Source organism: Collinsella aerofaciens (assembly GCF_009876115.1).
Lineage (GTDB): Bacteria > Actinomycetota > Coriobacteriia > Coriobacteriales > Coriobacteriaceae > Collinsella > Collinsella aerofaciens_N.
The window spans coordinates 1-57,671 of the sequence record NZ_WWSY01000004.1 but is presented as its reverse complement, the minus strand read 5'-3'; the positions used below and the strand labels follow the sequence as shown (position 1 = coordinate 57,671).

Here is a 57,671-nt window from a genome sequence, read left to right as displayed (position 1 = left end):
AGGTGCCTGTCCCCTTTGTGGTGGTTTTGGTTAGAGAGCGGGTGGGAGGGTGTCGAGGAGGGCTTGGGCGGTGTTGGCGGCGCAATCGCGCGAGTCGATGAGGTAGTCGGCCCAGGCGCGGTAGCGCGGCATGCGCTGCTCGGCCAGCTTGTCGATGCCATCGCGGGCGGTGATGGGGCGACCCTTGTGGGCGAGTTCGTCGAGCTTACGGTTGAGCATCACGATCTGGCTGTTCTGGTGCAGTAGCGGGTAGTTCTCGTCGCGCGTGACCACGCCGCCGCCCGTGGAAAGCACCAGGCCGCTGCGCTTGGAGATGCCGGTCAGCGCCGCCGTCTCCTGCTCGCGGAAGGCCGCCTCGCCGCGCTCGACGATAAAGTCGGCGCAGGGCATGCCCAGGCGCTCCTCGAGGGCGCGGTCCAGGTCGATGTGCTCTCGCCCCGTGAGCAGGGCAATCTGCTCGCCCACGCGGGTCTTGCCCGAGCCCGGCATACCGATCAGCGCGATGTTCTGTTCGCGGCGTGACAGGCGCTCCGTTACGTCCAGAATGCGCTCACGCGGAGTGACCTGGCCGGTGTAGCGCTCAACGGCTTGCGCCGCCTGGGCCACGAGCATGAGCAGGCCGCCGATGCAGGGGATGCCGCGGCGCTCGGCCTCGAGCATCAGGCCCGTGCGTGCAGGGTTGTAGACAATGTCGATGACGCCCTCGAGCGCATCGAGCCCCTCGAGCGTGCAGGGGGCATCGGGACAGTGGGGGAACATGCCGGCGGGCGTGCAGTTGACGAGCAGTGCGGCGTCGGACTGCTGCGCGATGTTGTCGTAGTTGACTTCGCTCGTGCGGCCGACCGGCACGACGATGGCGCCCAGGTCGCCGAGCACCATGCTGGCAGTGGTGCCGGCGCCACCGGTGGCACCGAGCACGAGGGCCTTCTTGCCGGCAACCTCGACGCCCAGCTCCTCGACCAGGCATTGGAAGCCAAAGTAGTCGGTGTTGTCGCCGCGCAGGCGGCCGTCGGGCAGGCGCGTGATGGTGTTGACGTTTCCCATACGCTCGGCGAGTGGACTCAGCTCGTCCAGGTATTCCATGACGGCGCGCTTGTAGGGGATGGTCACGTTGGTGCCCTCCCATTCGTCACCCGTCATAAAAGCCTGGAGGTCCTCGGGCTCGCGCTCAAATCGTACGTACTCGAGCCCCGCGAGCTCCTTGTAGATGGTCGGGGTGTAGCTGTGGCCCAGCACGCGGCCCAGCACTCCGTAGGGGCGGGTTGCGGCGACATCGGTCATCTAGAGCACCTCCGTGTAACTGCCAAAGTAGGTGAAGCTCTCGCACACGTCGTCGATGGAATCGAGCAGGTCATCGAGGGCCTTGCTGCCAAAGGGGCAGTCCAGGTCAAAGTAGAACATAAACTCAAAGTCGTGCCCGGGGATGGGGCGGCTCTCGAGCTTGATGAGGTTGATATTGAGCGCGTAGAAGCGCTCGAGTACGCGATAGAGTGCGCCCGGCTCGTTGGCCGTGGTAATCATGAGCGAGGTGCGGTTGGCGCCGGGGTAGACGCGTGGCTCGCGGCTGATGACGACAAAGCGCGTGTAGTTGTTGTCCGAGTCCTGGATGTTGGGCTCCAGTACCTCCAGGCCGTAGAGTGCGGCGCAGCTGCGCGATGCGATCGCGGCAACATCGGTGCGTTCGGAGCTGGCGACCATCTCGGCCGACATGGCCGTGTTGGGGTACTTGGTGGCGTGCAGGTCGTGCGCCTCGATAAAGCCGGCGCATTGGGCAATGGCCTGGCCGTGGCTGTAGACCTCGTGCACGTCCGCAAGCTTGGCGCCGGGCTTGACGAGCAAGTTGTGGTCGATTTTGAGGCGCAGCGAGCGCACGATATGGAAGTCGAACTGGGCGAGCAGGTCGTAGACGGCGTTAACCGAGCCGGCGGTGGAGTTCTCGATGGGCAGCACGCCAAACTCGCAGAAGCCGTCGCGCACGGCGCGCATGACGCCCTCGAAGGTCTCGAAGAACGCGATGTCGGGCACGTCGAAGAGTTTGCACGCGGCGATTTGACTGTAAGCGCCCTCAACACCCTGGCAGGCGACGGTGGCCGTCTGGGGGAAGGGCGTATCGAAGGCCTCGGCCGTGGCGTGTGCCCTTTGCGAGACCGTGATGCCCTTGAGCTCGTTGATATAGCGCTGCTGCTCGGCCTTGCTCATGCTCATGAGGAGACGGAACAGGGTGATGGTCTGCGCCTCGTAGCGCTCGGGCGCGCGGCTGGCGAGGTTGTTGAGCTTGGAGCGCTCACGGGCGGGGTCGAAGACGGCCTTGCCCATCTCGATTTTTGACTTGGCGACCTCGGTGGCAATGTCCATGCGCTCGACAAAGCTGTTGAGGAGCGTGGTGTCGATGGCATCGATGGCCTGGCGGATGTCAGCAAGGTCCATGGAGACCCCTTTCACGTGTCGGGGGATGTTGAGGGGTGGGTAGTTAGCGCTGGGCGGCGTCTTCGAGGAGGGCGTCCCAGATGGCAAGGGCGGCGGCTGCCTCGGCTACGGGGACAGCTCGGGGGACGATGCAGGGATCGTGGCGGCCGTGGACCGAGAGCTCGGCATTTTCCATAGCGTCCATGTCCACCGTCTGCTGCTCGCGGCCAATGGAGGGCGTCGGCTTTACGGCCATGCGCCACATGACGGGCGCGCCGGTCGAAATACCGCCCAGGATGCCGCCGGCGTTGTTGGACTCGACCTCGATCTCGCCGGTCTCGGCATCGATGCGATACGGATCATTGTTCTCGCTGCCGCGCATGGCGGCCACGGCAAAGCCCATGCCAAACTCCACGCCCTTTACGGCGGGAATGCCAAACGCGATCTGCGCGATGCGGTTCTCGATGCCGTCGAACATGGGGTCGCCGATGCCCGCGGGAAGCCCATAAATGCCGCACTCCACGATGCCGCCGATGCTGTCGAGTTCGTCGCGTGCGGCTAGGATCTCCTCGCGCATGCGGCCGGCTGCGGCGGCGTCAATGCAAGGAAGATCGTTCGTTTGGATCGCTTTGCGGTCGGCCTCGCGATAGACCATATCGTCCATCGGCAGGTCGGAGATACCGCCGATCTGCGCGACGTGCGCCATTACTTTAATGCCGCGGGCCTCGAGTGCCTGCAGCGCAATGCCGCCGGCGATGCACAGGGGTGCCGTTAGGCGGCCGGAGAAGTGCCCGCCACCGGCGACATCGTGCATGTTGTGATACTTCACGCGCGCAGGGAAGTCCGCATGTCCGGGGCGGGGCTTGCGGCGCAGCTCGGAGTAATCCTTGGAGCGCGTGTTGGTGTTCTCGATAATCGCGGCGATGGGCGCGCCGGTGGTATGTCCATCGACCACACCGGCGATGATGTGGGCGGCGTCGGCCTCGCGGCGTTTGGTCGCGGTCTCGTCGCGACCGGGGGCACGACGGTCAAGGAAGGCCTGCAGCCGCCCCTGGTCAACAGCGATGCCCGCCGGAATGCCATCGAGGGAGCAGCCGATGGCGGGGGAGTGCGACTGGCCGAAGATGCTTAAGTGCAAGACGTTGCCAAAGGTCGAGGACATGCTATTCCTCCTCGAGTGTGACCTTGCCGCCCAGCAGGCGGTAGTGGTCGAAGAAATCGGGATAGGACTTGTTGACGGCCTCGGCGCCGTGGATCACGACCTCGCCGGTGGCGCGGCTCGCGGCGATCGCGGCCATCATGGCGATGCGATGGTCGTTGTGCGAATCGACTTCGCCGCCGGTGAAGGCATCGACACCCTTGATGATGAGGTCATCGCTGGCAATGCGCACCTGCGCGCCCAGCGCGGTGAGCTCGCGGGTGGTCGTGACCAGGCGGTCGGATTCCTTGATGCGCAGACGGGCGCAATCGTGGATAAAGGTGCGGCCCTGCGCCAGCGAGGCTACGGCCGAGATGACGGGCACCAGGTCAGGAATGTCGTGGGCGCTCATCTCAAAGCCGGCGAGCTTGTCGGACTTCACGGTGGCGGCGTTGGTGGAGCGCACGATGCGGGCGCCAAAGCGCGAAAGCGCGGCGAGCACGTTTCGGTCGCCCTGCGCGGAGCTCAGGGATACGCCCTCCACGGTGATGGGGTCGGCGCCGATAGCGCCGGCGCACAGCCAAAAGGCGGCGTTGGACCAGTCGCCCTCGACGGCTACGCTGCCGGGCGTGCGGTACGAGCCGCTGCTCACGCGGAAGTTCGTGACTTCGGGCTGGCCGTCCTTGGCCGGAATACGCTCGACGTTGACCTCGACGCCAAAGGCCTTCATGGCCTGGATCGTCAGGTTGATGTAGGGACGGCTCTCAATGAGGCCGGTTACCTGCACGCAGGAGGGCTGGGCCAGCAGCGGGGCTGCCAGCAGCAGGCCGGAGATATACTGCGAGCTCACGTTGCCCGGAAGCACAAAGGTGCCCGGGCGCATGCGTCCGCTCGTCTTGAGCGGAAAACCGCCCAGACCCTGTAGGTCGCAGCCGGCGGCGATGATCTCGTCCGAGAGCGGGGAGAGCGGGCGGGCGCCCAGGCGGCCCTGGCCTACGAAGGTGGCATCCGCACCCAGCGCGCAGGCGACAGGCAGCATAAAGCGGAGCGTGGATCCACTTTCGCCGCAGTCAAGCGTGCCGCCGGCAAGGGCCTTGAGCAGGCCAAACTCAACACTCTTCATGGTGGGGTGGACCTGGAAGCCGTCCTCGACGGTCTCGATGCGAGCACCCAGGGCCGTAAGGCAACGCACCGTAGCCTCGATGTCGGCGCAGGTGGTATTGCAGGTGACGTGTGTCTCGCCGTTGGCAAGCGCAGCGCAGATGATGAGGCGATGCGCCATCGACTTGGACGCGATGGCGGGAACGGTGCCCTTGAGCGGGGACGGGGTGATGCGGGCTAGCATGCGGAAGCGTCTCCCTTCTGGCCGAGGCCCTCGGCAATTAAATCGTGGAAGGTGGAAAGCGGCGTGCGGTCGATGCTGCAACGGCCAATGCCGTGCGGAATTACCAGGTCAATCGTGTCACCGGCGCGCTTTTTATCGTGCAGTGCTTCGGCAAAGACGGCGTCGGCCGAAAGCTCGCAGCGGGTCTTGAGACCGTGGCGTGCGCAGAGCTCCTCGATGCGGCCCGGCAGCTCGGCGTCGCAGATGCCGTGCAGGGCCGCGGCGCGCGTGATGATGCCCATGCCGATTGAAACGCAGTTGCCGTGTCCGAGCTCAAAGTGCTCGCAGGCCTCGACGGCATGCCCGGCGCTATGTCCAAAATTGAGGAGCTTACGCTGGTTGGTTTCGCGCTCGTCGGCGACGACCACGGCGCGCTTGATGTCGATATTGCGGGCGATGATGAGCGCTACGCGGGCCACATCGCGGTTGAGCAGCTCCAGCGTGAGCGGGGTCTTCTCCAGTTCGGCGAAAAGCTCCGGGTCGGCGATCACGGCGTGCTTGACGACCTCGCCGCAGCCATCGGCGAACTGCTCGGGCGTGAGGGTGGCCAGGCACCCCACGTCGGCGATAACCACGCTCGGCTGCCAAAAGGCGCCGGCCAGGTTCTTGCCGGCAGCCAGGTCTATGGCGGTCTTGCCGCCCACCGACGAATCCACCATGGCGAGCAGGCTCGTCGGGATCTGCACAAACTTGCAGCCGCGCATGTAGGTGGCGGCCACAAAGCCCGCCATGTCGCCCACGACACCGCCGCCGAGTGCCACGATCACGTCGGAGCGCGAAAGCTCGTGCTCGGCCACAAATTCCAAAATGGCAACGTAGGTCTCGGCGCGCTTATGGGCCTCGCCGGCCTCGAAGGTGCAGATGCTCACCTCGTAGCCTGACGCCTCCAGGCTCTGCTTAACGGGCATCTGGTAGAGCGGGCCCACGTTGGTGTCCGTCACGATGACGGCCTTGGTGCCGCCGGCGGTGGCGCGCACGAGCGGCCCCGCCTGCTCCAGCAAAAACGTGCCAACATGCACCTGGTAGGGGCGTGCAGTGTCGATATCGATGGTAATCGCCATAAGCTTCGGTCCTTTCGACCTGGCGTGATGGGTTGTCTAGTGGGAGGCCTCGTCGTCGAGTGCGCGCTTAATGCGGTCGCCCTCGGCAAGGAGATTCTCCAGATAGCGCTGGTCGCGGTCCTTGAGCGCGCGGCTGTAGGCGCCAAGCGATTCGATCAGATGGTCGATCTCGAAGGCGAGCGCGTCGGCGTCGTCGATCATGAGCTCGGACCACATTTGCGGGTTGAGGTGCGCCACGCGGGTGAGATCGCGGTAGCTACCGGCCGAAAAGCCGTGGTGGACCTGGGCAGTGGGGCTTTTGACGTAGGCGTTGGATACCACGTGCGCAAGCTGGCTCGTGAAGGCGATGACACGGTCGTGCTCGGCGGCGCTGGTCACGCTGAACTTGCCAAAGCCCAAGGGGCGCACCATCTCGCGCACCTGGCCCAAAAGCTCCAGCTTGAGCGCATCGTCCACCGCGGGCGGTACGAGCACCAGCGGGGCGCCCTGGAACAGGTCGGCGCGGGAGTGTGCATAGCCCGAGTACTGCGTGCCCGCCATGGGGTGCGCGCCCACAAAGTAAAAGCCGTGCTCGTGGGCAAGCTCAAAGGCGCGCTCGCACACGATACCCTTGACGCCCACCGTGTCAATTACCACGGGGCCCATGATGGCCTCGGTATCGGTGGCGTCGGCGAGTGCCTGGGCGTGTGCCTCGAGCCACTCGATGCAGGCTTCGGGGTAGCAAGCCAGGACGATGATGTCGCATTCGCCGAGCGTCTCGTCGTTGAGCTCGCCGGCAACGGTGCCCATGCTGGCAGCCGTCATGACATCGTCATCGGGATCCCAGGCCAGCACGCGGACGCCCGCCTGCGCATAGCCGCGGGCAAAGCTGCCGCCGATGAGGCCAAGGCCGACGATGCCGGCGCACTTGGGGCCGCCCTGGTTAACGCGCGCGTTTCTCACTGTACCCATGGGCTACTCCATGGTCTCTTGGCAGACGACCTCGCGGATGGCTCGGATGCGGCGCATGGTGTCGTCGAACTGATCGGGGGTGAGGGCCTGGGCGCCGTCGGACCAGGCGCGGCTCGGCTCGTCGTGGACCTCGATCTCCAGGCCGTTGGCGCCGCAGGCGGTCGCGGCAAGCGCCATGGGCTCAACGTAGCGGGTGTAGCCGGTGGCGTGGCTGGGGTCGGCGACGACGGGCAGGTGCGACAGGTGGTGCAGCACCGGCACGGCGTTGAGGTCGAAGGTGTTGCGAGTACGGGTCTCGAAGGTGCGGATGCCGCGCTCGCACAGGATGACGTTGTCGTTGCCCTCGCTCATGATGTACTCGGCGGCCATGAGCAGCTCATCGATCGTGCCGGACATGCCGCGCTTAAGCAAGATCGGAGTCTTGGTCTTGCCGACCTCTTTGAGCAGAGGGAAGTTCTGGGCGTTGCGGGCGCCGATCTGCATGACGTCGATTTTCTTGTCCAGGAAGACCTGCACGTCGCGCGGGTCCATGATCTCGGTGACGATCGGCATGTCGAGCTCGGCAGACGCCTCGCACAGCAGGTCCAGGCCGGCAGGGCCCATGCCCTGGTAGGCGTACGGGGAAGTGCGGGGCTTGTAGGCGCCGCCGCGCAGCATCGTGGCACCGGCGGCCTTCACGCGGCGGGCGATGCGGATGAGGTTCTCGCCCTCGACGGAGCACGGGCCAGCGATGACCTGGAACTGATCGCCGCCGATCTTGACGCCGTGGCCGCAGTCGATGACGGAGTCCTCGGGGTGGAACTTGCGGTTGGCGCGCTTGAACGGCTCGGAGACGCGCTGCACGCGCTCGACGACATCCATGGACTCGAGCAGGAACGGGTCGATCTTGGTCGTATCGCCCACCAGGCCGATGATCGTCTCATTCTCGCCGCGCGAGACATCGGTCTTCAGGCCCTTTTTCTCAATCCAGCTGACGATATGGCTGACGGCCTCGTCGCTGGCGATCTGCTTTAAAATTGCAATCATGGTGTGCCTCTCACCTCGATGGATAACCCTTGCAAAAACGGCCCGCATCGCGAGCCGTGTATATATGGTGCATGAGAGTTTATACTATCTGATTCGCTTTTGCCTTCTAAAGTGAGCCGTTGCGCCGCGTCTTCCCCGGAATTGCAAAGCTTTTTCTTTTATTATGATAGCCCGTGGTGCACTTGGGTATAATGCCAACCGTTGGCCCTATTAGCTCAGGGGATTAGAGCGTCTGCCTCCGGAGCAGAAGGCCGTTGGTTCGAATCCAACATGGGGCACCATCGAACGTGAGACCGTCCGAACCTCGCATGGTCCGGGCGGTTTTTCTTATACCGACGCGACGTGATGGGACGTGGTATGGCAGCAACGGATATCGAGCGCGGACTCTCGACCGCCGAGGTCGAGGAGCGCATCGCCGCCGGTAAGATCAACCGCAACATGGAGCTCAAGACCAAGTCGGTCAAAGAGCTCATCATCGAGAACCTCTGCACGCTGTTCAATTTGATCAACGTGATCTTGGCGTTCCTGGTCATTTTGACCGGTTCGTTTAAGAATCTGACGTTCCTGTTCGTGGTGTTCCTCAATACCGCTATTGGCGTCATTCAGTCCATGCGTTCCAAGAAGATGGTCGATAAGCTCACGCTGCTGACCTCCAAGAAGGCCATCGCGGTGCGCGACGGCTCCGAGGTTGAGCTCGACCTGGATCAGATCGTGCTCGACGACATCATCCGCCTGGGGCGTGGCGACCAGATTCCCGCTGACGCCGTGGTGGTTTCGGGCGAGGCGCTCGTGAATGAGAGCCTGCTGACGGGCGAGAGCGATCTCATCAAAAAGCAGCCCGGCTCCGAGCTCATGAGCGGCAGCTTTATCGACTCGGGCCTGCTGCGCGCCCGCGTGATCCATGTCGGCGCCGATAACTACGTGGCAAAGATCAACAACGAGGCCAAGTACGTCAAAAAGGTCAATTCCGAGATCATGAACGCGCTCAACGCCATCGTGCGGTTCGCGAGCATCATCATGATTCCGCTTGGTCTGGCTCTCTTTACCTCGAGCGTGAGCGAGCTGTGGGATGCCGCGGGAACCCCGGGCGATAGCGCGCTTTCGTGGTGCTTCTCCGAGCTGCTGGCCGGCCGCGTGCCCTCGTCGGCGCTGCTGTCCACGGTGGGCGCCCTGCTGGGCATGATCCCGCAAGGCCTGGTGCTGCTGACCTCGTCGGTGCTCGCCATCGCCACGGTGCGCCTGGCCCGCCGCAAGGTGCTGGCGCAGCAGCTCTACTGCATCGAGACGCTCGCGCGCGTCGACGTGCTGTGCCTGGACAAGACGGGCACCATCACGTCGGGCCGCATGGAGGTCGAGGGTACCTATCCGCTGCCGGTCGAGGGTATGGGTGCGGGGGAGGGCGACGCCGCCGTTCCCGTCGATACCACGGTGCTCGATTTTGCGCTGGCTAACGTCGCACGTGCGACCTCGGCCGATGCCAACGAGACCTGTCAGGCGCTGCTCAACTATTACGCCGACCGTCCGGTCGAGGTGTCCGAGCCACTGTCGGTCATTCCGTTCTCGTCTTCCAAAAAGTGGAGCGGCGCGTCGTTTGCACAGGGCTCATATGTGATGGGTGCGGCGCAGTTTGTGCTCTCTGATCGTGCGTTTTCCCAGGTCGAGAACCGTGTCGCCGAGCTTGCCGATACCTGCCGCGTGCTCGTGGTGGCGCTCGTGGACGGCTTTACGCCCGATGGCGATATGGTGGGCGAGGCCGAGCCCGTGGGCTTTGTGACCATCCGCGACGAGATTCGTACCTCGGCGGCCGAGACCATCGGCTACTTTAACGAGCAGGGCGTGACCCTCAACGTGATCAGTGGCGACGACCCGCGCACGGTGTCGTCGATCGCACGCGTGGTGGGCGTGCCGGGGGCGGACGCTTATGTGGACGCCACGACGCTCGATACGCCGGCCAAGCTCGATGCCGCAGTGGACCGCTACCATGTCTTTGGTCGTGTGACCCCGCAGCAGAAGCGCGAGCTCGTGCAGGCACTCAAGCGCCGCGAGCACACCGTGGCCATGACGGGCGACGGCGTCAACGACGTGCTGGCGCTCAAGGAGGCCGACTGCTCCGTCGCCATGGCGGCCGGCTCCGATGCCGCGCGTAACGTGGCCGAGATCGTACTTGTCGACAACGACTTTGCCTCGATGCCCGCCGTGGTGGCCGAGGGCCGTCGCTCCATCAACAACCTGCAGCGTTCGGCTTCGCTGTTCTTGACCAAGACGCTGTTCTCGATGGGCCTGGCGGCGCTGTGCATCGCGCTGCCGCCGTACCCTTTCGAGCCGATTCAGATGACGCTCATCAACTTCTTCTGCATTGGCGCGCCGGGCTTTGTCTTGGGCCTGGAGCCCAACAATGCTCGCGTGAAGGGGTCGTTCCTGACGAACGTGCTCAAGCGGGCACTGCCGGCGTCGATTGCGGTCATTTTGGCCGCGGCGCTCGATATCTTTGTGGCGCGCGTGTTTGGCTTTAACCAGCTCACGCTGTCTACGATGTGCCTGCTTACGTCGTGCGCGGCGAGCGTCAGCCTGATCTGGCGTATCTCGCAGCCCCTCACGCCCTTGCGTGTGGTGCTCTTTGTGTTTGTAGTCGTCGGCATCCTGACGGGCGTTATCGGATTCCCGAAGCTGCTGTCTATTGCCAACCTGTCGATGGGCCAGATGGTTATCTTGGCTGTCATCGTGGTCATTACCTGCTCGGTGTTCTTTAAGCTCGCCACGATGATGGATTCGCTCAAGCCGCGTCGTCGTCATGCCGCAACTGGTTTTGGCCGCGGTGTGCGCGTCCGCCTGGGTCGCGGTGGCGGCAAGGTGAGCTCGACGGGTTCGACGGCCGAGCGTTTTGCCAAGCGCGTCGCCGCCGACATGGCGCAGCGCCGCGAAGCTCGCACCGTTCGCGAGGCCGAGGCCCGCGCACTCGAGGGCGTGGCCCAGGCCCAGCCCAAGAAAAAGAAGGGTAGCGGCGCCAAGCGCTCCCGCGTGACCAAGTCCGCCCAAGGCATCAAAGTCTCGATGCCAAGCAAAAAGAAGAAATAACTACGCGCCCTGGCGATGTTGAATTGGTGCCTTGCTCCTGTGGGGCCGTGGCGATGTTATGCTCTAACCTCGATTGTTTGAATTGTTTCGAAAAGAGGATGCCGTGATCTGCCCGCATTGCCTTAAGACTATCGAGGACGGCGCCTCGTTCTGCCCCTACTGCAACGCCTATGTGGGTCCGGGCGATGGTCCGGAGCACACCGAGTTCGTGTTCTGTGAGGGCTGCGGTGCCCGTCTTTCTCCGCATGATCGCACGTGCCCCAAATGCGGACGCCCCGCTCCGGGTATCCTCTCCGAGGACGCGGCCGCATCCGACCTGGCAGCGGGCCGCACGGCGGGCTTTCCGCGCCTAACGCAAGAGCAGATCGATACCGAGGTGCCGCATGCGCCGGCCTCTGCCGCTGCGGTGCTTTCGGACGCCGCCGACCCCAATGAGACCTGCGTGCTGCCAGCTTTCGATAAGGATTTCGGTATCCCCAAGGTCGATATTCCCACGCCCGTTTCCCTGCATGACGATGCTCAAAAACCCAAGCGCAAGGTGCATCCCGACGAGGACGCCTATCACAAGCACAAGCGTCATATCCCCAAGCCGCTCATTATCATCGCGGTCCTTGCCGTCGTTTGCGGCGGTGCCTATTGGTTCGTGACGGCCGATCCTATGGGTGTCATGCCTGGCTTCTACGACCAGTTTGGCCAGGCCGCGCAGACGACCTTCCCCACGCGTCAAAAGGGCGAGGCCACTGAGGACGATACCAAGCAGGACGATTCTGCCGAGGTGGTCCAGGAAGAAACCGTGCTCACCGATGATCAGCTCTATACCAGGCTCGACGGTCTGTATCAGACCATCGTGTCCTATGCTGACGAGGATCAGATCGGCGAGGTCATCGATTCCTTTAACAACGGCTATCTCCGAACGCCGCTGTCCACCCGTCAGGAGCTGTCGCAGAGTGCCTACGCCCTGCGTGACCAGATAAAAAAGACGCAAGATGAGCTTAACAACCTGAAAGTACAGGACGATACGGTCTATGCGGATGACATCGCCCACTTAAAGCAGCTTGCCGAGTGGATGTATGAGCGCGTCGACGTGATCTGCCAGAGCTGGGATATCTCGCTGGCCATTCCCGATGGCGAGTCGATGAGTTCCCACCAAAGCGAGATCCTGGCGCCCATCGCGCAGGGCGGCAACAGCGCGCTGAACCAGTACGATGCCAATGTGGGTTCCTGGAAGCCGCAGCAGCGTTCCTAAAATTAGTTCGCCATAGTCGGCATAACCTACGTGCGCAATTGATGTAAGCCCGTGCTTATTGCTACAATTCGTACAAATATGCTTTAAACGCACGAGGAAGGAACCACATGTTTGGTTTTAAGAAAGAGCTCTACACGCCCGAGTATCAGCTTGTCGGCGACGAGTGCGCCGTAATCGAGACGTCGAAGGGTACCATCAAGGTCAAGTTTGACGGCGAGGGCGCTCCCATTCATGTCGCGAACTTCTGCGAGCTTTCCACGATGGGCTTCTATGATGGCCTTAAGTTCCATCGCTATGTGCCCGGTTTTGTTATCCAGGGCGGGGACCCCAATACCCGCGACATGTCCGGCGCCGACGTCGCTGCCGGTCTTGAGGGCCCCGACGGCATGCCCGGTACCGGTGGCCCTGGCTACTGCATCAAGGGCGAGTTTGCCACCAATCCGCGCAACAGCCATGTCGATGGCGCCCTTGCCATGGCACGCTCCATGGATCCCGATTCCGCGGGTTCGCAGTTCTACTTCTGCCTGGGTGCCCAGCATAACCTCGATTCTGGTTACACCGTCTTTGGTACCACGGTCGAGGGTCTCGATGTGATTTCGCAGCTGCGTGCCGGCGACGAGATCGTCCATGTCGAGATCGTTCACGAGTAAAGGGGACTTCCTTGAATAGCCAGCTGATCCAACAGGGCCGCGCCGCTTACCGCGCGGGTGATTTTTCCGCTGCAGCCCAGATGCTTGGGGCGGCAAAGACTCCCGATGAGATTATGGGCGAGGCCGATCACCTTCGTGGCAACGCCTTGATGCACCTGGGCATGTATGCCGAGGCCGCCGAGGCCTATGCCGCCGCCCTCAACGACGGCACCTACGGCAAGCGCGGCGCGCTGCTCACCAACCGCGGCAAGGCGCTCGCCGCCGTGGGCGACTACACGACGGCCGCCCAGGCGTTCTCTGCCGCTACGCAGGATGCTTCCTATGCCACGCCGTTCAAGGCCTATCTGGGCCTGGGCAATGCGCTGTTCCAATCGGGCGACTATGCCAACGCGGGAACCGCCTTCCGTCAGGCTGCCATCGACGGCGCCAATCCGGCTCCTGCCGCCGCGCTCGGCGAGCTCGGTTGTTGCTTCATTAAGCTCGGCCGTCCGGCGGATGCCGTGGAGACCTACCGCACGGCTATCGACTTTGCCGGCCCTCGCGACGACACGCGTGCGCTTAACGCCGGCATGGGTCAGGCGCTTTCTGCCGCCGGCCGTCCCTCCGACGCACTCGACGCCTTTAACGCCGCTACTGCCGATGGCATCTACCAGCTCACCTCCGAGCAGGCCGATGAGCTTGCCCGCGTGCACGATTCGCTTGCCGCGCTGTCTGCCCAGACGGCTATGGCCACGGCTCCGGCGCCCACGATGGACGCTCCTGCCGTCGATCCTCTCGATCCTACGGGCGCGACCGGTCAGTTTATGCCCGATCCCTCGGACACCGGCTTCTTTACGCTGTCCGAGTCCGAGATGGTCCAGCAGGACCGTCAGGATCGTAAGCAGGCCAAGGTCCGTCGTCGCCATCGCCACACGGGTCTCAAAGTCTTCATCGTGCTGCTTCTGCTCATTTTGATCGCCGCGGGCGGTCTGGGCTTTGCCTACACGCGCGGCTTTGGCTTCCCGTCTCAGGAGTCTGTCGTTACCGATCTGTTCCAGGCTGCCGGCGACGGTGACACCGCAAAGGCCGAGTCTTGCCTGGCCTCGAACCTGTCCGAGGACGCTAAGTCGATGATCATCTCCTCGATTCCGCAGGGTGCCACCGTGTCCGTCGAGGGCATGGATCAGTCCATGACCGAGACGACCGCTAAGGTGAAGGCATCGCTGTCCAAGGGCGGCGAGCAGGAGTACACCGTCAAATTCGTGCGCTCCGACAACCATATCGGCTGGGCCGTTTCCTCCCTCGATATGGATTTCTCGGCTGCTGACAACCAGTAGTGACCTTATGGGATTTAGCTTTGCCCGGCGCTTCACCGCAAGTGAGGTGCCGGGCTTGCGCTAGTATGATGAGCTAGTAGTTTTCCAGCAATCATCCAACACATCAGGAGTTGCGTTGTTTTCTTTGATGGATATGTTCTTCGGTAGCTATGCGGGCGATCTTGCCATCGACCTCGGCACCGCAAATACGCTTGTCTCCGTGCGCGGCAAGGGCATCGTTATTCGCGAGCCCTCTGTTGTTGCCATCGACAAGAACGACGAGCGCATCCTGGCGGTCGGTATCGAGGCAAAGCGCATGCTCGGCCGTACGCCCGGCAACATCGTGGCCGTTCGTCCCCTGAAGGACGGCGTCATCGCCGACTTCGATGTTACCGAGGCCATGCTTCGCTACTTTATCGACAAGGCGTCCGAGAAGCGCTATCCGTGGACTCCGCGTCCGCGTGTTGTCGTCTGCGTTCCCTCCGGTGTCACGTCGGTCGAGAAGCGCGCTGTCTTTGAGGCCACGATCCAGGCCGGTGCCCGCCAGGCCTATCTGATCGAAGAGCCTATGGCAGCTGCTATCGGCGCCGACCTGCCCGTCGAGGAACCCACCGGCTCCATGGTCATCGACATCGGCGGCGGTACCACCGAGGTTGCCGTTATCGCTATGGGCGGCATCGTCGTCTCGCAGTCCATCCGTATTGCCGGCGACGAGTTCGATCAGGCCATCCTCACGCACGTTCGCGATGCCTACAACCTGGCCATCGGCGAGCGTACGGCAGAGGACATCAAGATCAAGGTCGGCTCCGCTGTGCCGCTTAAGGACGAACTCGACGTCGAGGTCAACGGCCGCGACGTGATCACCGGTCTGCCCAAGACCGTGCGCATCGAGAGCGAGGAGATTCGTCGCGCGCTCAACAAGCCGCTCGACGAGATGGCCAAGGCCGTCAAGGACGCACTCGACGCTACGCCTCCCGATCTTGCCTCGGACCTTATGTACTACGGCATTTTGCTGACCGGTGGCGGCGCGCTGCTGCGCGGTCTCGATGTGCGCCTGCGCGATGAGACCGGCGTTTCGGTCAACGTCAGCCCCACGGCGCTCGATAACGTCGTTAACGGCTGTGCCCGCGTGCTCGAGGCCAATGCGTTTGATGGCGGCTTCGTCCAGACCAATGCTTAATTTCCAAAAGGTGGATTCCATTTGGCACGATCTTCGGGTTTCTCCACAAATCTGAATACCAAGCGACAATCAACGGGTATGCGCCCGTTGATTGTTTTCAGCCTGATTTCGGTGTTGCTGCTCACGTTTTACATCCGCGAGGGCGAGGCAGGACCGATTCATGCCGTGCGCTCGGGCGTGACGACGATTACCTCGCCGGTGCGCTTTGTGGGCTCGGCTGTGGCGGCTCCCTTCAATGCGATCGGTAACGTGTTCTCTAACCTTACGGCGTCGCAGGACACGCTTGACGAGCTTAAGAAGCAAAACGAGGAACTGACCTCTAAGGTTGCCGAGCTCTCCGAGGCTCAAAAGACCGCCGAGCGACTGGAGGGGCTGGTCGGCCTGCAGTCGACCTACAACCTCAAATCAACCGCAGCTCGTATCGTCGGCGCTTCGGGCGATGCCTGGACCTCGACCGTCACCATCGATAAGGGTTCTGCCGACGGTCTTACCATCAACATGCCTGTGACGAGTTCTGCCGGTGTCATAGGCCAGATTATCGAGGTCTCGGCCAAGACGTCCACCGTGCGCCTGATTGGCGATGAGAACTCGGGCGTGTCCGCTATGGTGCAGGACACGCGCGCCCAGGGCATGCTGCAGGGTCAGGCTGACGGCACGCTGCGTCTTGAGTACGTGAGCGTCGATTCCGACGTTAAGGTTGGCGACATCATCGTGACCTCGGGCATTGGCGGTGTGTTCCCCAAGGGTCTACCGCTCGGCACCGTCTCGTCGGTTGAGAAATCGGCTAACGACGTGTACTACACCATTGTGGTGCGCGCCCAGACGACGGCCGAGAACAACGAGGAAGTGCTGGTCATTACCTCGCTGACCGACGAACAGTCGGCCTCGGATGAGGACGTGAACACGGCCAACAGCACGCCGCAGGGAACGTCGCGCGATGCTGCGACCAAGACGAAGGACGAGAGCCCGGATGACAGTTCCGACACGTCCGAGACGACCGATTCCGGCTCGAGCGAATAGGGGGCATGTCCATGGATCTACACGAGCAGGGGATGAGCTCCCGCACGTTTGTAATCGCCGCCATTGTGTGCGTGCTGCTGCAGGCAGGCCTGGCACCGCAGATCTCCATTGCGGGCGGTCGCGTCAACTTTATGATTATCCTGGTGTGCCTAAGCGTGTTCTCGGGCGACCCGACCCGTGCCGTCGTGTGCGGTTTTTGCAGCGGCTTGTTCTATGACCTTTCCGCTGCCGTGCCGGTGGGCGTTATGTCGCTCCTGCTGACCGTGGGTTCTTTTGCCCTGGTGCATAGCGCCGCCGGTCAGACGGGCGGTACCCCGAGTGCGCGCGGCATCACGGTGGGCGCCTTCGCGTTCGTCATTAATGTGATCTACAGCATCATCTTGCTGTTTATGGGTTTGGAGACGAGCTTTGTCGTGGCGATCTTCGGCCATGCGCTGCCGTCTTCGATCCTGACGGGTCTGGTTGCCATTCCGTTTTTGATGTCCGGCGTCGTGCCGCAGTCCGGTTATGGATTCTCCGCACGTGGCGGACGCCAGACGGGTATGCGCTTTAAGCCCAAGACCCGTAAGCTCAAATAGGGGAGGCTCGTAGATGTCTTCCCAGATGACGGTTATTATCGCCGGTATCGTGCTGGTTGTGGCCATCGTGGTCGCACTGGTCATCATGCGTCGCGGCGATTCCCGTTTTACCTACGATACGCAGCATGGAACGGCCCCGCGCGCCACCGAGGGCGAGGGCAATACCGCGGCGACCGCCTTTAAGGGCCGCTTCTCCATCCTCACCACGGGTGTGGGCGCGATGTTCGCGGCGCTTGCCGTCAAGCTGTGGGGCATGCAGATGGTCTCGTCGGACTATTACGAAAAGCAGGCTAATAGCAATCAGACGCGCACCGTTACCACACCCGCTGTGCGCGGCCGCATCCTCGACCGCAATGGCGTGGCACTTGTCCAGAACCGTCCCTCACTTGCTGTCGTGGCCTACCGCGACCTTGCCGAGGATGAGGTTCTGGTTCGTCATCTTGCCAACGTGCTCGGTATGCCCTACGTGGCGGTGCTGCGCAATATTCAGGACAATTCCGAGGGCGCCCAGAGCCTGCATACCATCGCGACGGACGTCCGTCGCTCCACGGTTGCCTATATTCAGGAGCACGCCGGCGAGTTCCCGGGCGTCAAGATTGCCGAGCGTACCGAGCGCCAGTATCCATATGGCGAGACGGCCTGTCACATTTTGGGCTATACCGGCACCATTACCTCCGAGCAGCTCGAGGCCCAGAATAAGAAAACCTCTGGCGATGATGATGCTTCTGCTGGCAAGATTACGTACCAGTCGGGCGATATCGTGGGCCAGGCGGGTGTTGAGAGCTACTACGAAAACCTGCTGCAGGGTATTCGTGGCGAGCAGACCGTCAAGGTCGATGCCTCGGGCAATGTGACCGGTCAGGCCGGCGCCGTGCCCGCCAAGGCCGGCTCCGACATTAAGCTCACGCTCGACCTTAAGATCCAACAGGCCTGTGAGACGGCGCTGGCGAGCGCCATCGAGCTTGCCAAGACCACTGGCTACAGCAATGCCGGCAACGGCGCTGTGGTGTGCCTCGATCCCAACAATGGTGAGATCCTGGGCATGGCGAGCGAGCCCAAGTTCGATCCGTCCGTCTTTATCGGCGGCGTCTCAAATGACGTGTGGACCGAGCTCAATGATGACAAGGGTTCGCACCCGCTGCTCAACCGCGCCATTAGCGGACAGTACATGTCGGCCTCGACCATCAAGCCGCTCTCGGCACTGGCCGGTCTTGAGTTTGGAACCTACACTTCAACGCAGACAACCAACTGCACGGGCTATTGGACGGGCCTGGGCAAGGCTTGGGGCAAGCGCTGCTGGCTGACGTCTGGACACGGCACCATGACGCTGCAGTCGGGTATCGCCAACTCGTGCGACCCCGTCTTCTACGACATGGGCAAGGCCTTCTTTTATGACGATCAACATTCCGAGGGCCTGCAGGAGGTCTTTCGTCGCTGGGGCCTAGGCAAGACCTGCGGTATCGATCTGCCGAGTGAGGGCGCGGGCCGTATTCCCGATGCCGAGTGGAAAGAGTCGTACTTTACCGACGCCTCTGCCGAGGACCGCAAGTGGAATGCCGGCGATATGACCAACATTGCCATCGGCCAGGGCGACATCCTGGTGACGCCTCTGCAGATGGCATGCGCCTACATGGGCCTCGCCAACGGCGGTAAGCAGTACGTGCCTCACGTGTTTTTGTCTGCCGTGTCGCGCGATGGCGACGGCGATGCCTATAAGTACAACGGCAAAGGCAAGAAGAAGCGCCTGGAGGCCAAGATCAACAGCGATTCGGATTTGGCTCTTGTTCGCAACGGCATGCACGACGTGATTTACACGGCATCGACGTCCTTGGCGGCTCACTTTGGCACCCTGACGCCGCAGGTATACGGCAAGTCGGGCACGGGCGAGAAAAGCGGCGAGGACGAATACGCGTGGTTCTGCGCCTATGCACCGGCCGATGATCCCAAGTATGTCATCGCTACTGTCCTGGAGCAGGGCGGCGGTGGCTCAGATACCGCGATGCATGTCGTGCGCGACGTGCTCGGCGTGATTTATGACGAGCCCGATACCTCTTCGGCCTCGGGCGATTCTTCGGTTCGATAGGAGGTTGCGATGGATTTTTCTCCGGCGGATCTGTTCCGTTCAACCAAGACCGGCTCTCGCAGCAGCCTGGACCGCGTCAACAAGCAACTTTCGGCCTCGCGCGGCACGTTTCGCCAAAAGGTGCATATCGGTGTGCTCGTGGCTACAGTGGCGCTCGTCGCCTACGGTGCCATCATTATCTGGTCGGCTTCGCAGTTTAAGGCCGATGCTTCGTTCTCACGCCATCTGCTGGGAATTGGTATCGGGGCGTTGCTGGCGGTGCTGGTCTGGCGTACCGACCTGCGCGGTATTTCCAATTTCTCGACGGCGTTGCTCGTCATCGACCTGATCGTGATCTTCTCGCCCAAGATTCCGGGTCTGTCCTATACGGGCGGTCTGGGCATGACGGGCTGGATCAAGATTCCCGGTATCGGCTTGACATTCCAGCCGGTCGAGCTTGCCAAGCTCATCACCATCTTCTTTATTGCCACGCTTGGCTCGCAGTATAACGGCCGCATCGATACCGTTCGCGACTACGTCAAGCTCTGCGGCATGCTGTCCATCCCGTTTTTGGCCGTCGTCGCCATGGGCGACCTGGGCTCGGGCCTGGTCGTGCTGGTCTCGGGCGCTATCGTCATCTGCATGAGCGGTGCGCGCCGCGAATGGGTGCTGTCGACCCTGGCCCTGCTCGTGGGCCTGGTAGCCCTCGTCCTGGCGCTCGATTCGGTCTTTGATTCGTTGCTCGGCCACGATGTGCTCATCAAGCAGTATCAGATGAACCGCCTGACGGTCTTTATCGACCCCGATAATGCCGATTCGGACGATGCCTACAACCTGCAGCAGTCGCTTATCGCCGTTGGCTCGGGTGGCTTCTTTGGTAAGGGTTTGGGCCATGCGACGCAGTCGGCCGGCGGCTTTCTGCCTGAGTTCCACACCGACTTCGTCTTCGCCTTCCTGTCCGAGACCTTTGGCTTTTGCGGTTCCTTTTTGCTCCTATGCCTCTACGTGCTGCTGATCTTTTCGACGATTCGCGTCGCCTTTAAGTGTGAGTCGCTGTTCTTGCGCCTATCGTGTGTGGGCATCGTTGGCATGTGGGCGTTCCAGACCTTCGAAAACATCGGCATGTGCATTGGCATGATGCCGATTACCGGTATTCCGCTACCGTTTATTAGCTTCGGTTCGTCTTCGATGATGATTCAGCTGCTGACGGTGGGTATCGTACAATCCATATGGCGGCATCGTTCGGGCGCCGCGTAACCGCTGGAGGGGTTTGCTATGAAAATTCCCGTAGATAAGCTGACCCGCGCTTTTAAGATGGGCGCGTCCGTTAAGAAGGATTCCGATACGCCGGTGCGCGTCTCGGTCTATCTGGATTCGTCCGCCTCGCGCTTTCTGGCCGAGACGGTGCGTGACGCCTTTGTGCCGCAGACGACCTCGGGCATTGTGCGCGTCGAGCGTCTGGGGGAGGAGCGAATTGCTCCAAAGACCGATACCGATGTGGTACTGGTGCTCTCGTGTGGTTCCGACCGCCTGGAGAGTGCCGTGCAGGAGCTCGTGATCGCCGGCGCGCCCGTGTGCGTGCTTGCCGAGTCTGCTGTGGAGGTGCCGTTTATCGAGGATTCCACGCCCATGCTCGGCGTGGTGGCGGCAACCGATAAGACGTTTCTGCTCGAGACGCTTGCCCGCTGGATTCTCGATCGCACCGACAAGGAAACGGCTTTTGCGGCGAACTTTGCCTTTATGCGCATCGCGGCGGCCAATCGTATCATCACCTCGTGCGCGCTCACCAATATGGCGACCGGTGCGCTGGTGTTTTTGCCGGGCGCCGATTATCCCGTTATGGCGCTGGCGCAGGTGGGCATGCTCTTTGAGCTCGCTGCCGTCTTTGGACGCGGCATTAAGCCTGAGCGCGGCTATGAGGTCGCGGGCGTGCTTGCCGGCGGTCTTGTGATCCGCGCGGTCACCCGCGCACTCGTCAAGCAGACGCCGCATATTGGGTTTGCCGTCAAGGCGCTCACTGCTGCCGCGGGCACCTATGGCATGGGCCGTGCGCTCGTTTCGCTCTACGAGCGCGATGTCGACTACAGCCGTGCCAACGAGGTGGTCACTGCCACGTTCTCCCGCGTTCGCGATCTGGTGACCACGGTCGCGGGTGCTACCCGTCCTATGGCGTCCTACCAAGACGCATCCGATCTCGCTGCTTAGGGGTTTTCCGTTGCGCGTTGCATACCAAGACTGTTTTCATTTAATTGAGCCGCTGCTCGCCAAGGTCGAAAAGCCGAGTCGCTATATCGATCACGAGTGGGGCACGCTTTCCAAGGCCGATGCCGACTACCGTTGCTGCTTGATCTACCCGGATGTGTACGAGGTTGGTCTGCCCAACCAGGGTATCGCCATCCTCTACAACATTCTTAACCAGGCCGAGGGCATCTCCTGCGAGCGCGGCTATGTGCCGTGGCCCGACATGGGTGACGCCATGCGCGAGGCGGGCATTCCGCTGCTGTCGCTCGAAGGTGCTGCCCCCGTCGCTTCGTTTGATATCGTCGGTCTGCATGTGCCGCACGAGATGGCGGTGACGAACTTCCTCGAGGCACTCGATCTCGCTGGCATTCCGCTGTTAGCGGCCGACCGAGGCGAAGACGACCCCATCATCATCGCCGGCGGTCCCTCGGTGTACAACCCTGAGCCGTACGCGGCCTTCTTCGATGCCATCCTCATCGGCGAGGGCGAGGAATCGCTGCTCGAGACCTGCCAGCTGCATCGCCGCCTGCGTGACGAAGGAGTCCCGCGCGCGCAGATTGTTGAGCAGCTTGCATCCATTGCCGGCAACTACGTGCCGTCGCTCTATGAGGTTCGTCACGATGAGCCCTGCTCGCCGCATGGCTACACCGTGCCGCGTGAGGGCAAGGATGCTCCGGTCGTGGTCTACAAGCGCGTCGTCGAGGATTTCGGCGCCACGAATCCGCTGTCGCAGTCGTGTGTACCCTATGCGCAGCTGGTCCACGACCGCCTGTCTATCGAGATCCTGCGTGGCTGCGCTCGCGGCTGTCGTTTTTGCCAGGCCGGCATGACGTATCGCCCGGTGCGCGAGCGCTCGGCCGACCAGATCGTCTCGTCGGTGATTCAGGGTCTGGAAAAGACCGGCTATGACGAGGTGTCGCTGACCTCGCTCTCCACGACCGACCACTCCTGCATTCGCGACGTGCTCGGCAGGCTCAACCGTCGCCTGGAGGATACGGGTATTCGCGTGTCTATTCCGTCGCAGCGCCTGGATTCGTTTGGCGTGGATATGGCCGAGTCGGTCGCCGGCGAAAAGAAGGGCGGCCTGACGTTCGCACCCGAGGCCGGCAGCCAGCGCATGCGCGACATCATTAACAAGAACGTGACCGAGGAGGACCTGGACCGTGCGGCCAAGGCGGCCTTCGAGGCCGGCTGGAACCGCATGAAGCTCTACTTTATGATGGGCCTTCCCGGCGAGCGCGACGAGGACATCGTGGCCATCGCCAATCTGGCCGATCACGTGCTGGAGCTCGGTCGTTCCGTGGTGCCCAAGGCTCGTCGCGGCTCGATCTCGGTGTCCATCTCGGTTTCGGTGTTTATCCCCAAGGCTGCCACGCCGTTCCAGTGGTGCCCGCAGCTCGACTACGACGACGTCAAGCGTCGCCAGAAGCTGCTTATCACGAGCGTTCGCAACCGTGCCGTCCGCGTGCATTACCACGATGCCGAGACCTCGCTCATCGAGGCCGCGCTCTCCCGCGCCGGTCGTGACATGACGCCCGTCATCATCGATGCTTGGCGCTCGGGGTCTCGCTTTGACGCCTGGGTAGAGCATTTCTCGCTCGATAACTGGAAGGAGGCTGCTGCCAAAAACGGCATCGACCTCAATGAGCTTGTGCACCTGCCCTACGAGTTGGACTGGCGTCTGCCGTGGGAGCATGTGAGCCCCGGCTGCACGCGCGGCTTCCTCGAGCGCGAGTACCGTCGCTCGCTCGAGGGTGTCACGACTCCCGACTGCACTCGCACGTCGTGCACCGGCTGCGGAATCTGCCCCACGCTCCACGCCAAGAATGTATTGATGGGTGATCGCGCATGAGTGAGCGCCTGACCGACAACCCCACGCTCTTTAGACTTCGTGTTCGCTATGGCAAGCGCGATCGCCTTAAGTACCTGGGCCATCTCGAAGTAATCCATACCATTGAGCGCATCGTGCGCCGTGCGGGACTTCCCTATGCCGTCACGCAGGGCTTCTCACCGCATATGCGCGTGGGCTTTTCGTCGGCGCTGCCCGTGGGCACGTCGTCGACCTGCGAGTGGTATGACCTGTTTATGACCGAGTTCGTCGCGCTTGACGAGGCCTTTGAGCGTCTGGCCGCTGCATCGCCTGCCGATCTGGCGCCTATCGAGGCTGCCTACATCGACGTGCGCACGCCGGCGCTCACGGCTCAGCTCACGCGCCTGTCGTATCGCATCGACCTGCACCTGGATCCCGAGGCGCCCGTGAGCGCCGATGAGGTACGCGCCGCGATCGACACGTTGCGTGCAGGCCATGGCATCGACTACGCACGCGGCAAAAAGAGCAAGCGACTTGATCTGGACCATACGCTCGTTGGCTATGAGCTCACGGCGGGGGAGTGTGAGGACCATCTGGTGCTCATGCTCGACACCCATGCCGACAACGAGGGCTCCATGCGTCCGGAGATTTTGCTTTCTGCTGCTGATGTTTTGTTGCAGGGCTTGACCCCGGGCGTCGATGCACCTATTGTTTCCACCGGTATGCAAGACCTCGTGACCATCTGCTCCTACGATGTCGAGCGTCAGAATCAAGCATGCGAGGACGACGAGGGCCGACTCGTCAGCCCCATACCTGTGCGAACTTGTGGATTTGCTCCACATACTCGTTGACGGGGGTATTTTCGCCTGCTACTATATTCGGCTGTTGCACTAACTGATGCATGAAGGGCAAGTAAACATGTACGCAATCGTTAACACGGGCGGCAAGCAGTACAAGGTCGCCACCGACGATGTCATCACCGTCGAGAAGATCGAGGGCAATGAGGGCGACAAGGTCACCCTGCCGGTTATCTTCCTCAACGATGGTAAGAAGATCGTCACCGATCCCGACAAGCTGGCCAAGGCCAAGGTTACCGCTCAGATCGTTGAGCAGTTCAAGGGCGAGAAGCAGCTGGTCTTCAAGTTCCACAAGCGTAAGCGCTATCGTCGTCTGAAGGGTCACCGTCAGCAGCTCACCAAGCTGAAGATCGTGAAGGTCCAGGCTACGTCCCGCGCCAAGAAGGCTGTCAAGGCAGAGGCCGAGGCTGTTGCCGAGGCTCCCGTCGCCGAGTAGATTACACTCGTAACGAAAGAGTAGGTATACACAATGGCACACAAAAAAGGACTCGGTTCCTCCCGTAATGGCCGTGACTCCCGCGGTCAGCGCCTTGGCACGAAGCGCTATGCCGGCCAGACGGTAACCACGGGCACGATTCTCGTCCGTCAGCACGGCACGCACATCCACCCGGGTGAGAACGTTGGCCGTGGCAAGGACGACACGCTGTTCGCGCTGGTCGACGGTACCGTTGAGTTCCACAAGGGTATCAAGCACAGGGTCAGCGTACGCCCGCTCGCGAACGCGTAATTCACCCTTCATAGAGCACATATGTGGGAGGCACTTGAGTTTTAGGATTCAAGGGTCTCCCTCTTTTTGTAGGAGGCGATTCTGTTGTCACAGTTCACCGATATCAGCCGCATTAACGTGTGCGGCGGCGACGGCGGAGCCGGATGCATGTCGTTTAGGCGCGAGGCATTTGTCCCCAAGGGCGGCCCCGATGGCGGCGACGGCGGTCGTGGCGGCAATGTCGTCATCCAGGCCGATGCTCAGCTGTCTTCGTTGATCGATTACCGCTTTAAGCATCACTTCCGCGCCGAACGCGGCACGCACGGGCAGGGTGCCCGTCGTAACGGTAAGAGCGGCGAGGACCTTATTCTTAAGGTTCCCATGGGTACCGTGGTACGCGAGCTCGACCCCGAGACGCAGACCCCGATGTTCGAGATTGCCGATCTGGTGCATGATGGCGAGCGCGTTGTCGTGGCGCCCGGCGGTGCCGGTGGCCTGGGCAACACGCACTTTGTGACGTCGGTGCGCCGCGCGCCCGCGTTCGCTCAGCTGGGCGAACCGGCCGAGGAGCATTGGATTGAGCTCGAGATGAAGCTTATGGCCGATGCTGCGCTCGTGGGCTTTCCCTCGGTGGGTAAGTCTTCGCTCATCGCGCGCATGAGTGCCGCCCGTCCCAAGATCGCCGACTATCCGTTTACCACGCTCGTGCCGAACCTCGGCATGGTGCGCGCCGGTGAGTATTCTTACGTCGTTGCCGACGTTCCTGGTTTGATCGAGGGCGCGAGCGAGGGCAAGGGCCTGGGCCACCAGTTCCTGCGCCACATCGAGCGTACGGCGCTGATCATGCATGTCGTCGACATGACGGGCGGTTTTGAGGATCGCGACCCGGTTGAGGATTACCGCATCATCAACCGTGAGCTCGAGCAGTATGGCGCCGAGCTTTCGGAGCGTCCGCAGATCGTCGTCGCTAACAAGTGCGATGCGCCGGGCACGGCCGACAAGATTGCCGACCTTAAGCGTGCGGCGCTCGACGACGGGCATATGTTCTTTGCCGTGTCCGCCGTGACGGGTGCCGGTCTCAATACGCTGATGCTTGCCGTGGGCGAGCAGGTGGCTAAGCTGCGAGCCGAGCTGGCAGTCTCTGATGAGCCAGTCGATCTTCGCGACGAGGAGTGGGAGCGCCGCCGTCTGCAGCGCGAGAAGCGTTTCCGCATTGTCCAGGAAGAGCCCGGTGCCTTCCGTGTGGTTGGTCGCGCGATTGAGCGCATGGTCATCCAGACCGATTGGGAAAACGAGGAAGCCGTCATCTACCTGCAGCATAAGTTTGCTCGTATGGGAGTTGACGACGCGCTCGAGAAGGCCGGTTGCCGTGCGGGCGACGAGGTCCGCATTTGCCAGCGTGCCTTTGACTTTGAGGGCGCTGAGGACTTCTCGGAGTACGAGGAGCTCGAGGATGCTGGCGAGGACGTTGCCGTTGAGGCCATTGACGTGGCCGACGTTGCGGATGAGGGCGTCGAGGTTGTCGATGCGGCGGATGTCGCGGACGATGCCGAGACCTCGGAGGGCGAGTAAGCCATGTCGCTGCGCGGTGGAATCGGTTTGCCCGAGCTGCCCATAAAAGAGGGCAAAGAGTTTCGGCTTGGCATTATGGGCGGCACATTCGACCCGATTCATTACGGGCACCTGGTGACTGCCGAGCAGGCGCGCGAGTCGCTCGACTTGGACGCTGTGCTCTTTATGCCGGCGGGCTCTCCCGCCTTTAAGCTTGACAAGCCGGTGACGCCTGCCGAGGACCGTTATGCCATGACGGTCCTCGCCACCGCCGCGAACCCGGCCTTTTTGGCGAGCCGGTTCGAGATTGACCGTCCGGGCGTAACCTATACGGCCGATACGCTTCATGCCCTTCGCGACTTTTACCCGCCGCAGGTAAAGCTCTACTTTATTACGGGCGCCGACGCGATTATCGATATTGTGACCTGGCATGATGCCGAGCGAATTGCTGAGCTTGCTACCTTTATTGCGGCGACGCGACCGGGTTTTGATATCGATACGGCGCGTGCCCGAATCAAAGAGTCGGGGCTGCCGTTCGACGTGCGCTATATTCAGATTCCGGCGCTGGCGATCAGCTCGACGAACATTCGTAAGCGAGTTGCCCGCGGCATGAGCGTGCGCTATCTTACGAGCGAGTCTGTGCTCGGCTACATTCGCAAGCGCGGTTTGTATGTCGATCTGGGCCAAGAAGATTTTGAGTGATGGGGGGTCTACGTTGTCGGTAGAGGATCAGTTTGAGGGCGATGAGCGCGCGCTGCTCAAGCGCATTCAAGAGCTGCTCGATGTTCGCATGAAGGATAAGCGCAAGCGCTATGTGCATTCGCTGGGTGTTGCCGAGACCGCACTTCATCTGGCCGAGGTCTACGGCGTTGACCGCTTTGATGCCGCTGCCGCCGGCCTGATCCATGACTGGGACAAAGTGCTCTCCGACGACGAGCTGGTCACGCGCGCTCTGCATTACGGCATTAAGATTGCCGGCTCTCCTTCCGCCGCGACGCCGCTTTTGCATGGCCCTGTTGCCGCCTATGAGCTTCCGCAGCTTTTCCCCGAGTTGTCGCCGGCCGTTTTCCAAGCTGTCGACCGTCACACCGTTGGTGCCTGCGACATGACGCCGCTCGATATGGTGGTCTTTGTGGCCGATGCCATCGAGCCCAACCGCCACGGCGACTATGCGCATGCGCTGCGCAAGATGGTGGGGGAGTCGACGCTCGATGAGTTGTTCTTCTCCTGTTTTGCGCAGGGTCTGGTCTATGTGATCCAGTCCGGGCGCTATCTTTATCCCACGGCTATTTCGATTTACAACCATTACGCCCAGCTACGCTAGCTCGGGCTGTCTAGAAAGAGGTATTCCATGGCCGACGAGACCATGACCGACGAGCAGATTCTTGAAGGTGTGGAGCACAAGAGCTTCGTCGCCACGTCCGACCGCACTGCCGCCTCGCTGTCCGCGAGCGGTGTCGCCGCCGAGGATGTCGCCCGCGCCGCCGCGCAGGCCGCCTACGACAAGAAGGGCGAGGACGTTCAGGTGCTCGACCTGACCGAGCTTTCCGACGTGTGCGACTACTTTGTGCTTGCCACCGGTACCAACAACCGCCAGGTCGATTCGATCGTCGACGAGATCGAGGAGAAGGTCGCCGAGGCTTGCGGCGAGCATCCGTTCTCCATCGAGGGCCGCGAGCAGAAGACCTGGATGCTCATGGACTACGGTTCGGTTGTCGTCCACGTCTTCACTCCCGAAGCTCGCGACTTCTACCGCCTCGAGAAACTCTGGGGAGACGCCCCCCAGCTCCCCCTCAACCTCCTCTAGTAGCTCATTTGAGACGGGGTTTAGCTACTCTCACGTATATCGCCGGGCAGTTGCGGTTTTCCGCACCTGTCCGGCTTTCTTTTTGCTCAAAGGCGGTTAATCGCTGAAGCGGGATTGGCGGCCGAAAGATAGGGCGGTGTCGCCGAACTTGTCTCGGACGGCGTCGATCGCGACGGAGAGCTCGCGGCGGTCGCTGGATTGGGCTCCGCGGTCGTCGACTTCGCAGAACAAGTCGGTCTGGATGCCGCCCTGATGGTCAAAGTCGCTCATGCCGATGCCTGCTAAGCGAACATGCATGCCTTCCTGCCAAATGTTGTCGAGCAGTTCGAGCGCAACCGCCACGAAGATGTTCTCATCGTCGGTCGGATGAGGCAGCCGGCGCTGTGCCGAGCGACCGCTTCCATACGAATACTTGAGCTTGAGCGTCACCGTGGCGCCCGTCAGTCCCTGACGGCGCAGGCGGCGTCCCACTGACTCGCCCAACAGCGCAATCGCCGCTTCGATGTCCCCGCGCTCAGTCAAATCTTTCGCAAAGGTGCGCTCATTGCTCACCGATTTAACCTTGCGCTCTTCATCGAGACTCGTGACTTCGGAGATTTCAAGTCCCAGCGCACGCTGACGCATACGTTCGCCGTTGACGCCAAAAATAGAGGCCAAGGTGGATTCCGGCGCGCGTGACAGCTCGCCGAGCGTGTAGATGCGCATACGGCGCAGTCGCTCCTCAGCCGAGCGCCCGATGCCGCTCATGGCAGATACCGGCAGCGCGGCCAAAAAGCGCTGCTCGGTTCCGGGGCGCACGATGGTCAGCCCAAACGGCTTATCACGCTCGCTTGCGATCTTTGCGACCGTCTTGTTGCAGCCCACGCCAATGGAGCAGGTCACTCCCAGCGCTGCCACGCGGTCGCTTATACGCCGCGCAACCAGTAGCGGGTCTTCGGGCGCAAAGCGACCCGGTGTGATATCGATAAAGGCTTCGTCGATGGATACGCGCTCAACGCGCGGCGTCTCCTCGGCAAGAATTGCCATGACCTGCGCGCTCACCTCGCGGTAGCGATCAAAGTGCCCGTGCGTCCAAATGGCTTGCGGGCACAAGCGCCGCGCCTCGGCCGAGGCCATGGCAGAGTGCACGCCAAAGCGACGTGCCTCATACGAACACGTGGACACGACGCCACGCGAATCGGCGTCTCCGCCCACGATGAGTGGCTTTCCGCGCCATTCGGGATGATCGAGCATCTCCACGCTCGCAAAAAATGCATCGAGGTCCATGAGGCCCACCGCCGAACCCGTCCAGGGAGGCGGTGTGACGCCCATGGCATCCTCATAACCGTATGTATGTTCGCGTCTTTCCATGTCATGAGTATACCGCGCAGCTCATGTGGGGTGCGTGTATGTGCTTGCAAATCCCGAATTCTTGTCTAAGATATGGATTTGCCCTCGACTACACCGAAGAAGTTGGTCTCACGGACTTCACCTGCCCGCGTCGATGGCGTATTATGTTCAACTGTTTGTTTGTAGTTGCAGCCTAAAGCTGCTTGGTTGGAGGAGTTTCCTTTGGCAGTCAAGATTCGCCTTGCTCGTCACGGCGCTAAGAAGCGTCCGTACTACCGTGTCGTCGTCGCCGATTCCCGCGCCCCGCGTGACGGTCGTATCATCGAGGAGGTTGGCCGCTACAACCCGATGACCGCCCCCAAGACCATCAACCTCGACCTCGAGAAGATCGCCGACTGGCAGTCCAAGGGCGCTCAGCTCACCGACGCCGTCGCCGCTCTGGTCAAGGCCGCCAACGAGGGCGAGAAGACCGAGACCGTCGTCAAGAAGTCCAAGAAGCAGCTCGCCAAAGAGGCCGAGGCCGCTAAGGCTGCCGCTGAGGCCGCTGAGGGCGCCGAGGAGTAAATCGTGCCTGAGGTTGACGCTGCACAGCTCGAGGGTGAGGCAATGCTCTCAGATCGCATCGCCGATCTCGTCGAATATCTTGTTGTTCAGATCGTCGACGACCCGGATTCCGTGAGCCTTGAGGTCATCGATGGTGACGACGCCTCTACGATCGAGGTTTCTGTCGCCGAGGATGACGTCGCTAAGGTCATCGGCCGTCGTGGCCGTACCATCAAGGCCATTCGCACGCTCGCCCGTGCACTGGCCGCTCGCCTCGACACTGCTGTCGAGGTAGAGGTTCTGGGCTAGGACCTTGAGGTCCCAGTACAAAAACATCGCCCGTGTGGTCAAGCCGCACGGAAGGAAGGGGGAGGTCCTCGCGCAGCCGCTGCGGGGGCTTCCTTCTGTATTAGAGCCGGGTATGCGCGTCGCCCTGACGCCGCCGGCGCTCAAGCGCGACCGCTTTTGCACGGTCGTGTCCGTCACCGATACGGGCGATGGCGATCTGGTCTCGTTTGAGGGCATTGACGACTTGACGGCCGCCGAGGGCATCACGGGATGCTATGTGTTGGCAAATCGTGACGATTTTGAGCTCGATTCACTCGACGCCGCCTATACCGACCTGATGGGTCGCGAGGTGGTCGACGAGCGCTTCGGTTCACTCGGCACGATCGTCGAGATCATGTCGACGCCCGCTAACGATGTTTGGGTTGTCGGGGGTGATCGGTACGGCGAGGTACTGATTCCCGTGATCGAGCAGGTTGTGCTCGATCTTCCCGACACAGGAACAATTTCCGTCCACGTTATGGACGGCCTGATCGATATGGACAAGTAGGGAGGACAACATGCTGATTGAGACCCTTTCGGTCTTTCCCGAGATGTTTGAGCCCGTCATGTCCACATCGATTTTGGGCCGCGCCCGCAAGGCCGGCCTTTTTGATTTTAAGGCGTATAACCTGCGCGACTGGACGCACGACCGCCATCGTACCGTCGATGACGAGCCGTACGGCGGCGGGCAGGGCATGCTCATGAAGGTCGAGCCTATTGCCGAGGCCATCGAGGCTATTAGCTCCGAGGGTCCTAAGCCCACCGTGGTGTTTTTTACCCCCTGTGGCGAGCCCTTTACACAGCATGTGGCCGAGCGCCTGCTCAAAAGCGAGCGCTTGCTGTTTGTGTGCAGCCGTTACGAGGGTGTCGACGAGCGTGCCTATGCGTATGCCGACGAGCGCCTGTCGATCGGCGATTACGTGCTCACGGGCGGCGAGCTTCCCGCTATGGTCGTTGCCGATGCCGTCGTACGCCTGATTCCCGGCGCCCTTGGTGACGAGATGAGCAACGTCGACGAGTCGTTCTCGACCGCCGAGGACGGAGGCCTGCTCGAGTATGCGCAGTACACTCGCCCTGCTGAATTCAACGGCGAGGGCGTGCCGCCTGTGCTCGTGAGCGGTGACCATGCCAAGGTTGACGCCTGGCGCCGTAAGAATTCAATCGAGCGCACCTGCCGCTGGCGTCCCGACCTGATCGAGACGGCACGGCTTACGCCCCAGGAGCGCGCATACGCGCAGGAGATTCTGGACGCTTCGTATTCGCAGGGCGAGGAGTGAGAATGGTTCCATCGCAGCATTCCGCGTTGAGGGGCGCTTTTGAGTGGGTCGCGGTCATCGCGATCGCGCTCGTGGCCACCTTCCTGATCCGCACCTTTGTGGTCGAGCCCTTTGTGGTGCCCACCGGCTCCATGGAGGACACGATCGAGATTGGCGACCAGATCCTGGCACAAAAGGTGAGCCTCGAGCTCGGTCAGCCCGTCAAACAGGGTGATATCGTGGTGTTCCACAACCCCGATGCCACTTCCGAGCATGATGTTCTTGTCAAGCGTGTTATTGCCACGGCCGGCCAGACGGTCGACCTGCAGGACGGCAAGGTGGTCGTTGACGGCCAAGCGCTCGACGAGGACTATACGACAGGCATGAGCTGGCCGCTTTCGGTCCAAGCGCCTGGCGCCCAGGTGAGTTATCCCTACACCGTTCCCGACGGGTGCGTGTGGGTGATGGGCGACAACCGCGAAAACTCTGCCGACTCGCGCTACTTTGGTCCCGTCGATCGCTCTGATTTGATCGCTGTGGCGCTTGTGCGCTACTGGCCGCTCAACCGCATCGGCGCTATCGACTAAAAACCGCTATAGTACAGTACCTAACCGTGTAATCGTTTCGACGAGGGGATATTAGAGGCATGAACGCTTCATCGCTTTCCTTCCAAGACATCATCCTGCGCCTCCAGCAGTACTGGGGCGAGCAGGGCTGCGTCATTATGCAGCCCTATGACTCCGAGGTCGGTGCCGGTACCTTCCATACCGCGACCACGCTGCGCTCGCTCGGTCCCGCCGAATGGCGCACCTGCTATGCGCAGCCCTGCCGCCGTCCCGCCGACGGCCGCTACGGCGAGAACCCTAACCGCATGCAGCACTACTATCAGTTCCAGGTGCTCATTAAGCCCTCGCCGGTTAATGCTCAGGAGCTTTACCTGGGGTCTCTTGCTGCCATTGGCCTGGACCCTAACGACCATGACGTCCGTTTTGTCGAGGACGACTGGGAGAGCCCGACGCTGGGCGCCTGGGGCCTTGGCTGGGAGGTCTGGCTCAACGGCATGGAGGTCACGCAGTTCACGTACTTCCAGCAGGTGGGCGGTATCGAGGTCGACCCCGTGCCCGTCGAGATCACCTATGGCCTGGAGCGTATCGCCATGTACGCTCAGGGCGTCAACTCGGTCTACGATCTGGTGTGGAGCTATCTGCCCGACGGCACGCCCATGACCTACGGCGACGTGTTCCTCGAGAACGAGCGCGAGTTCAGTGCCTATAACTTTGAGGTCGCCAACGTCGAGATGATGCGTCAGAAGTTTGACGACTACGAGGCCGAGTGCCATTCCTGCCTGGAGCGCAAGCTGCCGCTGCCCGCATACGACTGCGTCATGAAGTGCAGCCATGCCTTCAACCTGCTCGATGCCCGTGGCGCCCTGTCCGCAGTCGAGCGTGCCAACTACATCCTGCGCGTCCGCGCCGTCGCCAAGGCGTGCTGCGAGGCCTATATGGCCGAGGTCGCCGGAGTCAACGAGAATGCCGACCAGGAAGGCGAGGTGGCGTAAGCCATGGCAGACGCTAAGGATTTCCTGTTTGAGATCGGTACGGAGGAAATGCCCTCCGCGCCGCTGAACAATGCCGTCAAGCAGCTCGGCACCATGATTGCCAAGGGTTTGGACGATACCGGACTGGCTCACGGCGAGGTCCGTGTGATCTCGAGCCCGCGTCGCCTGGCTGCGCTCGTGGCCAATGTCGCCACTGCGACCGACGAGGTCCACGAGGTTAAGCGCGGCCCTGCGGCAAACATCGCGTTCGATGCAGACGGTAACGCCACTAAGGCCGCCCAGGGCTTTGCCCGCAAGTGCGGTGTGGCTGCCGAGGATCTGATCCGTCGCGAGGACACCGACGGCCGCGAGTATGTCTTTGCCGAGAAGAATATCCCTTCCGCACCGGCTACGCCGATTCTGACCGCTCTGTGCGAGAAGACCATCGCCGGCCTGCAATGGCCCAACTACCGCTCTCAGCGTTGGGGTCACGAGCACGCGACTTTTGTTCGTCCGGTCCGTTGGATCTGCTGCCTTTTGGGCGAGGACGTTGTGCCCGTGTCGTTTGCTGACGTGACGAGTGGTAACACCACGCGCGGTCATCGCGTGCTTGGCCCCGGTGACCATGTGGTCGCCAGCCCCGCTGTTTACGAGCAGGTGCTCGAGGACGCCGGCGTGCTTTCTGCCGAGCGCCGTCGCGAGGCCATCCTTGCCGGTATCGCCGAGGTCGAGGCTGCGCGCCCCGGCTGCCACGTCGATACGCCTAAGAAGGTCTTTGAGGAGGTCATCAACCTCTGCGAGTGGCCGACGGTGCTCGTCGGTACCTTCGATGAGGAGTTCCTCAAGGTCCCACACGAGATCATCTGCGAGTCCATGCTCACCAATCAGCGCTACTTCCCGATCTATGACGGCGAAGGCAAACTGACGCGTGAGTTCGTGGTCGTCTCCAACAGCAAGCCCGAGAACGCCGAGCGAGTGATCGACGGTAACGAGCGCGTCGTGCGCGCCCGTCTGGACGACGCTAAGTTCTTCTACGAGGAGGACCTGAAGATCTCCCTCGACGAGTTCCGTGAGCGTCTGTCCAAGGTTGCCTTCCAGGAGAAGCTCGGTAGCGTGCTCGCCAAGTCCGAGCGCATCGAGCAGCTCGCGCTCGCTATCGCCCGCGAGGCTCACCTGGGCGCCCATCTTGCCGCCGACGCTGCTCGCGCCGCACACCTGTGCAAGGCAGACCTGGTGTCCAACGCCGTCGTCGAGTTCACGAGCCAGCAGGGCGTGATGGGCGGTTATTACGCGACCGCGATGGGGGAGAACGACGAGGTCGCCCATGCTATTCGCGATCACTATCGTCCCCGTTTTGCCGGTGACGAGCTGCCCGAGGGCACCGCTGGCTGCATCGTGGCCTGCGCCGACAAGCTCGATACCATCGCCGGTATCTTTGCCATCGGCGAGCCCCCGACCGGCTCCTCCGACCCCTACGCGCTGCGTCGTGCCGCTATCGGCATTATCAACATCCTGCGCGACCGTCTGCCGATCGACCCCACGTCGCTCATCGACTTTGCCCTCGAACTCTACAGTGAGCAGGGCATTGAGTTCGACGCCGCCGAGGTCGCCCAGCAGGTTCGTGACTTCTTCCATGGCCGCCTGGTGAGCATGGCCCGCGACGAAAAGATTCCGGCCGATACCGTCGCCGCCGTCTCCGCGGTGCACATCATCGCCCCGTCCGTCTTCTTCGCCCGCTGCGCCGCCCTCGACGAGGCCCGCAAGAACGACGCTGAGACGTTCGACAACCTGGCGACCGCCTATGCCCGCGCCGCGCATATCTCCAAGCCCGAGCTGGGTGCGGAGTATGACCGCAGCCTGATGGGCGAGGTCGAGCTTGCGCTCGCCGACGCCTCCGAGGCTGCTCAGACCGCCGTCGATGCCGCCCTTGCTGCCGAGGACTACCCGACCGCATTTGCCGCCCTCGCCGCCCTGCGCGCGCCCATCGACCGTTTCTTCGATGAGGTCATGGTCATGGACAAGGACGAGCTGCTTCGCGATAATCGCCTTAAGCTGCTCAACCGCTTCGAGGCCGTTTTCTCCGGCATTGCCAACATCGGTGAGCTTGCCCGCAAAAAGTAAGCCAGCCTGCGCATAAGCGCAAAAGGAGCCCCGCATGGATTGCCCGGTCACCGCTCGTCCCACCGTTATCGTTATCTCCGACTCGCTCGGCGATACCGCTTGTGAGGTGGTGCTTGCGGCGTCCGGGCAATTTGATGAAGGGGCTTTTCGCGTTTTGCGCCTGCCCAAGGTGACCTCCGTGGAGCAGGTCAAGTCATTTGTGGGGCCGCGCGTCGATGCCGACCATCGCGATGTCGCCGTGTTCCATACCATTGTCGATCCGGCGCTTCGCGCCCGCGTGCTCGATTACCTGGGTATGCTGCATATCCGTTCGGTTGACCTGATCGGTCCGACGCTCGCCGTGCTGTCGTCGCTCATCGGTGTGCCGCCCAAGTGCGTTGCGGGCGTGATTCACAAGACCGATGACCGCTATTTCCATCGTATCGAGGCCATGGAGTATTTCGTTGAGCACGATGACGGGCGCGGTTGCGACGATCTGTCGGGTGCCGATATCGTGCTGCTGGGTGTGTCGCGTACATCCAAGACGCCGCTGTCGATGTATTTAGCCTATCAGGGCTACAAGGTCGCCAATGTCCCACTGGCGCATGGCATGGAGCCGCCGAAGTCGATTTACGAGGTTGACCCGATGCGGTTGTTTGGTCTGATCTCGACCGTCGATGTGATTTCCGAAATTCGCGATAGTCGCTTGGGCGATGACTACGCCCGTGCCGTTGCCGGCTCCTATGCCGAGCCCGAGAGTGTGCGCAGCGAGCTTGAGGAAGCCCGTGCCCTCATGAAGCGCCTAGGCTGCTTTGTGGTGCGTACCGATGGCAAGGCCATCGAGGAAAGCGCTGCCGAGATCATTAGCCACTTGGAGGAAATCCAAGATGCCCGTGCCCGCCGCGCCGCCCGCCGAGCCCAGCAAAGCTAGCTTATTGGGGTAGCTAAAAATGCCCGTCTCTAAAAGACTACCTAAAAATAATGCACGATATGGTAAAGCGATTTAGCAATAAACTAGCATTTGACCTGCAAGCATCTTGCATTGGTATCTTCATAAGGTAACCAACTTTACCTACCGTTTACCGCCATATTTACCACGTTTACCAACCCCAGCGCCCTCTGCGCAAGCCCGCCCAAAACCCGCCGTATAGTACCCTCACGGCTCGCATTCGGCGGGTCGATTCGTTACCACGGTCGTGCGCGTAAGTGCATGGAAGGGGAAGTATCGTGAGCGATTGCAAGAGGGTTTACCGTTTTGGAACCGACGCCCAGGGCACCTGTGTCACTGAGGGCGACAAATCCATGAACTTCGTGCTTGGCGGCAAAGGCGCAAACCTTGCTGAGATGAGCCGCATCGGTCTGCCGGTTCCCGGTGGCTTTACCATTACCTGCCAGACTTGCGTCGAGTACTCCGGTGCCGGCAATGTGTGGCCCGAGGGCGCACTCGATGAGATCGTTGCCGCTGAGGCGGACCTCGAGGCCCGTTACGGCAAGAAACTCGGCGATGCCTCCGATCCGCTGCTCGTGTCGGTTCGCTCGGGCGCTCCGTTCTCCATGCCCGGCATGATGGACACGGTCCTCAACCTGGGCCTCAACGACGATTCCGTCCGGGGCCTTATCGCCCAGACGCAAAACCCGCGTTTTGCCTGGGACAGCTACCGTCGCTTTATCCAGATGTTCTCCAACGTCGTCATGGGCGTCGACGCCGACCTATTCGAGAACGCCCTGACCCAGGCCCGCCTGGTCGCCGGCGTTCGTGTCGATTCCGAGCTTTCGGCCGAGGACCTGCAGGAGCTCGTCGAGACCTTTAAGGGCATCTTCTCCGAGAACGTCGAGGCGACCCTGTATCCCGAGCTCGAGGTCGCCGACGGTAAGCCCGTTTTCCCGCACGATCCGGAGCTCCAGCTGCGCCTTGCCATCCAGGCCGTCTTTGGCAGCTGGATGAACGAGCGCGCCTGCATCTACCGCAAGCAGCACGGCATTTCCGACGAGCTCGGCACCGCCGTCAACGTCCAGGCCATGGCCTTTGGCAACAAGGGCGAGACCTCTGCGACCGGCGTCGCCTTTACGCGCAACCCGGCCGACGGCACCAAGGAGTTCTATGGCGACTTTTTGGTGAATGCCCAGGGCGAGGACGTCGTCGCCGGCATCCGAAACACCGAGCCCATCGCCGACCTCAAGACCACCTCGGGCCTCGAGTCCGCAGGCGAGGAGCTCGAGCGCGTGTTCCTGACGCTCGAGGATCATTACCGCGATATGTGCGATATCGAGTTTACCATCGAGCAGGGCAAGCTCTGGATGCTCCAGACCCGCGTGGGCAAGCGCACCGCCACTGCCGCCCTGCGCATTGCTATCGAAATGGTCGAGGAGGGCCTCATCACCCGCGAGGAGGCTGTGAGCCGCATCGATCCCGCGCAGCTCGACCAGCTCCTGCACCCGCAGTTCGACGCCTCCAAGAAGTACGAGGCCCTGGCCAGCGGCCTTAACGCCAGCCCTGGTGCCGCCGTGGGCGAGGTCGTGTTCTCGAGTGATGACGCCGTCGCGCGCGCCAACGAGGGCCACAAGGTCATTCTGGTCCGCTGGGAGACCAACCCCGACGACCTGAAGGGCATGGTCGCCGCCGAGGGCATCCTGACCAGCCACGGTGGCAAGACGAGCCATGCCGCCGTTATCGCCCGCGGCATGGGTACGCCCTGCGTTTGCGGCGTTGAGCGCTTCCACATTGACGCGGCAGAGAAGGTCGTGCGCATCGAGGGCAGCGACCGCGTGCTGCGCGAGGGCGATGTCATCTCCATCGACGGCACCCAGGGTATCGTCGTCGACGGCGCGGTTGACCTGGTCTCTGCAGAGCTCACCGGCGACCTGGACACCATCCTGTCTTGGGCCGATGAGATCCGTTTGGACGAGACCGACGGTCACGCCAACCACGTGCGCGTCAACGCCGACAACCCCGAGGATGCCGAGCTCGCGCTCGAGTTTGGCGCCGAGGCCATCGGTCTATGCCGCACCGAGCACATGTTCCTGGGCGATCGCAAGAACATCATCCAGAGCTTTATCCTGTCTGACGATGAGGCCGTGAAGCAGCAGGCCCTGGCCGACTTGCTCAAGGTTCAGACCGAGGACTTCCTGGCGATGTTCAAGACCATGTCCGGTCGCGATGTGGTCGTCCGCCTGCTCGATCCGCCGCTTCATGAGTTCCTGGATAATCCTCGCGAGCTCGAGGTCGCCATCACCAAGAAGGAGGCCGCCGGCGCTCCCGAGGAGGAGCTCACTGCCCTGCGCGCCCGCCTGCGTCGCATCGACGGCATGGTCGAGTCCAACCCCATGCTGGGCTTGCGCGGCGTGCGCCTGTCCGTCGTCTTTGGCGATCTGCCGCTCATGCAGGTTCGCGCCGTCGCCACGGCCGCTGCCCGCCTTATCAAGGAGGGTGTCGACCCGCGCCCCGAGATCATGGTTCCGCTCGTTTCCATCACGGCCGAGCATGTCCAGACCCGCGAGGTCATTGAGCGCGTAATCGCCGAGGTTTCCGCCGAAGAGGGCGTCGGGCTCAATATTCCCGTGGGCACGATGCTCGAGCTGCCGCGTGCCTGCATGGTCGCTGACGAGATCGCCCATCATGCCGACTTCTTCTGCTTTGGCACCAACGACCTCACCCAGACGACCTTTGGCTTCTCGCGCGATGACGCCGAGGCCAAGTTCATCCCGCTGTACATGCATAAAAAGATCCTGAAAGACAACCCCTTCGAGACCATCGACGCGGCGGTGCTGGAGCTCGTGCGCCTGGCCGTCGAGAAGGGCCGCGCCACCAATCCCGACATGCACTTTGGCGTGTGCGGCGAGCACGGCGGCGACCCCAAGTCCATCAAGGGCCTGTTTAACGTGGCCGACGTGGACTACGTGTCCTGCTCGCCCTATCGCGTGCCCCTCGCGCGCCTGGCTGCCGCTCAGGCCAAGCTCGAGGCCAAGCGCAACGCCTAGCCCCCTGCGCATCGACGCCTAGCGTAGCGCCCCTTCATACCGCCCGTCTCATTCGTGAGGCGGGCGGTTATCATGTGCGGGTTTTGTCTTTTTGTCTGCGTAAAAAATTGTTCTTGCAGCAGAAACCCGCGCGTGTATACTCGAATACGTTTGTTCAACTACGTGCCGGCCAAGGTGGTACGGCACCTCTAGAAGAGTAAGGAATTGCACATGGATTACATCCGCGCAATCGAGCGTCAGCAGATCCGCGAGGACATTCCTCAGGTTCGCGTCGCCGACAACGTCAAGGTTCACTACCGCATTAAGGAAGGCGACCGCGAGCGCATCCAGGTCTTCCAGGGTGACGTCATCCGCATGGCCGGCGCCGGTGCCCGCGAGACCTTCACCGTCCGCAAGATGTCCTTCGGTGTCGGTGTTGAGCGCACCTTCCCGCTTCACAGCCCCAAGATCGCCAAGCTCGAGGTCGTTCGTCATGGTCGCGTCCGTCGCGCCAAGCTGTACTACCTCCGCGACAAGGTGGGCAAGGCTGCTCGCATCCCCGAGAAGCGCTAAGAAGATCGCAGCGTCTGTCCACTCGTTTGGACACAAGGGTCACCTTCGGGTGGCCCTTCTTTTTATCTGATTTGCATGCAAGGAGGGCCTGGTATGGCCAATATGACGAGCTCGGTTTCGGCATCGCAGGTTGCCGGTGAGTTGGCGAGCGCTACGTTTGAGGAGATCCCCGCCCTCGTGGAGCATTATCGCGAGGACCCGCGCCAGCAGGTGATCAAGGCTTGCGAGCGTGCTCTTAAGCGCCATGCCAAGGAACTTGCCGAGCGCGAGCGCGTCAATGACATGTACGAGCTTATGCATGAGCTTGGCGGCGATGGGGTAGTCGTTGGTGTCGACGAGGTGGGTCGCGGATCGGTGGCCGGTCCTTTGACGGTATGCGCCGTCTGCCTTCCTATGGAGCCGCGCGTCTGGGGCATCAACGATTCCAAAAAGCTCACGCCGGCGCGCCGCGAGTTGCTCTCAGTGAAGATTGCCGAGGTGGCGACGGCAATTGGTTTTTGCCATATCGCGCCTAAGGATATCGATGAGATGGGCATGGCCCGCGCCATTCGAGCCGCTGTCGCGGGCGCCGTGGCCGATACGGGGCTTGAGCCCGATTGCGTCCTCATGGATGGCAACCCCTTGGGCGCCGTTCCTAACGAGCGCGATGTGGTGAAGGGCGATGCCAAAATCGCCTGCATCGCCGCGGCGTCCATCATGGCCAAGGTCACGCGTGACGAGATGATGGTCGAGTACGACGCCGAGTATCCCGAGTACCATCTGGCCGAGTCGAAGGGCTATGCAAGCCCCGAGCATATCGAGGCCATTCGCAAACATGGACTTTGTCCACTGCACCGCGTGAGCTTTTGCGGAAACTTTCTGCAGACTGAGCGCCTTTTCTAGGTCAATTGTGGAGACAGGGACCTCAGGGGTTTTATAAACCTGCTGGTAGCGGGCCGTATGCAACACCATTGCTGCGTACGGCCCATTTTTTGACGGCATTTGGTCAGCTTTTGGTTTGCTTCCGGTACTTACCCGCATGAAAGGTGCCCTCATCATCGGGGCAATGCAGCGTGCGGGAAAGGAGACCCCATGAGTGCCGCAAGCAAAAAGAGCAAGACGCAGCAGCTCAAGGAGCGTTGGGAAAACGGCGAGCTCGACTGCGGGGCGATGACGCCCGAGTTTATCAAGGGACTCAGTCCCCGCGAGCTGGGCATGCTGGGCGAGCTTATCGCAATCGATTACTTTAACGAGCGCGGCTACACCTTGCTGGAGCAGGGTTATCGTTGCACCGAGGGCGAGGCCGATCTGGTGCTGCTCGATGAGCTCGACGATGTCGTGGTGATGGCCGAGGTCAAGACCAGACGCGTTGCACTGGATTGCAGCACGCGGGTCTTTCCCGAGGAGGCCGTGGACGCCCAAAAGCAACGCCGCTACCGCCGCATCGCAAGTTGCTATCTCATGGAGCATTATCCGCTCAAGGCGATTCGCTTCGATGCCGTGGGTGTCACCATTCGTGGCGGGCATATCGCCGAGATCGAGCATCAGTACAACGCGTTCGATTGGCAGGTGTCGTGATGGCGTTCGAGACGTTTGCCGTTCACGCGGCCTGCATCCGTGGCGTCGAGGCGATTCACGTCACGGTCGAGGTCTCGCTTGCCGGTGGTGTTCCGGGCATCCAAATGCTCGGCATTCCGAGCATGGAGGTGATGGAGTCACGCGGTCGTATTCGCTGCGCGATGCGCTCCGCCGGGTTCGAGATCCCACGCTCGGGCATTACGGTCAACCTAGCGCCCGGCGATATCCGCAAGACCGGTAGCGGCTTTGACCTGCCCATCGCCATCGCGGTTCTAGCGGCCGATGGTCAGATTCCCCGTGACAACCTCGATCGCTGCCTTATCGCCGGCGAGCTTGGCTTGGACGGTACGGTGCTTCCTGTCAAGGGCGAGGTGGCGTTTCAGCTATTGGCTCGCGACATGGGGCTGTCTTTTATCGCCGGCAGGTCCGACCAGCATGTGCCACTCGCGGGCGTGGATTGTGGATTCATCGATCATTTGTCTCAGCTTGCCCATGGCATGGGCGAGGCGGCTCGGCACTATCTGGATTCTGAAGTGCTCGAGGCGACCTTTGAGCCTGAGCTCGACTATGCCGACGTGCTGGGGCAGGAAGTCGCTAAACGCGGCATGGCGCTTGCGGCGGCAGGAGAACTCGGCTTGCTCATGATCGGGTCCCCGGGATCGGGCAAGACGATGCTCGCGCGTCGTATGACCGGCATCCTGCCCGAGCTTTCCGTTGAGGATCAACAGGCGGCGCTGTGCATCCATTCGGTTTTGGGTGAGAACATTGATGGCTTGTTGGCGGGGCACCGGCCCTTCCGCAGTCCTCATCACAGTATTTCGACCGCAGGTCTTATCGGCGGTGGGCGCCCGGTGCACCCGGGTGAGATCAGCCTTGCTCATGGCGGCGTGCTCTTTTTGGACGAGCTTGCCGAGTTTCCCACGGGTGTGCTGCAGACGCTGCGTCAGCCCATCGAGCGCGGCTATGTGAGGATCGTGCGCGTCGACGGGGCTTTTACCTTCCCGTCGCGCTTTCAGCTGCTGGCTGCGAGCAATCCCTGCCCCTGCGGCTTTTTGGGCGATCGTGAGGTACCGTGTCGCTGCTCGGCGGCGATGGTCGAGCGCTATCGGTCTAAACTGCGCGGTCCTTTGGCCGACCGTATCGACATGATGATCGACGTGACCCGTCCCGACCCCCAAGTGATTATCGAGGGTGCGGAGGGTATGTCGTCGGCCGAGTTGCGTGACTACGTTGTGCGCGGTCGCGCCTTTCGCGCCTGGCGCGAATCCCGTATGGACGATGCGGATGCCGAGGCCGAGGATGACGAGACACGGTCTATTGACGGCGTCGTTTCGACCTTTGAGCTCGATGATGCTGCCGAGAAATGCGTACTCGGCCTGTCCAAACGCACGCATCTCACGGGCCGCGGCATCGTGCGCCTGGTGCGCATCGCGCGTACAATCGCTGACGTCGCCGAGAGCGAGCAGGTGACGCAGGACCATGTGCTCGAGGCGGCGATGTACCAGGGAAGGAGGGACCAATGATAGCCGAGGGGACCTTTGAGCTGCATCCAGGTGATGCGTTGTATCCCGAGACCGTTTTGGAGCTTTCTGATGTACCCCAGACGCTTTATGTGCGTGGCAATCCCGAGGTGCTTTCGACACCCGCGCTCTCCATCATCGGCGCGCGCAAGGCCTCGCCGTATGGTCTTGCCGTGGCAGAGCTTGCGGCAAAGGTGGCGGTCGAGGCGGGAGTGACGGTAGTTTCGGGCGGCGCGGTCGGTTGTGACCAGGCCTCGGGTTGGGCTGCGGTCAACGCCGGCGGCAAACACGTCGTGGTGCTGGGGACGGGCGCCGACGTGGTCTACCCGCGTTCGAGCGCGGGGCTTATTATGCGCACGCTCGATACGGGTGGCGCGGTCGTGTCGATCTCTCCGTGGGGCATGGGTCCGCGCAAGTTTGCCTTTCCGCGCCGCAATCGCGTGATCGCGGCCCTGTCGCAAGCCCTCTTTGTTTCCGAGGCGGGTATGCCTTCCGGGACGTTTTCTACAGCCGAGGCTGCTATGGATTTGGGGCGCGAACTTCTTGTCGTGCCGGGGTCGATCCTATCGCCCGAGTCGCGTGGCACGAATTACCTCATTGCGAACGGTGCCTGCTGCATCATCGACGAGGAATCTATCGAGATGGCTATCTCACGCATCTACGGCACCCTGCGCTACTCGCGCCCCGATGCTCCCGGCATTGCCGACCTGGATCCAACACAGCAGACCGTGATGCATGCGCTCATCGCCTCTCCGCTCAAGGTCGACGACATTGCGGCGCTCGTCTCGCTCGATGCTGTCGGCGTACTTAAGCTCCTGGGTTCGCTTGAGCTCGAGGGTCTTATCGAGCGCATGATGGATGGAAGGTATGCGCCCTCCAAGTTTGCCCTTCACGCCCAGACACCCTTCGGTCACAATGGAAAACATGTCAATTAGAAAGGTGTTTGCAGATGCTGTTTGATCAGGTGACGGTTATCGGTGGCGGTCTGGCGGGTTCGGAATGCGCGGTCCAGCTGGCAGACCGCGGTTTTGCCGTTAAGCTGTGCGAGATGCGCCCCCAGGTTAGCTCCCCGGCTCACCATACCGATCACTTGGCAGAGCTCGTCTGCTCCAATTCGTTTAAGTCGACCCGTTCCGATTCCGCGGCTGGTTTGCTGAAGGCCGAGCTTGAGCGCATGGGTTCAGTCCTGCTCGATTGCGCCCATCGCGCGGCTGTTCCCGCCGGCGGTGCCCTGGCGGTCGACCGCGTCAAGTTTTCCGAGCTTGTCGAGGCCGAGGTTGCCGCCCGTCCCAATATCGAGATCATTCACGGCGAGGTCACGCAGATTCCCGAAGGTCACGTGGTCATTGCCGCCGGCCCCTTGTGCTCGCCGGCGCTGAGCGAAGAGGTCATGAAGCTCGTCGGTGGCGACGCCCTTGCGTTCTTCGATGCCGCGGCGCCGATCGTCGATGCCTCCACGCTCGATATGGACGTGCTGTTCTCGCAGTCGCGCTACGAGGAGCAGGGGAGCGGCGACTATCTCAACGCTCCGCTCAACAAGGAGGAGTACGAGGCCTTTATCGAGGCGCTTACCACGGCCGACCGCGTGGTGCTCAAGGACTTTGAGGGCGGCGATCTGTTCCAGGCCTGCCAGCCTGCCGAGGAAGTTGCGCGCACCGGCAAGGACGCCATTCGCTTTGGCGCCATGAAGCCCGTCGGCCTCACCGACCCGCGAACCGGTCGTCGTCCCTGGGCGGCGATTCAGCTGCGTGCCGAGAATAAGGAGAAGACCGCCTATAACCTGGTGGGCTTCCAGACCAACTTGACCTTTGGCGAGCAGAAGCGCGTCTTCCATATGGTGCCGGGCCTGGAGAACGCTGAGTTCTTCCGCTACGGTGTCATGCACCGTAATACCTTTGTCGACGCCCCGCACGTGCTCGATGGCACCTTTGCCGTGCCTGGTACCGGCGTGCGCCTGGCCGGTCAGATCACCGGCACCGAGGGGTACATGGAAGCCGTGGCGACCGGTCTGCTCGCGGCGCTCAACACCTATGCCGAGGCTATCGGCGCCGCGGGCGTCGAGTTGCCCCGCGTGGGCGCCCTGGGCGCGCTCGTGGGCTATGCGACCGATCCTGCCACCGTGGGCTACCAGCCCATGCATGTCAACTTTGGCCTGGTGCCGCCGCTCGAGGACGGTAAGCGGCGCAGCAAGCGCGACCGCTACCAGGCGTATGCGGACCGTGCGCTCGAGGCTCTTGATGCCTATCTGGCCACTCGCCCCGATCTGTTTGGAGGCGACCGGTCATAGCCTTTGACCTGTACGATGCCGTCGACTCGTTTATCGCCTATATCGCATGTGTCGAGGGACTTTCTCCCAACACGGTGACGGCCTATGGCTCGAGGCTGGAGCGCTTTGCTGCCTGGTGCGAGCGCGAGGATATCGATGCCTTCGCTGCCGACGTGCGCACCATTCGTCGCTATCTTGCCGAGCTTTCGCGTGAACAGGTGGCTCCCCGAACGCTTGCGGCGCACCTTTCGGCTATCCGATCGCTCTATCGCTGGATGGCTGCCGAGGGGATTGTCGAGGGCGATGCAGTCTCGGCGATCGCATCGCCCAAGCTGCCGCGTGACCTGCCGGGCGTCCTTACGACCAAGCAGGTCGAGGCGCTGCTCAAGATGCCTGATACCTCAACACCCGCGGGACTGCGCGATGCGGCGATGCTCGAGCTGCTCTATGCCTCGGGCGCCCGTATCTCTGAGCTCGCAGCACTCAATGTGGAGTCCATTGCGTGGTCCGAACGCACGCTGCGCCTGTGGGGCAAGGGGAGCAAAGAACGTATCGTCCCTCTGTATCGTCGTGCGCTCGAGGCGACGCGTCTCTATATTGAGGAGGGGAGGCCGGAGTTGCTCGCTCAGGCAAAGCGTCGTGACCCCGCTACCGGGCCGCATCCGCTGCTTATATCGGCGCGCGGTAATCGCATGAGTGCCGCCATGCTCAGGCGGCGGTTTCATATGCTGGCGACGCTCGCCGGCATTCCGGCCGACATCGCCCCGCATGCGATGCGCCATACCTTTGCGACCGACTTGCTCGAGGGCGGCGCGGACCTGCGCTCGGTTCAAGAGCTGCTGGGTCATGCGAGCCTGTCCACGACGCAGATCTACACGCATCTCACACCCGATCGGCTTAAGCGGGCTGTGGCTCAAGCCCATCCCCGCGGCGAATAGTGGCTGGGACGTCCCGCGCCGCGCTCAGGTGTGTGGTTTTGATTGCGGGTTGGCAGGAAGATGCATTCCTGCTATCATTCATCGGGTTGCTTCACGGCAACAGGTTTATATCACGCACGCGCGGCTACTTCATACCGTGGTGCCCGGGCTTTGGTAGCACATGTCCGGGTTGGTTTTGGAGGATGACCCCGCGCGGAGGCAAACCACAGGAGGTTTAACATGGCTACCAAGATTAATATCCGCACCCTGCTCGAGGCCGGCTGCCACTTCGGTCACCAGACCCGTCGCTGGAACCCCAAGATGAAGCCGTTCATCTTCGGTGAGCGCAACGGCATCTACATCCTCGACCTCAAGCAGACTATCCTCGACGCCGACCAGGCCTACACCTTCGTCAAGAACGTCGCCAAGGGCGGCAACGTGCTGTTCGTCGGCACCAAGAAGCAGGCTCAGGAGGCCGTCAAGAACGCTGCTGAGCGCGCCAACATGCCTTACATCAACCAGCGTTGGCTCGGCGGCATGCTGACCAACTTCGTCACCATCCGCTCCCGCATCAACCGCATGGAGGAGCTTGAGGCCATGGTCGAGGACGGCCGCATGGCAGTGCTCCCCAAGAAGGAGCAGGCTGTTCTCGGCAAGGAGCTCACCAAGCTCCAGACCAACCTCGGTGGCGCCCGCGACATGAAGGGTCTGCCCCAGGCTCTCTTCGTCATCGACACCAAGCGCGAGGAGAACGCCATCAAGGAGGCTCAGCGCCTGAACATCCCCGTCGTCGCTCTGATCGACACCAACTCCGATCCCGACGAGGTCGAGTACGGCATCCCCTGCAACGATGACGCTATCTCTGCTGTCACCCTTATGTGTGAGCTCATGGCTGACGCCTGCCTCGCTGGCTCCGGCAAGGAGCAGGTCTCCGAGGCCGAGATGGCCGCTGAGCCCAAGGCCGAGTAAATCAGTCTTAGTTAATTCTTTTTCATCTCTTTGAAAGGAACCACAATGGCCCAGATTACCGCCGCTATGGTCAAGCAGCTCCGCGAGATGACCGACTCCCCGATGATGGAGTGCAAGAAGGCTCTCGTCGAGGCTGACGGCGACATGGACGCCGCTGTCGACGTTCTTCGTAAGAACGGCCTTGCCAAGGCTGCCAAGAAGGCTGGCCGTGAGACCAACGAGGGCGCTGTCGCCGCGTTCGTCTCCGAGGATGGCAAGACCGGCGCTCTGCTCGAGCTCTCCTGCGAGACCGACTTCGTTGGCTCCAACGCCAAGTTCACTGGCTTTGCTTCCAAGGTCGCTGAGGTTGTCGCTACCACCGAGCCTGCTGACGTCGACGCTCTGCTCGAGAAGCCGATGGGCGAGGAGACCGTTTCCTCCGAGCTCACCGAGATGATTCACATCATGGGCGAGAACATGAAGATCTCCCGCTTCGCTGCCCGCAAGGCCGAGAACGGCGCGCTCGCTTCTTACATCCACATGGGTGGTAAGATCGGCGTCCTCGTCGAGTTCGCCTTCGAGAAGGCCGAGACCGGTCAAGCTGAGTCCTTCAAGGCCTTCGCTCACGACGTTGCCCTTCAGGTTGCCGCCGTCGCCCCGATCTGCGCTACCCGCGATCAGGTTCCGGCCGAGACCGTCGAGCACGAGAAGCAGATCTACATGGCTCAGGCTGCCGAGTCCGGCAAGCCCGAGGCTATCCAGGAGAAGATGGCTGTCGGCCGTCTGGAGAAGTTCTACAAGCAGTCCGTGCTCACCGAGCAGGAGTTCATCAAGGACAGCTCCCTCACCATCAAGAAGTACGCTGAGCAGGTCTCCAAGGAGCTTGGCGACACCATTACCGTCGTTGCCTTCGACCGTCTGGTCCGTGGCGAGTAAATAAGCTCTTGTAGCTGGTAATGAGCAGGCTGTGGGTTTTACTCACAGCCTGCTTTTTCATGGCTCCCCGCTAAGCCTTTGATATCATATTGAGAGTCTAATTAAAGGAGGATCGCTTTGTCCGACATCCGATATAAACGCGTGCTTCTTAAGCTTTCCGGCGAAGCACTGATGGGCGACGGCCAATATGGCATTGACCCCAAGGTTACCGACCATCTTGCCAAGCAGGTCAAGGAGCTGCTCGCCGTTGGCCATGAGGTCGGCGTCGTTGTCGGCGGCGGCAATATTTTCCGCGGCATGGCAGGCGCTGCCGGTGGCATGGAGCGTGCTCAGGCCGACTACATGGGCATGCTGGCAACCGTTATGAACGCGCTCGCCCTGCAGGATGCCTTCGAGCACAACGATGTTCCCTGCCGCGTGATGAGCGCTATCCAGATGAACGAGATCTGCGAGCCCTATATTCGTCGCCGCGCTATCAACCATCTGTCCAAGGGCAACGTCGTCATCTTCGCTGCCGGTTCGGGCAATCCGTACTTTACGACCGACACCGCCGCGGCTCTTCGTGCGTGCGAGATCGGCGCCGAGATTCTGATTAAAGCCACCAAGGTTGACGGCATCTACGACAAGGATCCCGTCAAGTGCGCCGATGCCGTCCGTTTTGACAAGATTACCTATCACGAGGTTCTCGTCCGCGGTCTGCAGGTTATGGATTCCACGGCTACGGCACTGTGCCAGGATAACCGTATGCCGATTTTGGTCCTCAACATCGATGGCGAGGACACCGTCAAGCGCGCGCTCGCGGGTGAGCCCGTCGGCACGCTCGTCTATCAGGAGGATTAAGCATGGCAGAGAACATCACCGCCCATATGGACAAGTCGCTCGAGTCCCTCAAGCATAACTTCTCCAAGGTCCGTACCGGTCGCGCCAACGCCAACATTCTGTCCGACATCACCGTTGATTATTACGGTGTCCCCACGCCGGTCACGCAGATTGCCGCCGTCAAGACCCCCGAGGCTCACATGCTGCTCATCGAGCCGTGGGACAAGGCGCTCATCAACGCTATCGTCAAGGCCATCGGCGCTTCCGATCTGGGCATTACCCCCAACTCCGATGGCACCGTCGTTCGTCTGCCGTTCCCGGCCCCCACTGAGGAGCGCCGTCGCGAGCTCGTCAAGGAGTGCCGCGAGTACGCCGAGCAGGCCAAGGTGTCTATCCGTAACATCCGTCGCGACTTCAACAATAAGCTCGAGCGCGATGAGGAGCTCACCGAGGACGATGTCCGTCGCGAGCAGGCCAAGGTCCAGAAGCACACCGATGAGTATGTCGCCAAGGTCGAGGAGCTTCTGAAGGAAAAAGAAGCCGAGGTCATGGAGATCTAAGGTGCAATACGACAAGCATAAACTGGTCGAGTACTTTGCCGACGCCCCTGCGGGCGTCGGTTTTTCCGACCTTGACCTCAATAACATTCCGCACCATATCTCGTGCATCATGGACGGCAACGGTCGTTGGGCCACGTCGCGCGGTCTTGCACGCACCGAGGGTCATAAGGCAGGTATCGTCTCGCTGCGCGAGATCATTACCGCCTGCGTGCGCCTGGGCGTCGACGTGCTTTCTGCCTATGCGTTTTCTACCGAAAACTGGAACCGTCCGCAGCATGAGGTCAACGTCTTGATGCATCTGTTTGCCAAGACGTTTATCGACGAGCTGCCGCTTCTGAAGCGCGAAAACGTGCGTGTTGTCTTTTTGGGTGACATTTCCGCGCTGCCCAAGAAGACCCGCGACGTTTTTGAACGCGGTCTTGCCGAGTGCGCCGATCACACCGGTATGACGCTGGCGCTTGCCGTCAACTACGGCGCGCGTGCCGAGATTACCCGCGCTGTCCGTCAGATTGCACTCGACGCTGCCGCCGGTAAGATCGATCCTGCCGCAATTGATGACGACATGGTGGCTTCCCATCTCTATACCGCCGGCCTTCCCGATCCTGAGCTTGTGATTCGCACCTCTGGTGAGCTGCGCCTTTCGAACTATCTGCTGTGGCAGGTGGCTTATTCCGAATTCTACGTCACCGATACCTATTGGCCCGACTTTGATCGTTGGGGCCTTGTCGACGCCATTTTGGCCTATCAGGGCCGTGACCGTAGGTTTGGTGGACTGAGTAAGACCGAGGAGGCTTAATCGTGTCCGATCGTCCCAAGGCATCTGCTCCCAAGACGCCTGCGCGCAAAGCTGCCACTGCTGGAGCGTCTGCAGCTAAGAGCGGCACCGGTTCGTGGCTGGCGGGCTTTATTACCCGTGCCGCCGCCGGTATCGTCTACGCCGTTGTCTTTATCCTGTGCCTGGTTTTGGGTATCGTGCCCACGGCCATCTTTGTTTCCGTCATGAGCGGTCTGTGCTGCTATGAGTTTTTCCGTATGACAAGGCTTGATGGCAAGATGGCTAACGAGCGCATGGGTATCGCTGCCGCCGTACTCTTTCCGCTGTCGGCGTTGGGCGATTCGATGTTGCTGAATGCCCTGCTTTTTGCCCTGATGCTCGCTGTGGGCATTTGGTATGTCTGGTCGCCGCGTACCCGCATCTCTGATGTGGCCGTGACGCTCATGGGTCCCATCTACACTGGCTTTATGCTGTCGGCTATCGTGCTGCTGCGCGATGCCGTGCCCGGTTTTGCCGGTGCCCTGCTTTCAGTGGGCGTTTGCGCGTCCCTTTGGGTCTCCGATTCGTTTGCCTACATCGTGGGTAGCCGTATCGGCAAGCACAAGATGGTTCCCAAGATCTCTCCCAAAAAGAGCTGGGAGGGGTTTGCCGGCGGCATTCTGGGCTCGGTTTTGATTTGGCTCATCCTGTGGGCGACGCACTTCTACAAGCTCAGCCTGCCCTATGCGCTGCTGTGCGGCGTGGTCGTGTCCATTCTGGGCGTTATCGGCGACCTTATCGAGTCGCGCATCAAGCGCGGTGTGGGCGTCAAGGATTCCGGCAACCTTATCCCGGGCCACGGCGGAATGCTCGATCGTAGCGATTCGCTTATCTTCGGCTGCATCACCGCGCAGCTGCTTTTGATGATCGGAGGCGTGCTGTAATGTTCTTCCAGACGACGTATGGCCCCGATGGACGCCTTCGCGTTGCCATCCTGGGTTGTACGGGCTCCATCGGCACCCAGGCACTCGATGTGTGCCGTCAGCATGCCGATCGCCTGCAGGTGACGGCGCTGTCCGTTAACTCCAGTACCTCCGAGCTCGTTGCCGCTGCCCGCGAGTTCTCGGTTCCGGCGGTTGCCGTGGCCGATGTCGATCATGGCGATGACGCCGTGCTGCAGGAGTTGCCCGAGGGAACGAAGCTCGGCGTTGGCGCGCAGGCGGTTTGCGAGCTCGCGCGTCGCGACGATGTCGACTGCGTGCTTGTCGCTATTGTGGGCGCCGCCGGTCTCGAGGCGAGCCATGCGGCCTTGACCTCAAATAAGCGCCTTGCCCTTGCCAACAAGGAGTCCCTCGTCGTCGGTGGCGACTTGCTTATGCCGTTGGCGCAACCGGGCCAGCTTATTCCAGTCGACTCTGAGCACTCCGCCATTTACCAGTGCTATCTGGGGGAGAACCCGCGCGAGGCTTATTGTATTTGGCTCACCTGCTCGGGCGGTCCGTTCTTTGGCCGCACGCGCGACGAGCTCAATCGCGTGACGCGTGCCGATGCCCTCGCGCATCCCACGTGGGCCATGGGTGCCAAGATCACCATCGACTCCGCCACCCTCATGAACAAGGGCCTGGAGCGCATTGAGGCCATGCATCTGTTTAACTGCGACCTCGATTTCATTAACGTGGTCGTGCAGCGTCAGTCCAAGATTCACTCTATGGTCGAGTTCGCCGACGGCTCCGTGATGGCGCATCTCGGTGCATCCGACATGCGTATTCCCATCCAGTTCGCGTTCTCGTATCCCGAGCGTTGGGATGCCCCGGCGCCTCGTATCGATTTCCGCGAGCTGGGGCAGCTCACGTTTGATGCTGCCGACATGGATACCTTCCGCTGTCTGGCACTGGCCGAGCGTGCCGGCAAGACGGGTGGCACCATGCCGTGCGTGCTCAATGCCGCCAACGAGGTTGCCGTCGATGCCTTCCTGCACGATGGCTGCAGCTTTACCGATATCGATCGCATTGTGGAATCCTGCATGGACGCCCACGATATGCAGGCGGTCGATTCGTTTGAGCAGCTTCGCGACATCGATGCGTGGGCGCGTGAAAAGGCTGCGCAGGTGCTCGCCGCAACCCGTTCCTAACCCATAAGGATTGCTTTTTCGTTTTATGGATACTGTTCTGAGCGTTCTCTCATCGGTCTTTTGGGGCCTGCTGATGCTTTCCGTCCTCGTGTTTTTGCACGAGGGCGGCCACTTTTTGGCGGCGCGTGCCTGCGGCGTCCGTGTGACCGAGTTCTTTTTGGGCCTGCCGTGCCGCTTTGACATCCATTACACGTCGCGTCGCATTGGAACCAAGTTTGGCGTGACCCCGCTGCTGCTGGGTGGCTACGCTGCCATCTGCGGTATGGATCCGACCGACGTCTCGTGTGCCGATCGCGTGCTCGCGGCTATCTATCGTCATGGTCGCGTGACCGTGGCCGACCTTGCTGTCGAGCTCGAGCTTTCCGAGGAGGATGTGCTCGAGGCATGCGCCCTGTTGCTTGGCTGGGGCTCCATCGCACCCTGGTATGAGGAAGGGGAGAAGCCCTCGCCGAGCTACTATCCCACCAAGTATCAGACGCTGCCGCGAGACGCGGCGGGTTACACCACCTTTGACGGTCGCCGTTTCGATCGCGAACATTCAACTGCCGAGGGCGATGCGTGGGAGCTGCCGTGCGGCGAGGCCGAGTTCCTTGCACAAGAGCGCTCGCACACCTATCTTGGCCAAGGCTTTCTCAAGCGCGCCTTTATGCTGCTCGCGGGCATTATCGTCAATATCTTGACGGGTTTTTTGCTCCTTATGAGCATCTATTCCATTGCGGGTGTCACCGTGCCGATGGATACCAACGTGATCGGTCAGGTTGACGAGGGGTCTATTGCCGCCAAGGCGGGTATCGAGGCCGGTGATGCGATCCTTTCGGTTGACGGTGTCTCATGTTCCACTTGGATGGATGTCTACGATGCCATCGACAAGGCCGCCGGTAAGGACGATATCGCCATCGAGTACGAGCGTGACGGCAAGCAGCATTCGACCACGGTTGCGCTCAAAGAGGACGAGCGCCTAGGTGTGTATGCCTCTACGCAGGTGGTCCGTTTAGACCCCATCACGTCGGCTCGCCTGTCGTTCTCCTATGTCGTGCAGACAGCGGATGGCGTGATGCGCCTGCTCCAGCCGCAGCATACGATGGAGATTCTCGATCAGTCTTCTTCGATCGTGGGTATTAGCGTTATGTCCTCACAGGCCGCTGCTGCCGGCCCTGCCACGTTCCTTTCGTTTGCCGCCCTCATTTCGTTCTCGCTTGGCTTTATGAACCTGCTGCCCATCCCACCACTCGATGGCGGCAAGCTGGTCATCGAGATCATTCAAAAGATTGCGGGCCGCGAGCTGCCGCTCAAAGTGCAGACAATCGTCAGCTATGTCGGCATCGCGCTCTTTGCACTGCTGTTTGTTTATATGCTTCGTTCCGACATCCTTCGATTTATTCTGTAGGGGAGTGTTTGGATTGTCTTTATCCCATCCTTTGCCTCGCGAGTTGACGCGCCCCGTGCATGTGGGCGGCGTGCAGATCGGTGGTGGCGCTCCGGTCGTGGTTCAGTCTATGACCTGCACCGATACCGCTGATGCCCAGGCAACGCTTGCGCAAGTGTGCGCGTTGGCGCAGGCTGGCTGCGATATCGTGCGCGTGAGCGTGCCCTCCGAGGCCGCGCTCGGGGGCTTTCGCACGATTTGTGCCGAGTCTCCGGTGCCAATCGTCGCCGATATCCATTTTAACCATAAGCTTGCCATTGGCGCTGTCGAGGCTGGTGCCTCTAAGCTGCGCATCAACCCCGGCAATATCGGCGATTGGGCCAAGGTTGACGCTGTCATCGATGCCGCGGGTGCCGCGGGCTGCGCGATTCGCATTGGCGTGAACGCGGGCTCGCTTGAGCAAGATATTGCCGAGCGCGACGACCTCACGCAGCCCGAAAAGCTCGTGATGTCGAGCGAGCGCTTTGTGCGGCACTTTGAGGACCGTGGGTTTACCAACATCGTGCTATCCGCCAAGGCCCATAGCGTACAGACGACGCTTGATACCTATCGCGCCCTGTCGCGCGAGATACCGCATGTTCCGCTCCACCTGGGCGTGACGGAGGCGGGGACCAAGCTTCAGGGCACCATCAAGAGCTCTGTAGGCTTGGGTATCTTGCTTTCCGAAGGCATTGGCGACACCATGCGTGTGTCGCTCACGGCCGATCCGGTTGAGGAGCCGCCGGTCGCCTGGGGAATTTTGCAGTCACTGGGCCTGCGTCGCCGTGGTCCCGAGATTGTCTCTTGCCCCACGTGCGCCCGCTGCCAGGTTAACCTGATTCCCATCGCCGAGGAAGTAACCGAGCGGCTTAAGAACTATGCCGCGCCGCTTTCGATTGCCGTCATGGGATGTGCCGTTAATGGCCCCGGTGAGGCTTCTGATGCCGACCTGGGCGTTGCTTGCGGACGTGGTCAGGCCTTGCTCTTTTCGCATGGCCAGATCATTGGTAAAGTAGCTGAGGACCAAATTGTCGACGCGCTTATGGCCGAGGTCGACAAGCTTATTGAGGAGAAGTAAATGACTCGAGCAATGTATATGTCTAAGCTCTATGCGCCGACGCTTAAAGAGGATCCGGCGGACGCTGAGCTCGCCAGCCACCGCCTGTTGCTCCGTGCCGGCATGATCCGCAAGGAGGCCGCCGGTCTGTATTCCTATCTGCCGCTTGCTTGGCGCTCGATCCGCAAGATTGAGAAAATCGTGCGCGACGAGATGGACGCTGCCGGCGCCCAGGAGCTTATGATGCCCATCATGGTCGATGCCGAGCTGTGGCGTGAGTCCGGCCGTATCGACGCCTATGGCAAGGAGCTTGTGCGCTTTGACGACCGTCATGGTCGCGAGTTCGTCCTGGGCCCCACGCACGAGGAGACCGTCACGGCCCTAGTGCGCAATGAGCTGCGCTCCTATAAGCAGCTGCCCGTCAACCTGTACCACATTCAGGACAAGTTCCGCGACGAGTTCCGCCCTCGCTTTGGTCTGATGCGCGGTCGCGAGTTCATCATGAAGGACGCCTACAGCTTCTCCGCCACGCAGGAGAGTCTGCAGGAGGAGTACGACAAGATGAAGCAGGCCTACGCCAACATCTGCGAGCGCTGCTACATCAAGGCTCTGCCCGTTGTCGCCGACTCCGGCGAGATCGGTGGCGATACCTCCGTCGAGTACATGGCTTTGGCCGACGCCGGCGAGGCTTCGCTGGTCTACTGCGACGATTGCGGCTTTGCTGCCGATGACGAGGCGGCAAGCACCAAGGTCGTCGTGACCGAGGGCCCCGGCGACGGTACGCTCACCAAGGTCGAGACTCCGGGCATGGGCACCATCGAGGCCGTTGCCAAGTTCTTTGGCTTCCCCGAGAACGGTACGCGAAAGTCGCTGGCGTTGATCGATGCCGAGGGCAAGCCAGTCGTGGCCATTGTCCCGGGCGACCACGAGCTCAATGACTGCAAGGCCGAGCACGTCTTTGGCAAGGGCTATCGCATGATGACCGACGAGGAGCTCCAGACCTACGGTCTGCACAAGGGCTTTATCGGACCGGTTAACTTGCCCGAGGGCATCCGTCTGGTGTGCGACGAGAGCCTGCGCGAGTCCAAGCAGTGGGCCTGCGGTGCCAACGAGGTCGATTATCACTTTACCGGTGCCTGCCCCGAGCGCGACTTTACCGTCGATGAGTGGGCAGATCTGGTCACCGTCGTTGCCGGCGATCCCTGCCCGCACTGCGGCAAGCCGCTCTCTGCTGCTCGCGGCATCGAGGTCTCGCAGGTCTTCCAGCTGGGTACCAAGTATTCCGAGGCCATGGGCGCCACCTTTATGGACGAGGACGGCAAGGAGAAGCCGCTTATCATGGGTTGCTACGGCGTGGGCGTGTCCCGCTCGCTTGCTGCCGTCGTGGAGCAGCACAACGACGAGCACGGTATCGTCTGGCCGGTTTCCGTTGCCCCGTACGAGGTCGCGGTGATTCCGCTCGATCCCAAGAAGGAGGAGTGCGCAACCGTCTGCGACCAAATCGTCGAGGGCTTGTGCGCCGAGGGTATCGAGGTCGTCGTCGACGACCGTGACGAGCGTCCCGGCTTTAAGTTTGCCGATAACGACCTTATGGGATTCCCGTATCAGGTGGTGCTTGGCAAGCGTGGCCTTAAGAATGGCACCGTTGAGCTCAAGGACCGTGCCACGGGCGAGCGCGAGGACGTGGCGATTGACGAGGTCGTCGCCAAGGTTGCCGAGCTTGTTAAGGCGGCCCGCCGTTAATCGACGTTTCTGCTATTAGATGTAATTGCGGGACTGCTCCGTATCTCTCTTAGGAAGAGATGCGGAGTAGTCTATTTTGTTGCGTGAATAAACTCGATGGGTAAAGGAAAACCCCACAGCCCATATGTGAACTGCCTCCCATTTCTTGGACACAAGAAATGGGAGGCTTTTTTATGGCTGGAAACGCTTTGTACGACGTCGGGATGCGACTGCGAGCGGCAGAGCTGCACGACGAGGGGCACGGCCGCGCGGCGATCGCGGCCCTTCTCGGGATGCCGGAGGAAACCGTGAGAGAATGGCTGTGCACCTACAGGTCCGCTGGTATCGAGGTTCTGGCCATGATGGGAAAGAAACACACCGCCTATTCGTTCGAGACGAAGCTGGCCGCCGTCAGGGCGGTCGTCGACGAGGGCATGACGAAGCCCGAGGCCATGGAGAAGTTCGGGATAGCCTCGCCAAGCCCTTTCAAGAAATGGCTGAAGGCGTACAGGGAGGAGGGCCCGGAGGCGCTCAGGCCAAAGCCCAGGGGGAGGCCGAGGGGGTCCGGCTCCCCGTCCGGGGAGACGACGCGCGAGCAGGAGCTCGAGCGCAGGATCAAGAGGCTCGAGGCGGAGAACGCCTACCTAAAAAAATCGATCGCCCTGAAGGCGGAGAAACGCTCTCGAACGGCGAGAAGGCCGCGGTCGTGAGCGGGCTTTCAGGGCAATACCCCCTCGCCGACCTGCTGGAGTGCGCCGGCCTGGCGAGGTCGAGCTACTACTACGCGCTGTCGCACCCGAAGGCCCCCACCAGGCCCGAGCTCTGGGAGGCCGCCGCCGAGATATTCTCGCGCACCGCCAACGGGTGCGGCCACAGGCAGATCGCCATGTGCCTGCGCGCCGAGCGGGGCGTGCGCATAGCCCACAAGACCGTGCTGAAGATGATGCGCGAGATGGGCATCAGCTGCGGGATCCGCCGCGAGACCGACTACCACAGGTACAACTCGTACAGGGGCAAGGTCGGAAAGACCTTCGAGAACGTCATCGGGCGCGACTTCGCCGCCGACGGGCCGTGGGAAAAGATGGGCACCGACGTCACCGAGTTCAAGCAGCCCTGGGGCAAGGCCTACTTCGCGCCGGTCTACGACTTCGGCAGCAAGGAGATCGTCGCCTGGTCCACGTCGCTGCACCCCAACATGGCTCAGCAGCACGAGCTGCTCGACCAGCTCGTGTCCAAGAAGCCCAAGGGCTCCAGGCCGATCCTGCACTCGGACATGGGCTGGCAGTACCAGCAGGCCGGTTGGTGCAAGCGGTTGGAGGAGGCCGGCGTGGTGCAGAGCATGTCCCGGAAGGGCAACTGCATCGACAACGGCGCGACGGAGCAGGTGTTCGGCCACATCAAGGACGAGTTCTT

General features: G+C 61.7%; 54 protein-coding genes and 1 tRNA gene. 47 read left to right on the top strand and 8 right to left on the bottom strand.

What is annotated here, in order from left to right; translation table 11 throughout:
* Nucleotides 1-30 precede the first annotated feature (30 nt).
* From GT571_RS03715 to aroF, 7 genes are read right to left on the bottom strand one after another with little or no spacing between them, the layout of a single operon-like run.
* Nucleotides 31-1,281, bottom strand: a complete 1,251-nt coding sequence (locus tag GT571_RS03715; RefSeq protein WP_117564233.1) for a shikimate kinase — start codon at nt 1,279-1,281, stop codon at nt 31-33.
* Nucleotides 1,282-2,427: a prephenate dehydratase gene (gene pheA, locus GT571_RS03710; protein WP_161155547.1), complete on the bottom strand. Its 1,146-nt coding sequence runs from the start codon at nt 2,425-2,427 to the stop codon at nt 1,282-1,284.
* Between the two features lie 43 nt (nt 2,428-2,470).
* Nucleotides 2,471-3,568 (bottom strand): chorismate synthase, encoded by a 1,098-nt coding sequence (aroC, locus tag GT571_RS03705; protein WP_117654844.1) that lies wholly within the window; start codon nt 3,566-3,568, stop codon nt 2,471-2,473.
* Nucleotide 3,569: 1 nt separating this feature from the next.
* Complete coding sequence (gene aroA, locus GT571_RS03700) at nt 3,570-4,889, bottom strand: 3-phosphoshikimate 1-carboxyvinyltransferase (RefSeq protein ID WP_117654843.1); 1,320 nt, start codon at nt 4,887-4,889, stop codon at nt 3,570-3,572.
* Complete coding sequence (gene aroB, locus GT571_RS03695; protein ID WP_161155545.1) at nt 4,883-5,989, bottom strand: 3-dehydroquinate synthase; 1,107 nt, start codon at nt 5,987-5,989, stop codon at nt 4,883-4,885. The genes aroA and aroB overlap by 7 nt, the downstream gene beginning before the upstream one ends.
* A 36-nt stretch (nt 5,990-6,025) precedes the next feature.
* A complete protein-coding gene (locus tag GT571_RS03690; RefSeq protein ID WP_117629150.1) occupies nt 6,026-6,940 on the bottom strand; it encodes a prephenate dehydrogenase in 915 nt (304 codons plus the stop codon).
* 3 nt (nt 6,941-6,943) lie between these two features.
* Nucleotides 6,944-7,966 (bottom strand): 3-deoxy-7-phosphoheptulonate synthase, encoded by a 1,023-nt coding sequence (gene aroF, locus GT571_RS03685; protein ID WP_161155543.1) that lies wholly within the window; start codon nt 7,964-7,966, stop codon nt 6,944-6,946.
* Between the two features lie 204 nt (nt 7,967-8,170).
* Here aroF and GT571_RS03680 point away from each other — a divergent pair.
* The 19 genes from GT571_RS03680 to rsfS all read left to right on the top strand — a co-directional run bounded on the left by GT571_RS03680 (nt 8,171) and on the right by rsfS (nt 28,044).
* A tRNA-Arg gene (locus GT571_RS03680) sits at nt 8,171-8,247 on the top strand.
* A 76-nt stretch (nt 8,248-8,323) separates the two neighbouring features.
* Complete coding sequence (locus GT571_RS03675) at nt 8,324-11,041, top strand: HAD-IC family P-type ATPase (RefSeq protein WP_161155541.1); 2,718 nt, start codon at nt 8,324-8,326, stop codon at nt 11,039-11,041.
* 103 nt (nt 11,042-11,144) lie between these two features.
* Nucleotides 11,145-12,287 carry a zinc ribbon domain-containing protein gene (locus GT571_RS03670; protein ID WP_158571743.1) on the top strand — a complete coding sequence of 381 codons (1,143 nt, stop codon included), beginning with the start codon at nt 11,145-11,147 and terminating at the stop codon, nt 12,285-12,287.
* Between the two features lie 107 nt (nt 12,288-12,394).
* On the top strand, nt 12,395-12,937 hold the full coding sequence (locus tag GT571_RS03665) for a peptidylprolyl isomerase (protein WP_055249980.1): 543 nt from the start codon (nt 12,395-12,397) through the stop codon (nt 12,935-12,937).
* An 11-nt stretch (nt 12,938-12,948) separates the two neighbouring features.
* Nucleotides 12,949-14,253, top strand: coding sequence for a tetratricopeptide repeat protein (locus GT571_RS03660; protein WP_240136199.1), 1,305 nt, complete (start codon nt 12,949-12,951; stop codon nt 14,251-14,253).
* Between the two features lie 127 nt (nt 14,254-14,380).
* Nucleotides 14,381-15,412: a rod shape-determining protein gene (mreB, locus tag GT571_RS03655; RefSeq protein ID WP_006236061.1), complete on the top strand. Its 1,032-nt coding sequence runs from the start codon at nt 14,381-14,383 to the stop codon at nt 15,410-15,412.
* Between the two features lie 78 nt (nt 15,413-15,490).
* The gene (mreC, locus tag GT571_RS03650) at nt 15,491-16,432 is read left to right on the top strand and encodes a rod shape-determining protein MreC (protein WP_117564242.1); all 942 of its coding nucleotides are present in this window, start codon (nt 15,491-15,493) and stop codon (nt 16,430-16,432) included.
* A gap of 11 nt (nt 16,433-16,443) precedes the next feature.
* Nucleotides 16,444-17,010, top strand: coding sequence for a rod shape-determining protein MreD (locus tag GT571_RS03645; protein ID WP_117646379.1), 567 nt, complete (start codon nt 16,444-16,446; stop codon nt 17,008-17,010).
* Between the two features lie 13 nt (nt 17,011-17,023).
* Entirely contained in the window at nt 17,024-19,093 is a 2,070-nt protein-coding gene (gene mrdA, locus GT571_RS03640; protein ID WP_161155539.1) for a penicillin-binding protein 2, read from the top strand.
* A 9-nt stretch (nt 19,094-19,102) separates the two neighbouring features.
* Nucleotides 19,103-20,329: an FtsW/RodA/SpoVE family cell cycle protein gene (locus tag GT571_RS03635; RefSeq protein ID WP_099431830.1), complete on the top strand. Its 1,227-nt coding sequence runs from the start codon at nt 19,103-19,105 to the stop codon at nt 20,327-20,329.
* Between the two features lie 18 nt (nt 20,330-20,347).
* The gene (locus tag GT571_RS03630) at nt 20,348-21,277 is read left to right on the top strand and encodes a YcjF family protein (protein WP_161155537.1); all 930 of its coding nucleotides are present in this window, start codon (nt 20,348-20,350) and stop codon (nt 21,275-21,277) included.
* 10 nt (nt 21,278-21,287) lie between these two features.
* Nucleotides 21,288-23,165, top strand: a complete 1,878-nt coding sequence (locus tag GT571_RS03625; RefSeq protein WP_118270376.1) for a TIGR03960 family B12-binding radical SAM protein — start codon at nt 21,288-21,290, stop codon at nt 23,163-23,165.
* A complete protein-coding gene (locus GT571_RS03620) occupies nt 23,162-23,974 on the top strand; it encodes a TIGR03936 family radical SAM-associated protein (RefSeq protein ID WP_161155535.1) in 813 nt (270 codons plus the stop codon). Before GT571_RS03625 ends, GT571_RS03620 begins: the two co-directional genes overlap by 4 nt.
* 67 nt (nt 23,975-24,041) lie before the next feature.
* Nucleotides 24,042-24,416, top strand: a complete 375-nt coding sequence (gene rplU, locus GT571_RS03615; protein ID WP_035138585.1) for a 50S ribosomal protein L21 — start codon at nt 24,042-24,044, stop codon at nt 24,414-24,416.
* Between the two features lie 33 nt (nt 24,417-24,449).
* Complete coding sequence (rpmA, locus tag GT571_RS03610) at nt 24,450-24,707, top strand: 50S ribosomal protein L27 (RefSeq protein ID WP_006236075.1); 258 nt, start codon at nt 24,450-24,452, stop codon at nt 24,705-24,707.
* Nucleotides 24,708-24,791: 84 nt separating this feature from the next.
* Entirely contained in the window at nt 24,792-26,258 is a 1,467-nt protein-coding gene (gene obgE / locus GT571_RS03605) for a GTPase ObgE (protein ID WP_187361810.1), read from the top strand.
* Between the two features lie 3 nt (nt 26,259-26,261).
* The gene (gene nadD / locus GT571_RS03600) at nt 26,262-26,939 is read left to right on the top strand and encodes a nicotinate-nucleotide adenylyltransferase (protein ID WP_148331479.1); all 678 of its coding nucleotides are present in this window, start codon (nt 26,262-26,264) and stop codon (nt 26,937-26,939) included.
* An 88-nt stretch (nt 26,940-27,027) separates the two neighbouring features.
* Nucleotides 27,028-27,561, top strand: coding sequence for a bis(5'-nucleosyl)-tetraphosphatase (symmetrical) YqeK (gene yqeK, locus GT571_RS03595; protein ID WP_171025201.1), 534 nt, complete (start codon nt 27,028-27,030; stop codon nt 27,559-27,561).
* 27 nt (nt 27,562-27,588) lie between these two features.
* Entirely contained in the window at nt 27,589-28,044 is a 456-nt protein-coding gene (rsfS, locus tag GT571_RS03590) for a ribosome silencing factor (RefSeq protein WP_035138582.1), read from the top strand.
* Nucleotides 28,045-28,140: 96 nt separating this feature from the next.
* Here rsfS and dinB read toward each other — a convergent pair whose 3' ends face one another.
* Nucleotides 28,141-29,394 carry a DNA polymerase IV gene (dinB, locus tag GT571_RS03585; protein WP_161155532.1) on the bottom strand — a complete coding sequence of 418 codons (1,254 nt, stop codon included), beginning with the start codon at nt 29,392-29,394 and terminating at the stop codon, nt 28,141-28,143.
* A gap of 201 nt (nt 29,395-29,595) precedes the next feature.
* On the opposite strand from dinB, the gene rpsP reads away from it, so the two are divergent.
* The 28 genes from rpsP to GT571_RS03445 form a co-directional block, all read left to right on the top strand.
* Nucleotides 29,596-29,937 carry a 30S ribosomal protein S16 gene (gene rpsP / locus GT571_RS03580; protein ID WP_022094749.1) on the top strand — a complete coding sequence of 114 codons (342 nt, stop codon included), beginning with the start codon at nt 29,596-29,598 and terminating at the stop codon, nt 29,935-29,937.
* A gap of 42 nt (nt 29,938-29,979) precedes the next feature.
* Nucleotides 29,980-30,225: a KH domain-containing protein gene (locus GT571_RS03575; RefSeq protein ID WP_171021534.1), complete on the top strand. Its 246-nt coding sequence runs from the start codon at nt 29,980-29,982 to the stop codon at nt 30,223-30,225.
* Nucleotides 30,226-30,259: 34 nt separating this feature from the next.
* Nucleotides 30,260-30,751 carry a ribosome maturation factor RimM gene (gene rimM, locus GT571_RS03570; RefSeq protein WP_338400655.1) on the top strand — a complete coding sequence of 164 codons (492 nt, stop codon included), beginning with the start codon at nt 30,260-30,262 and terminating at the stop codon, nt 30,749-30,751.
* A 10-nt stretch (nt 30,752-30,761) separates the two neighbouring features.
* Nucleotides 30,762-31,520 carry a tRNA (guanosine(37)-N1)-methyltransferase TrmD gene (trmD, locus tag GT571_RS03565; RefSeq protein WP_128620308.1) on the top strand — a complete coding sequence of 253 codons (759 nt, stop codon included), beginning with the start codon at nt 30,762-30,764 and terminating at the stop codon, nt 31,518-31,520.
* A gap of 2 nt (nt 31,521-31,522) precedes the next feature.
* Complete coding sequence (lepB, locus tag GT571_RS03560; protein ID WP_055250011.1) at nt 31,523-32,086, top strand: signal peptidase I; 564 nt, start codon at nt 31,523-31,525, stop codon at nt 32,084-32,086.
* 59 nt (nt 32,087-32,145) lie between these two features.
* Nucleotides 32,146-33,057: a glycine--tRNA ligase subunit alpha gene (locus tag GT571_RS03555; RefSeq protein WP_006236091.1), complete on the top strand. Its 912-nt coding sequence runs from the start codon at nt 32,146-32,148 to the stop codon at nt 33,055-33,057.
* A gap of 3 nt (nt 33,058-33,060) precedes the next feature.
* Complete coding sequence (gene glyS, locus GT571_RS03550) at nt 33,061-35,157, top strand: glycine--tRNA ligase subunit beta (protein ID WP_161155528.1); 2,097 nt, start codon at nt 33,061-33,063, stop codon at nt 35,155-35,157.
* A gap of 34 nt (nt 35,158-35,191) precedes the next feature.
* A complete protein-coding gene (locus GT571_RS03545; RefSeq protein WP_117803146.1) occupies nt 35,192-36,067 on the top strand; it encodes a pyruvate, water dikinase regulatory protein in 876 nt (291 codons plus the stop codon).
* Between the two features lie 296 nt (nt 36,068-36,363).
* Nucleotides 36,364-39,114 (top strand): pyruvate, phosphate dikinase, encoded by a 2,751-nt coding sequence (gene ppdK, locus GT571_RS03540; protein WP_161155526.1) that lies wholly within the window; start codon nt 36,364-36,366, stop codon nt 39,112-39,114.
* Nucleotides 39,115-39,324: 210 nt separating this feature from the next.
* Nucleotides 39,325-39,666, top strand: coding sequence for a 50S ribosomal protein L19 (gene rplS, locus GT571_RS03535; protein ID WP_006236098.1), 342 nt, complete (start codon nt 39,325-39,327; stop codon nt 39,664-39,666).
* A gap of 93 nt (nt 39,667-39,759) precedes the next feature.
* Nucleotides 39,760-40,548: a ribonuclease HII gene (locus GT571_RS03530; RefSeq protein WP_117639929.1), complete on the top strand. Its 789-nt coding sequence runs from the start codon at nt 39,760-39,762 to the stop codon at nt 40,546-40,548.
* Between the two features lie 189 nt (nt 40,549-40,737).
* Nucleotides 40,738-41,223 (top strand): YraN family protein, encoded by a 486-nt coding sequence (locus tag GT571_RS03525; RefSeq protein WP_161155524.1) that lies wholly within the window; start codon nt 40,738-40,740, stop codon nt 41,221-41,223.
* Nucleotides 41,223-42,746: a YifB family Mg chelatase-like AAA ATPase gene (locus GT571_RS03520; RefSeq protein WP_161155522.1), complete on the top strand. Its 1,524-nt coding sequence runs from the start codon at nt 41,223-41,225 to the stop codon at nt 42,744-42,746. The genes GT571_RS03525 and GT571_RS03520 overlap by 1 nt, the downstream gene beginning before the upstream one ends.
* Nucleotides 42,743-43,678 (top strand): DNA-processing protein DprA, encoded by a 936-nt coding sequence (locus tag GT571_RS03515; RefSeq protein WP_161155520.1) that lies wholly within the window; start codon nt 42,743-42,745, stop codon nt 43,676-43,678. The genes GT571_RS03520 and GT571_RS03515 overlap by 4 nt, the downstream gene beginning before the upstream one ends.
* Nucleotides 43,679-43,692: 14 nt before the next feature.
* On the top strand, nt 43,693-45,030 hold the full coding sequence (gene trmFO / locus GT571_RS03510) for a methylenetetrahydrofolate--tRNA-(uracil(54)-C(5))-methyltransferase (FADH(2)-oxidizing) TrmFO (RefSeq protein WP_161155518.1): 1,338 nt from the start codon (nt 43,693-43,695) through the stop codon (nt 45,028-45,030).
* Nucleotides 45,027-45,947, top strand: a complete 921-nt coding sequence (locus GT571_RS03505; protein WP_161155627.1) for a tyrosine recombinase — start codon at nt 45,027-45,029, stop codon at nt 45,945-45,947. The genes trmFO and GT571_RS03505 overlap by 4 nt, the downstream gene beginning before the upstream one ends.
* Nucleotides 45,948-46,166: 219 nt before the next feature.
* Nucleotides 46,167-46,895 carry a 30S ribosomal protein S2 gene (gene rpsB / locus GT571_RS03500; RefSeq protein ID WP_006236109.1) on the top strand — a complete coding sequence of 243 codons (729 nt, stop codon included), beginning with the start codon at nt 46,167-46,169 and terminating at the stop codon, nt 46,893-46,895.
* A 45-nt stretch (nt 46,896-46,940) separates the two neighbouring features.
* The gene (gene tsf, locus GT571_RS03495; RefSeq protein WP_161155516.1) at nt 46,941-47,810 is read left to right on the top strand and encodes a translation elongation factor Ts; all 870 of its coding nucleotides are present in this window, start codon (nt 46,941-46,943) and stop codon (nt 47,808-47,810) included.
* Nucleotides 47,811-47,927: 117 nt separating this feature from the next.
* Nucleotides 47,928-48,650 carry a UMP kinase gene (pyrH, locus tag GT571_RS03490; protein ID WP_040359955.1) on the top strand — a complete coding sequence of 241 codons (723 nt, stop codon included), beginning with the start codon at nt 47,928-47,930 and terminating at the stop codon, nt 48,648-48,650.
* A 2-nt stretch (nt 48,651-48,652) separates the two neighbouring features.
* Nucleotides 48,653-49,189 (top strand): ribosome recycling factor, encoded by a 537-nt coding sequence (frr, locus tag GT571_RS03485; protein WP_089573404.1) that lies wholly within the window; start codon nt 48,653-48,655, stop codon nt 49,187-49,189.
* Nucleotide 49,190: 1 nt separating this feature from the next.
* Nucleotides 49,191-49,985 (top strand): isoprenyl transferase, encoded by a 795-nt coding sequence (locus tag GT571_RS03480; protein WP_161155514.1) that lies wholly within the window; start codon nt 49,191-49,193, stop codon nt 49,983-49,985.
* Nucleotides 49,986-49,987: 2 nt separating this feature from the next.
* Nucleotides 49,988-50,887 (top strand): phosphatidate cytidylyltransferase, encoded by a 900-nt coding sequence (locus GT571_RS03475; RefSeq protein ID WP_338400654.1) that lies wholly within the window; start codon nt 49,988-49,990, stop codon nt 50,885-50,887.
* Nucleotides 50,887-52,074 carry a 1-deoxy-D-xylulose-5-phosphate reductoisomerase gene (gene dxr, locus GT571_RS03470; RefSeq protein WP_161155512.1) on the top strand — a complete coding sequence of 396 codons (1,188 nt, stop codon included), beginning with the start codon at nt 50,887-50,889 and terminating at the stop codon, nt 52,072-52,074. The genes GT571_RS03475 and dxr overlap by 1 nt, the downstream gene beginning before the upstream one ends.
* A 25-nt stretch (nt 52,075-52,099) precedes the next feature.
* Complete coding sequence (locus GT571_RS03465; protein ID WP_161155510.1) at nt 52,100-53,461, top strand: M50 family metallopeptidase; 1,362 nt, start codon at nt 52,100-52,102, stop codon at nt 53,459-53,461.
* Nucleotides 53,462-53,474: 13 nt separating this feature from the next.
* The gene (ispG, locus tag GT571_RS03460; RefSeq protein WP_161155508.1) at nt 53,475-54,557 is read left to right on the top strand and encodes a flavodoxin-dependent (E)-4-hydroxy-3-methylbut-2-enyl-diphosphate synthase; all 1,083 of its coding nucleotides are present in this window, start codon (nt 53,475-53,477) and stop codon (nt 54,555-54,557) included.
* Entirely contained in the window at nt 54,558-56,279 is a 1,722-nt protein-coding gene (locus GT571_RS03455) for a proline--tRNA ligase (RefSeq protein WP_240136211.1), read from the top strand.
* A 173-nt stretch (nt 56,280-56,452) separates the two neighbouring features.
* A complete protein-coding gene (locus tag GT571_RS10045) occupies nt 56,453-56,968 on the top strand; it encodes a helix-turn-helix domain-containing protein (protein WP_117583281.1) in 516 nt (171 codons plus the stop codon).
* A partial coding sequence (locus GT571_RS03445; RefSeq protein ID WP_338400874.1) for an IS3 family transposase occupies nt 56,965-57,671 on the top strand: 707 nt, incomplete at its 3' end. The genes GT571_RS10045 and GT571_RS03445, both read left to right, overlap by 4 nt.

Bases quoted from the DNA above. Each gene is read 5' to 3' on its own strand.
- GT571_RS03675 (WP_161155541.1), top strand. From the start codon at position 8,324: ATGGCAGCAACGGATATCGAGCGCGGACTCTCGACCGCCGAGGTCGAG.
- dxr (WP_161155512.1), top strand. From the start codon at position 50,887: ATGTTCTTCCAGACGACGTATGGCCCCGATGGACGCCTTCGCGTTGCC.
- mreB (WP_006236061.1), top strand. From the start codon at position 14,381: ATGGATATGTTCTTCGGTAGCTATGCGGGCGATCTTGCCATCGACCTC.
- GT571_RS03520 (WP_161155522.1), top strand. From the start codon at position 41,223: ATGGCGTTCGAGACGTTTGCCGTTCACGCGGCCTGCATCCGTGGCGTC.
- yqeK (WP_171025201.1), top strand. From the start codon at position 27,028: ATGAAGGATAAGCGCAAGCGCTATGTGCATTCGCTGGGTGTTGCCGAG.
- GT571_RS03465 (WP_161155510.1), top strand. From the start codon at position 52,100: ATGGATACTGTTCTGAGCGTTCTCTCATCGGTCTTTTGGGGCCTGCTG.
- GT571_RS03545 (WP_117803146.1), top strand. From the start codon at position 35,192: ATGGATTGCCCGGTCACCGCTCGTCCCACCGTTATCGTTATCTCCGAC.
- aroA (WP_117654843.1), bottom strand. From the start codon at position 4,889: ATGCTAGCCCGCATCACCCCGTCCCCGCTCAAGGGCACCGTTCCCGCC.
- GT571_RS03455 (WP_240136211.1), top strand. From the start codon at position 54,558: ATGACTCGAGCAATGTATATGTCTAAGCTCTATGCGCCGACGCTTAAA.
- rpsB (WP_006236109.1), top strand. From the start codon at position 46,167: ATGGCTACCAAGATTAATATCCGCACCCTGCTCGAGGCCGGCTGCCAC.
- GT571_RS03525 (WP_161155524.1), top strand. From the start codon at position 40,738: ATGAGTGCCGCAAGCAAAAAGAGCAAGACGCAGCAGCTCAAGGAGCGT.
- GT571_RS03715 (WP_117564233.1), bottom strand. From the start codon at position 1,281: ATGACCGATGTCGCCGCAACCCGCCCCTACGGAGTGCTGGGCCGCGTG.
- mreC (WP_117564242.1), top strand. From the start codon at position 15,491: ATGCGCCCGTTGATTGTTTTCAGCCTGATTTCGGTGTTGCTGCTCACG.
- mrdA (WP_161155539.1), top strand. From the start codon at position 17,024: ATGTCTTCCCAGATGACGGTTATTATCGCCGGTATCGTGCTGGTTGTG.
- GT571_RS03530 (WP_117639929.1), top strand. From the start codon at position 39,760: ATGGCCAATATGACGAGCTCGGTTTCGGCATCGCAGGTTGCCGGTGAG.
- rplS (WP_006236098.1), top strand. From the start codon at position 39,325: ATGGATTACATCCGCGCAATCGAGCGTCAGCAGATCCGCGAGGACATT.
- GT571_RS03620 (WP_161155535.1), top strand. From the start codon at position 23,162: ATGAGTGAGCGCCTGACCGACAACCCCACGCTCTTTAGACTTCGTGTT.
- GT571_RS03515 (WP_161155520.1), top strand. From the start codon at position 42,743: ATGATAGCCGAGGGGACCTTTGAGCTGCATCCAGGTGATGCGTTGTAT.
- GT571_RS03575 (WP_171021534.1), top strand. From the start codon at position 29,980: ATGCTCTCAGATCGCATCGCCGATCTCGTCGAATATCTTGTTGTTCAG.
- GT571_RS03555 (WP_006236091.1), top strand. From the start codon at position 32,146: ATGAACGCTTCATCGCTTTCCTTCCAAGACATCATCCTGCGCCTCCAG.
- aroC (WP_117654844.1), bottom strand. From the start codon at position 3,568: ATGTCCTCGACCTTTGGCAACGTCTTGCACTTAAGCATCTTCGGCCAG.
- GT571_RS03665 (WP_055249980.1), top strand. From the start codon at position 12,395: ATGTTTGGTTTTAAGAAAGAGCTCTACACGCCCGAGTATCAGCTTGTC.
- lepB (WP_055250011.1), top strand. From the start codon at position 31,523: ATGGTTCCATCGCAGCATTCCGCGTTGAGGGGCGCTTTTGAGTGGGTC.
- aroB (WP_161155545.1), bottom strand. From the start codon at position 5,989: ATGGCGATTACCATCGATATCGACACTGCACGCCCCTACCAGGTGCAT.
- rplU (WP_035138585.1), top strand. From the start codon at position 24,042: ATGTACGCAATCGTTAACACGGGCGGCAAGCAGTACAAGGTCGCCACC.
- frr (WP_089573404.1), top strand. From the start codon at position 48,653: ATGGCAGAGAACATCACCGCCCATATGGACAAGTCGCTCGAGTCCCTC.
- GT571_RS10045 (WP_117583281.1), top strand. From the start codon at position 56,453: ATGGCTGGAAACGCTTTGTACGACGTCGGGATGCGACTGCGAGCGGCA.
- aroF (WP_161155543.1), bottom strand. From the start codon at position 7,966: ATGATTGCAATTTTAAAGCAGATCGCCAGCGACGAGGCCGTCAGCCAT.
- rsfS (WP_035138582.1), top strand. From the start codon at position 27,589: ATGGCCGACGAGACCATGACCGACGAGCAGATTCTTGAAGGTGTGGAG.
- GT571_RS03690 (WP_117629150.1), bottom strand. From the start codon at position 6,940: ATGGGTACAGTGAGAAACGCGCGCGTTAACCAGGGCGGCCCCAAGTGC.
- glyS (WP_161155528.1), top strand. From the start codon at position 33,061: ATGGCAGACGCTAAGGATTTCCTGTTTGAGATCGGTACGGAGGAAATG.
- GT571_RS03635 (WP_099431830.1), top strand. From the start codon at position 19,103: ATGGATTTTTCTCCGGCGGATCTGTTCCGTTCAACCAAGACCGGCTCT.
- tsf (WP_161155516.1), top strand. From the start codon at position 46,941: ATGGCCCAGATTACCGCCGCTATGGTCAAGCAGCTCCGCGAGATGACC.
- pheA (WP_161155547.1), bottom strand. From the start codon at position 2,427: ATGGACCTTGCTGACATCCGCCAGGCCATCGATGCCATCGACACCACG.
- rpmA (WP_006236075.1), top strand. From the start codon at position 24,450: ATGGCACACAAAAAAGGACTCGGTTCCTCCCGTAATGGCCGTGACTCC.
- dinB (WP_161155532.1), bottom strand. From the start codon at position 29,394: ATGGAAAGACGCGAACATACATACGGTTATGAGGATGCCATGGGCGTC.
- GT571_RS03630 (WP_161155537.1), top strand. From the start codon at position 20,348: ATGAAAATTCCCGTAGATAAGCTGACCCGCGCTTTTAAGATGGGCGCG.
- GT571_RS03645 (WP_117646379.1), top strand. From the start codon at position 16,444: ATGGATCTACACGAGCAGGGGATGAGCTCCCGCACGTTTGTAATCGCC.
- trmFO (WP_161155518.1), top strand. From the start codon at position 43,693: ATGCTGTTTGATCAGGTGACGGTTATCGGTGGCGGTCTGGCGGGTTCG.
- nadD (WP_148331479.1), top strand. From the start codon at position 26,262: ATGTCGCTGCGCGGTGGAATCGGTTTGCCCGAGCTGCCCATAAAAGAG.
- trmD (WP_128620308.1), top strand. From the start codon at position 30,762: ATGCTGATTGAGACCCTTTCGGTCTTTCCCGAGATGTTTGAGCCCGTC.